This window comes from Shewanella sp. SR43-4 (assembly GCF_014163845.1).
GTDB classification, from domain to species: Bacteria; Pseudomonadota; Gammaproteobacteria; order Enterobacterales; family Shewanellaceae; genus Shewanella; species Shewanella vesiculosa.
In genome coordinates this window covers 1-57671 of sequence record NZ_JACJEB010000012.1, presented here as the reverse complement: position 1 = coordinate 57671, position 57671 = coordinate 1, and the positions used below count along the sequence as shown (strand labels likewise).

42 protein-coding genes and 1 riboswitch (1 of these 43 running past the window's edge) are annotated in these 57671 nt (G+C 41.4%); of the genes, 18 read left to right on the top strand and 24 right to left on the bottom strand.

From position 1 onward, the window contains the following. The 3 genes from H5123_RS14405 to H5123_RS14395 form a co-directional block, all read right to left on the bottom strand. Positions 1 to 240 carry the 5' portion of an N-acetylmannosamine-6-phosphate 2-epimerase gene (locus H5123_RS14405; protein WP_182698406.1) on the bottom strand. It extends 480 nt beyond the left edge of the window, so 240 of the gene's 720 nt are visible here — the first part of the coding sequence; it begins with the start codon at positions 238 to 240; its stop codon lies beyond the left edge, outside the window. Between the two features lie 31 nt (positions 241 to 271). After that, positions 272 to 2962 (bottom strand): sodium:solute symporter, encoded by a 2691-nt coding sequence (locus H5123_RS14400; protein ID WP_182698405.1) that lies wholly within the window; start codon positions 2960 to 2962, stop codon positions 272 to 274. Between the two features lie 194 nt (positions 2963 to 3156). After that, positions 3157 to 3864 (bottom strand): transcriptional regulator NanR, encoded by a 708-nt coding sequence (locus tag H5123_RS14395; protein ID WP_182698404.1) that lies wholly within the window; start codon positions 3862 to 3864, stop codon positions 3157 to 3159. Positions 3865 to 4065: 201 nt separating this feature from the next. Between H5123_RS14395 and H5123_RS14390 the strand changes: the two genes are divergently transcribed. Then, on the top strand, positions 4066 to 4875 hold the full coding sequence (locus H5123_RS14390; RefSeq protein ID WP_182698403.1) for an alpha/beta hydrolase: 810 nt from the start codon (positions 4066 to 4068) through the stop codon (positions 4873 to 4875). 394 nt (positions 4876 to 5269) lie between these two features. On the opposite strand, the gene H5123_RS14385 is transcribed toward H5123_RS14390, so the two are convergent. Together H5123_RS14385 and H5123_RS14380 are read right to left on the bottom strand one after the other, a co-directional pair. Further along, entirely contained in the window at positions 5270 to 6463 is a 1194-nt protein-coding gene (locus H5123_RS14385; RefSeq protein ID WP_182698402.1) for a cyclically-permuted mutarotase family protein, read from the bottom strand. Between the two features lie 114 nt (positions 6464 to 6577). Next, the gene (locus tag H5123_RS14380) at positions 6578 to 9484 is read right to left on the bottom strand and encodes a TonB-dependent receptor domain-containing protein (RefSeq protein WP_182698401.1); all 2907 of its coding nucleotides are present in this window, start codon (positions 9482 to 9484) and stop codon (positions 6578 to 6580) included. A gap of 1128 nt (positions 9485 to 10612) precedes the next feature. On the opposite strand from H5123_RS14380, the gene H5123_RS14375 reads away from it, so the two are divergent. Further along, the gene (locus tag H5123_RS14375) at positions 10613 to 11311 is read left to right on the top strand and encodes a hypothetical protein (protein WP_182698400.1); all 699 of its coding nucleotides are present in this window, start codon (positions 10613 to 10615) and stop codon (positions 11309 to 11311) included. A gap of 288 nt (positions 11312 to 11599) precedes the next feature. Here the strand turns inward: H5123_RS14375 and H5123_RS14370 are convergent, their stop codons facing one another. The 5 genes from H5123_RS14370 to H5123_RS14350 form a co-directional block, all read right to left on the bottom strand. Next, the gene (locus H5123_RS14370) at positions 11600 to 15463 is read right to left on the bottom strand and encodes a S8 family serine peptidase (protein WP_182698399.1); all 3864 of its coding nucleotides are present in this window, start codon (positions 15461 to 15463) and stop codon (positions 11600 to 11602) included. 295 nt (positions 15464 to 15758) lie between these two features. After that, on the bottom strand, positions 15759 to 16220 hold the full coding sequence (gene asnC / locus H5123_RS14365) for a transcriptional regulator AsnC (protein WP_124017288.1): 462 nt from the start codon (positions 16218 to 16220) through the stop codon (positions 15759 to 15761). 98 nt (positions 16221 to 16318) lie between these two features. Further along, entirely contained in the window at positions 16319 to 16996 is a 678-nt protein-coding gene (rluA, locus tag H5123_RS14360) for a bifunctional tRNA pseudouridine(32) synthase/23S rRNA pseudouridine(746) synthase RluA (protein ID WP_182698398.1), read from the bottom strand. 84 nt (positions 16997 to 17080) lie between these two features. Beyond that, positions 17081 to 17371 (bottom strand): hypothetical protein, encoded by a 291-nt coding sequence (locus tag H5123_RS14355; protein WP_124017290.1) that lies wholly within the window; start codon positions 17369 to 17371, stop codon positions 17081 to 17083. A 32-nt stretch (positions 17372 to 17403) separates the two neighbouring features. Further along, a complete protein-coding gene (locus H5123_RS14350) occupies positions 17404 to 17823 on the bottom strand; it encodes a hypothetical protein (RefSeq protein ID WP_124017291.1) in 420 nt (139 codons plus the stop codon). A gap of 404 nt (positions 17824 to 18227) precedes the next feature. Here H5123_RS14350 and H5123_RS14345 point away from each other — a divergent pair, with 404 nt between their 5' ends. Beyond that, the gene (locus tag H5123_RS14345) at positions 18228 to 19217 is read left to right on the top strand and encodes a 2-hydroxyacid dehydrogenase (protein WP_124017292.1); all 990 of its coding nucleotides are present in this window, start codon (positions 18228 to 18230) and stop codon (positions 19215 to 19217) included. Between the two features lie 145 nt (positions 19218 to 19362). After that, positions 19363 to 20100, top strand: a complete 738-nt coding sequence (locus H5123_RS14340) for a dienelactone hydrolase family protein (protein WP_182698397.1) — start codon at positions 19363 to 19365, stop codon at positions 20098 to 20100. Between the two features lie 230 nt (positions 20101 to 20330). Here the strand turns inward: H5123_RS14340 and H5123_RS14335 are convergent, their stop codons facing one another. Further along, positions 20331 to 20894, bottom strand: a complete 564-nt coding sequence (locus H5123_RS14335; RefSeq protein WP_124017294.1) for a mechanosensitive ion channel family protein — start codon at positions 20892 to 20894, stop codon at positions 20331 to 20333. Positions 20895 to 21045: 151 nt separating this feature from the next. Here H5123_RS14335 and H5123_RS14330 point away from each other — a divergent pair, with 151 nt between their 5' ends. The 9 genes from H5123_RS14330 to H5123_RS14290 all read left to right on the top strand — a co-directional run bounded on the left by H5123_RS14330 (position 21046) and on the right by H5123_RS14290 (position 34968). Next, on the top strand, positions 21046 to 21789 hold the full coding sequence (locus H5123_RS14330) for a spermidine synthase (protein ID WP_124017295.1): 744 nt from the start codon (positions 21046 to 21048) through the stop codon (positions 21787 to 21789). Between the two features lie 254 nt (positions 21790 to 22043). Beyond that, entirely contained in the window at positions 22044 to 22613 is a 570-nt protein-coding gene (gene ahpC / locus H5123_RS14325; RefSeq protein WP_124017296.1) for an alkyl hydroperoxide reductase subunit C, read from the top strand. Between the two features lie 112 nt (positions 22614 to 22725). Then, positions 22726 to 24291 carry an alkyl hydroperoxide reductase subunit F gene (gene ahpF, locus H5123_RS14320; RefSeq protein WP_182698396.1) on the top strand — a complete coding sequence of 522 codons (1566 nt, stop codon included), beginning with the start codon at positions 22726 to 22728 and terminating at the stop codon, positions 24289 to 24291. Between the two features lie 471 nt (positions 24292 to 24762). After that, positions 24763 to 26382 (top strand): methyl-accepting chemotaxis protein, encoded by a 1620-nt coding sequence (locus H5123_RS14315; RefSeq protein WP_124017298.1) that lies wholly within the window; start codon positions 24763 to 24765, stop codon positions 26380 to 26382. 343 nt (positions 26383 to 26725) lie between these two features. Continuing rightward, the gene (locus tag H5123_RS14310) at positions 26726 to 30439 is read left to right on the top strand and encodes an ATP-binding protein (RefSeq protein WP_182698395.1); all 3714 of its coding nucleotides are present in this window, start codon (positions 26726 to 26728) and stop codon (positions 30437 to 30439) included. Then, complete coding sequence (locus H5123_RS14305) at positions 30439 to 31092, top strand: hypothetical protein (protein WP_124017300.1); 654 nt, start codon at positions 30439 to 30441, stop codon at positions 31090 to 31092. Before H5123_RS14310 ends, H5123_RS14305 begins: the two co-directional genes overlap by 1 nt. After that, complete coding sequence (locus H5123_RS14300) at positions 31089 to 32309, top strand: phosphoenolpyruvate carboxylase (RefSeq protein ID WP_124017301.1); 1221 nt, start codon at positions 31089 to 31091, stop codon at positions 32307 to 32309. The genes H5123_RS14305 and H5123_RS14300 overlap by 4 nt, the downstream gene beginning before the upstream one ends. A gap of 97 nt (positions 32310 to 32406) precedes the next feature. Next, the gene (locus tag H5123_RS14295) at positions 32407 to 33402 is read left to right on the top strand and encodes a hypothetical protein (RefSeq protein ID WP_182698394.1); all 996 of its coding nucleotides are present in this window, start codon (positions 32407 to 32409) and stop codon (positions 33400 to 33402) included. A 309-nt stretch (positions 33403 to 33711) separates the two neighbouring features. Then, the gene (locus H5123_RS14290) at positions 33712 to 34968 is read left to right on the top strand and encodes a dicarboxylate/amino acid:cation symporter (protein WP_124017303.1); all 1257 of its coding nucleotides are present in this window, start codon (positions 33712 to 33714) and stop codon (positions 34966 to 34968) included. A 167-nt stretch (positions 34969 to 35135) separates the two neighbouring features. On the opposite strand, the gene H5123_RS14285 is transcribed toward H5123_RS14290, so the two are convergent. Further along, entirely contained in the window at positions 35136 to 36311 is a 1176-nt protein-coding gene (locus H5123_RS14285; protein ID WP_182698393.1) for a lipopolysaccharide assembly protein LapB, read from the bottom strand. A gap of 220 nt (positions 36312 to 36531) precedes the next feature. After that, positions 36532 to 37524 (bottom strand): class 1 fructose-bisphosphatase, encoded by a 993-nt coding sequence (locus H5123_RS14280; protein WP_124017305.1) that lies wholly within the window; start codon positions 37522 to 37524, stop codon positions 36532 to 36534. Between the two features lie 174 nt (positions 37525 to 37698). Between H5123_RS14280 and H5123_RS14275 the strand changes: the two genes are divergently transcribed. Beyond that, positions 37699 to 40002, top strand: a complete 2304-nt coding sequence (locus H5123_RS14275) for a S9 family peptidase (protein WP_182698392.1) — start codon at positions 37699 to 37701, stop codon at positions 40000 to 40002. A 92-nt stretch (positions 40003 to 40094) separates the two neighbouring features. On the opposite strand, the gene arcA is transcribed toward H5123_RS14275, so the two are convergent. Beyond that, complete coding sequence (gene arcA / locus H5123_RS14270; RefSeq protein ID WP_124017307.1) at positions 40095 to 40811, bottom strand: two-component system response regulator ArcA; 717 nt, start codon at positions 40809 to 40811, stop codon at positions 40095 to 40097. Positions 40812 to 41488: 677 nt separating this feature from the next. On the opposite strand from arcA, the gene H5123_RS14265 reads away from it, so the two are divergent. The 3 genes from H5123_RS14265 to H5123_RS14255 all read left to right on the top strand — a co-directional run bounded on the left by H5123_RS14265 (position 41489) and on the right by H5123_RS14255 (position 45026). Beyond that, positions 41489 to 41935: a DUF3293 domain-containing protein gene (locus H5123_RS14265; RefSeq protein ID WP_124017308.1), complete on the top strand. Its 447-nt coding sequence runs from the start codon at positions 41489 to 41491 to the stop codon at positions 41933 to 41935. Positions 41936 to 42202: 267 nt separating this feature from the next. Continuing rightward, positions 42203 to 42377, top strand: a riboswitch (Lysine riboswitch). A gap of 134 nt (positions 42378 to 42511) precedes the next feature. Further along, positions 42512 to 43906: a lysine-sensitive aspartokinase 3 gene (gene lysC, locus H5123_RS14260; protein WP_182698391.1), complete on the top strand. Its 1395-nt coding sequence runs from the start codon at positions 42512 to 42514 to the stop codon at positions 43904 to 43906. A 1-nt stretch (position 43907) separates the two neighbouring features. Continuing rightward, positions 43908 to 45026, top strand: a complete 1119-nt coding sequence (locus tag H5123_RS14255; RefSeq protein WP_182698390.1) for a succinylglutamate desuccinylase/aspartoacylase family protein — start codon at positions 43908 to 43910, stop codon at positions 45024 to 45026. A 96-nt stretch (positions 45027 to 45122) separates the two neighbouring features. Here the strand turns inward: H5123_RS14255 and H5123_RS14250 are convergent, their stop codons facing one another. The 10 genes from H5123_RS14250 to H5123_RS14205 form a co-directional block, all read right to left on the bottom strand. Then, positions 45123 to 46250 (bottom strand): site-2 protease family protein, encoded by a 1128-nt coding sequence (locus tag H5123_RS14250; protein WP_182698389.1) that lies wholly within the window; start codon positions 46248 to 46250, stop codon positions 45123 to 45125. A 199-nt stretch (positions 46251 to 46449) separates the two neighbouring features. Next, positions 46450 to 46824, bottom strand: a complete 375-nt coding sequence (locus H5123_RS14245) for a DUF4144 domain-containing protein (RefSeq protein ID WP_182698388.1) — start codon at positions 46822 to 46824, stop codon at positions 46450 to 46452. 38 nt (positions 46825 to 46862) lie between these two features. After that, a complete protein-coding gene (locus tag H5123_RS14240; protein WP_182698387.1) occupies positions 46863 to 48530 on the bottom strand; it encodes a DUF342 domain-containing protein in 1668 nt (555 codons plus the stop codon). 194 nt (positions 48531 to 48724) lie between these two features. Next, positions 48725 to 49762: a class I SAM-dependent methyltransferase gene (locus H5123_RS14235; protein ID WP_124017314.1), complete on the bottom strand. Its 1038-nt coding sequence runs from the start codon at positions 49760 to 49762 to the stop codon at positions 48725 to 48727. A gap of 118 nt (positions 49763 to 49880) precedes the next feature. Beyond that, a complete protein-coding gene (locus H5123_RS14230; RefSeq protein WP_404948318.1) occupies positions 49881 to 51158 on the bottom strand; it encodes an alkaline phosphatase in 1278 nt (425 codons plus the stop codon). Positions 51159 to 51241: 83 nt separating this feature from the next. Beyond that, the gene (gene gshB / locus H5123_RS14225; protein ID WP_124017316.1) at positions 51242 to 52195 is read right to left on the bottom strand and encodes a glutathione synthase; all 954 of its coding nucleotides are present in this window, start codon (positions 52193 to 52195) and stop codon (positions 51242 to 51244) included. Between the two features lie 39 nt (positions 52196 to 52234). Beyond that, positions 52235 to 52975 carry a 16S rRNA (uracil(1498)-N(3))-methyltransferase gene (gene rsmE, locus H5123_RS14220; RefSeq protein ID WP_182698385.1) on the bottom strand — a complete coding sequence of 247 codons (741 nt, stop codon included), beginning with the start codon at positions 52973 to 52975 and terminating at the stop codon, positions 52235 to 52237. 49 nt (positions 52976 to 53024) lie between these two features. Continuing rightward, positions 53025 to 53789, bottom strand: coding sequence for an endonuclease (locus tag H5123_RS14215; protein WP_182698454.1), 765 nt, complete (start codon positions 53787 to 53789; stop codon positions 53025 to 53027). Between the two features lie 74 nt (positions 53790 to 53863). After that, positions 53864 to 54472 carry a SprT family zinc-dependent metalloprotease gene (locus H5123_RS14210; RefSeq protein WP_182698384.1) on the bottom strand — a complete coding sequence of 203 codons (609 nt, stop codon included), beginning with the start codon at positions 54470 to 54472 and terminating at the stop codon, positions 53864 to 53866. A gap of 81 nt (positions 54473 to 54553) precedes the next feature. Then, positions 54554 to 55738 carry a hypothetical protein gene (locus H5123_RS14205; RefSeq protein ID WP_182698383.1) on the bottom strand — a complete coding sequence of 395 codons (1185 nt, stop codon included), beginning with the start codon at positions 55736 to 55738 and terminating at the stop codon, positions 54554 to 54556. Positions 55739 to 56328: 590 nt separating this feature from the next. Here H5123_RS14205 and H5123_RS14200 point away from each other — a divergent pair. After that, complete coding sequence (locus tag H5123_RS14200; RefSeq protein WP_182698382.1) at positions 56329 to 57645, top strand: sigma-54 dependent transcriptional regulator; 1317 nt, start codon at positions 56329 to 56331, stop codon at positions 57643 to 57645. Positions 57646 to 57671: the final 26 nt, after the last annotated feature.

Here is a 57671-nt window from a genome sequence, read left to right as displayed (position 1 = left end):
TAAATCTCTTTTAATAATGCCAACGATCGGTGTGCTGGTTGCCTTGGCTACTGCTTTAACATTTTCGACGCCTTCGATTCTTAACCCTTTTGCGCCGCCATCTACGGCGGCCAACGCCATAGCAACAACATGCTCAACCTTATCCATAGGGCCGTGATCAACCGGTTGGCAAGAGACAATTAACGACTGTTTTAATAAAGTTAATAGTTGCTTTTCTAAAATTTTATTTACTATTGTCATACTTATTTCCTAAAGGCTATTTGAATATTAATTACGATTTAATAGGGGTTGGATGCATGGTATATAAGGTTAGCCCAGTTAAGTCTTTGTTCGTTGTCTTGGACGTTTGTGTTAATAAACTGGCAATATAGCCAACGACTAAACATGACATTATACCTATGGTTGCATATAGGTAACCGTCGGCCCAGCCAAACTGCCATGCAGATATCATGGTGGATACACCGGCTAAAATACCTGTTATCGCGCCAAACGAGTTGGCTTTTTTGGTTAAGGCGCCTAATACAAATAGACCACCCAATGCGCCCATAAACATGCCGATCACTTTAAAATAAGCTTCCATAAGTGAGCGGATTTCTGGATCGATAAAGATCAGTCCAGCAAGTGTGCCGAGTATGCCCATGATAAAAGTTAGCCAGCGCGCAGCACTCATATAACCTTTTTCAGTTTTCACTAAATTAAAAGGCCTTATGAAGTCAGTTACTAACGTCGTCGCGATAGAGTTCATACTGGTCGATACTGTTGATTGGGCGGCCGCAAAAATTCCCGCAACAATCAGACCCGCAACACCAATTGGCAGTTCAGTCGCAATAAAGGTGGGAAATATTTGATCAATCTGGATGGTAGGGTCTAATTTTTCTGGATGTGTTTGATAAAAGGCGTATAGCGCGGTACCAATACAGAAGAATAATAATGCTCCTGGGGCTGCAATTATTGCATTTGCCCAAATTGATTTTCTGGCATCACTCGGATTTTTTGTCACCATATAGCGTTGTACTACGGCTTGATCGGCAGTGTAGCTCGATAAATTTTGGCCAATACCACCAATAACAATCACCCATATAGACAGTGTTGTTATGCTATCTAAACTGAAATCAGCATTGACCATAGTAAATTTATCATCACGTAAGCCAATGTTTATAAAGTCAGTTAAGCCGCCATCTAAACCTGTAACTATGATGATAAAGCAGGCTATCGCACCAAGAATTAACACAACGGTTTGTAAGGTGTCAGTCCAAATGACAGCTTCAATGCCACCCATGGTGCAATAAATCAAACATAAGACGCCCATAATCAACACACTGTCACTAGCTGATAGTGGCGTTACTGCCGAGAGGGATAATGCTGTTAATGCCATAACTATACCCATTCGACCCACATGAAATAGGGTAAATAAGCCACTAGCAAATAGCCTTACACTCATATTGAAACGTTTTGATAGATATTCGTAAGCGCTAGTGGCGTCAATTTGGCGAAAAAAGGGCATAGCAACATAAATGGCCAGAGGCGCAACAGCAACAATCATCCATATGCCAATAAGTAATACCCAGTTACTTTGGTAAACGACAGCAGGCAGTGCGACGTAAGTTAATGAGCTTAACATAGTGGCATATATTGAGCAGGCTGCTGCCCACCAAGGGATAGATTGACCCCCACGGAAATAATCATCGGTATTTCTGTTTTTGAAGACAAAAAACAGTCCGAGCAATACCACACAAATTAAATACACCACTAAAACGGTCATATTAACTAAACCAAAATTCTTTTCCGGCTGTTTGAGTGATGCTTGCCATAGTCGTAATGCGCTAGGATTATTATTGCTGAGATTTAATGAGTAGATGACCCCGTCAGATGTTGTGACATTTTCACTAATATATTCAGTCGTTTTAGCGCCATTGATAACCTGGGTTTTATCGATATTGTTGGTTAAGTAATGTGTCCAACTATTAGTAATGGCATTAAATGATAAGGTATTGCCTTGATCGGTAAACGCTAAGATATGTGATTGACCAATAGAACTTAGGCTATTAATTCGTTGATTAAGTTTTTGCTTGGCAACAGAGATATCACCAAGATTTTGCCACTGATTTTCAGCGTTTTTAGTATTGGGATCAAATTTCCAATGTCTAGTTAAAGCGAAAACCTTTTCTTGTGAGTTGAGATATTCAGCTGGATTGAGCTTGTCATGTGCAAGTTGATAACCACCTATGGCAAATATTTTGGCTCCAGTACCATCATTTTGAACTGCCAATTTAATCCCATTTTGGTAAGGCATATTTTGATTGGCTAAAGGCAATGAAGGTAAGCGCTGCCATGAGTTACTATCGATAAAATGGTCAAGAGCACGTTTACTATAAGATAATTTCCCTTCTGCGTTTATCAGCCCATTGAGATCCAAAGCAAAGAATTGGTTGTTCGCATCTGAACCGGTTAACACATAGAGGATATTGTTAATGACGACTGCTGATGGGGATTTTGCTGTGCTAGGTAATACTGGCAGTGGATAGCTATAAAGTGTTTTCGATTCAGGGCGCCATATAATGAGATTGACTAAATTTGTCGTTTTTTGTTTGGCTATACCCCCGGTTACAAGGGTGGCACCAAGGAAACTGGTTGCCGCGGCAAAAGATCTATTACCTTGTTCTGCCGACAAGTTCGTCACAATAACATTACTACCATCAACGAGATATATTGCTTCTGATTCAACGCTGCTGTCTGTTACCTGCTCTGCGATAAAGAGATATGGTTTAGCAGTTAAATCTACTATACCTGATGATATCACTAGACCAGTACCTTGATGGTCGATAAACGCACCGTGATTAATGTTAACTTTGTCTATTGAAGTCGTGTTTAATTCCTGCCACTGGATTGATGTTTGAGCATGGGTTAGCAACGGCATCATCAACATCAAAGTAAACGCTGACTTTAATATCTTGTTAATCATATGTACTCAAATAGTGTTGTTTTACTGTATACCTGTTATACCACCTGTTTTAGGCTAATGCTATGAAAATATACCATTCGATTTGAGAATTTTTAGCGAACCGCTATTGAAGTGATGTTATTGCGCTGCAGTTAGCAAAAAAGCTATCTATCGATAGCTTTTCTCAGTTGTGCTGTTTTAGTTATGACGCTCTATTACTCAGCGTAATATTTGTCGAATACATATTGTATATGTTGTGTCAGCTTTTTATCCGCACCTTCCACATCACGATTTTTAATGCAGGCTAAAATTTCAACGTGATCTTGGTGGCTTCTAGCGTTGAGTTCTTGCACATTAGTTTTTGCAGGACGTGCATCTATTACCCAATCGACAAGGGCTTGATGTATAGCTAAAAAAATCGGGTTACCGGGAATTGACGCGATGACTCGGTGAAAGTAAATATCGGTCTTTTTAAATTGGTTTTCATTATTTATCGCTTTGCCGTTTAGCTCAACCGCCTTTTCTAACTCCTGAATTTGCTCACTTGTTGCAAATTCAGCAGCATGACGTACTAAGCTTGATTCAAAAAAACTTCTTAATTGATCAAAGTACTGTAAACCGTTTGGCTGTGATAAAAAGTCTTTCGACATGCCTGACAATTCAGAAATAATGGCATCTGGAGAAGGTCTAGTGACGCGGGTTCTTTCACCGCTACTAATTTTAACCAAGCCTTTGCGGGCTAGTGCAGATAGCGCATCACGAATAGAAGGCCTACCAACACCAAACGCAGCCATGAGCTCTCTCTCAGAGGGAAGCGCATCTCCTTCGGCTATTTCACCTTGACGTATCATCATTTCCAATTCTTCTTCAACTGTTTCTGATAGCTTTTTTCGTTCAACAGGACGTTTAATCGTAATTGGCATTGGGAATTCCTTTAGTACGCGAGCGATTATGTATCACCTATCTGGCTATTGTACCAATGTGTTAAGGAATGTATATGAAATTATCTTTATGATTAATTTTTAATCATAAAGATGCAGTTTAGTTTGATATCTAAAAGCGTTGAGCTTGTGGTGTACCTATTGTACCATAGCGATAGTTAGTATCTTTTAGAGTACCTGCCTATGAACACTCATCAGAAAAAGACGGTCAGTTATGGGAGTGAAGGTCAGCAGTTTGCACATCTTTATACGCCGACCCACGCAAACAATACGCCAGTGGTCATTGTGGTTCATGGTGGCTATTGGAAAGATAATCACAGCCTTGAGACTTATGCCACTCGCGCCATCGTTGATTACTTGCAAACCTTTGAGGTTGCGATATGGAATGTAGAATACCGGCGCATGAATACCGAAGGTGAAAATATCAATGCGCCTTGGCCTACAACCTTTAAGGACGTTGCTGATGCCATTGATTATCTGCGTCATATCCAGCATAGCGAAAGCTTAGATTTAAGACGAGTTTTGATCATTGGCCACTCTGCTGGTGGGCACTTGGCGACTTGGGCAGCATCAAGAGAAGGTATAGCCGCTGACAGTGAGCTTTATTATAACGATCCTTTGAAAATACAAAGAGTGGTGACTATTGCGGGTATTTTAGACTTAGTGTCAGTGAACGATATAGACCAACCAGAGCAAATATATCGACTGATGGGCGGGACGCCAGACTGCCACCCTGATCGATACCTTGCCTGTAATCCGAGTCGTTTATGCCACCCGCAAATGGTGTTAACTGTGGTACATGGTGGGCGAGATACTTGCGTAAACGTTTCACAAGTAGCGCAATTTTGTGAACAAACTCGAGCTAGAGTGAGGCAAATTATGTTACCCACCGCCGATCATTTTTCGATGCTACCTCATAATGGTCATTGGGTTGAGACGCAGTGGCAGCAAATACAGCAATTAATTGCAGAGGAAATTGTGGCTTTAGGCTAGTTCGTCATCCCAGCGCGGCTAATGGGTAAAAGACTTATCGGTTGTTTTATTGCTAACCATTCTTTATTTGTGGAATTAAACACCTTGTTATAGCGGCTAAATGTTAGCTAGCTCGACATTTCAATAAAGTACTGCTAGTTGCTTCATAGATAATTCCGATTGAATCATTGTGTAGTTACACGATATCTGTGTAGTCGTTCACGCCATAAACGCGCTAATAGGGCACTCCAAATATCTGTCCTTGATCAGTAATGCTAGTGTTCGACATTTGATCAGTGCTTGGGGGCTAACAGTAATGACAACCTGATTTTAGGCTGAGTAAAGTATAGATAGTCGGAGCAGAATACATTCAGAGTTTCACCCTATACATTTAGCTTATCGCCATGTTATTGGGTTATAAGACTGTACCTTGATAGATGTTGGGGCTTCGTACTACGGGTTTAATCTCACCTGAAATCCAATAGATTTTATTTCCTTGCTGAGTGATAGTGAGTGGTCCAGCTCCGCCAGTAAATGGCACGTTATTAGTCAGTGCAGACCAATCATCTTTGTCGATATTATAAATAATCTGGCGACGACTAAAATTGATCTCTTGTTCACTCAAGCTGAAGTAATATTGTTTAAAAGCCGTCAAACCTTCATTTTTTTGTGTGGTCAATTGATAGATAGCATCATTAAAAATAGCGCGATTTACACCACCCAGTAATACTAATTGATCATCATTAATGGTAGCCACACCACCACCGGTTACCGAAAAAGGCTGTTTGTCCAAAGTGATAGGCGCTAATGTTGTCCAATGCGACTTTTTAAAATCAAAAGCATAGGCATCAGTTAGCACAGCGTTATCAGTCAAAAAACTCAAACCGCCGAAAATGTAAAACTGACCTTTATGATTGATCGCTGGAAAATCTGAACGATCAGCACCAGGAACAGCAGGAATATTCTCACTATTAATGCATGACTTACTGACGAGAGAGTACTGACAGACACGATTGTTTACTTTGCCATTTTGCTCTCCAGCAAAGATATACAAGTCGCCATCTTGCCAAGCAGCGCCACCTGAATGCCATGTGAAAGGTAAATGATCGATCAATTCAGTGGTCAGTTTATAATCTGAATCTAAAGTTAATTTTATAATGGAATCGAAGGCTTGTTGATTATTTTTACCTCCAACAAGATAAAGGCTGTTATCGACGACTAAGGTTGCTCCATGCCCTGCTTTGATAGGTAAGTGGCCATGTGCAACCAAGTTAGCGAATTTATTTGTAGTATCGAAGACAAAAATATCCGAATAGAATTCTTTTTCCCCCTGTTCAAAAAATGGGTGGCCATTAGGGAAATTGGCGCCGCCTGCGACAATGAGGTAATTACCTAAAAAACCGCTATAGGCTCCAGAAATACCAATCGATTCAGAAAAGCCATCGGGTACGGGTAGCTGACCAGCCTTTATCCATGAAATCTGTGGCGTGTTGTCGAATGATGAATCATTTTGTTGGGGATAATGGGTCATTTTATCTGCAGCATTAGCATCAACTGTTAACAATAATGATGCTATTAACAAATTTAGTAAGTTAATAAGCTTCAACATCCCCTCCTTAGTGGTTATTAAAAATAAAACCTAATCAGCACTGATTAGGTTTTAAGGCTCTCAAATTGCGTGTAAGGCATGCTTTATAAAATATGCTGCATGCCGTTTTAGTTATTAGAATGTCAACTTAACACCGGCGAAGAGTTGGCGACCAATAACATCATAAGCTTGAGGTGTTGTATTGGTACCAACTGCTGAACTTGTTGCTTGGATATCTGGTTGTTGATCGAGTAAGTTATTCGAACCAATATACACATTTACCGCATCATTAATTTGGTAGCTTGCTCGAACATCTACATAGTAAACAGCATCCATAGTGTTAAGATCATCCGATAAGGTCGTTTCTCCTAGAACACCTTTAGTTTCAGCACGATATGTCATCTGGGCAAACAGGTTAAAATCATCTGTGATGTTATATGAGGCATTCATAGTGTAGCGATATTCAGGGAATAATGTCGTTCCTAAATTGTCAATTTTACCTGTAAGAGTATCTATTTCATATTCGGCTAGGTAGTTAGCAATAAAGTTTACTGTCAGGTTATCCAGTGAATATGCTACTTCCAAATCAACGCCACTGGTTGAAATAGTATTAGCATTTATTGATGTCGAATAAATATTTAGAATCGGACCATCTTGCACATCTCTCACGATTCGGCCATCACAGGTCTTATCAAATTGTGATGGATCGACATCATAACAACGTTTAACCATAGTATCGGGAGTGATGGTCGTAATACCATCTTCAATTTCGATACCGTAGTAATCCACCGAAATCGAGAGGTTGTCTAGCGGAGTCATTACAAAACCTAATGTTAATGAGTCTGCCGTTTCTGCTTTTAAGTTAGGTGAACCACTTTGAGACACTAAGGTATTATTTGTCTCTGAACCCACTAATATATATTGGCCGTCTGGATCTGTATCCATTCGATTTGAAATTGCCGAGATAGAAGTGCAATTCACGTCGATATTAGATGTGCCTGTCTTGGAGGCACCATTACAGACATCTATCGTTGGGTTTGCAACACTGGTTGTTCCCGTAGAGAATATGTCATTGATATTCGGTGCTCTAACTGAGCTCGACTGGCTCGCGCGAATTCGGAACATCTCATGGATAGGTGCATCGATACCTAAACGGTAAGTTGAAGTAGTACCTATTGTTGAATAATCACCGAATCGAGCGGCAAGACTTAGGTTAAGCCAATCTGTAACAGGGACGTAAAGCTCACCAAAAACTTCCGCAACGTCAAAGCTGCCGTCGATTGGTTGAACAGGGCCTTCACGGGTGATGCCTAGTTGACGGAAACTATCAGGGTTTTCAACGGCGGATTCTTTTCGGTATTCAACACCAGCAGCAAAGCCTATGTTGTCATCTCCGATAGCAAAATCTAATTCACCAGACATAACACTGTTCACCACAAACTGTTCAACTTTACCTGTTTGCCCTGTGTTAACTGCAAGATACTTCATTGCTTCATCGGAAAAACCAGTGATACCAGCTTGACCAGCCAAACTATCAGTCGTTCCAAATGGATTCACTGGTACACAGCCATAAGTCCTGGCGATAACATCAGCACATTGGTATCCACCATTGCCGTCTTCTTCGATAGTGAGTGCTTGTTGCAAATTAGGTATGCTGAAGTCACCACTGTTCTGTTGTGTTTGTGAAGTTATGCCGTACGTTGCGCCTGTTTGCCAATCCATACCATTGTCTAAGTAGTAGGTATAGTTACCTGCCACGCGGAAAGTATCGCGTTGGTTTTCTGTGAGACGATTGCCAAATTCAAAAGTACGCCTATTGGTGGTTACACCATCAAGAGAGGTGTTATCTCCCATCACAGCTAAAAGTTGCTGTCCTGCGCTACTACCGACAAAGTATGGGCTCGTGGCGACGTCGATACCGGTTGTGCCGCCATTGCCTTTTCTGAAGACATTATTGACAACATCGATTGGTGCTTCTTCTAAATCAACCCGAGCCTGTGTTTGTGCATAGTTTAATTCAACCTCTAATGTTGATTTCTCAGAAATGTCGAAAGTGACTCCAGAAGCAATATTAAAGCGTTGATATGGCAAGACTAATGTACGATTAGAATGTTGATTGTCCCAGTCTGAGTCACTAGTTGGCTGATAATTACTGTCCAGTAAGGGTTGGTTTGCATTAAATTGATCGCCATTACCAAAGATTTTTAAATCGCCATAACCCAATAAAGCGCCATCCACATGACCAGGTCCATCTCGCCTTGCAATCGTATCTCTAATGCCATCGCCGTTGGTATCAACAAATCTCATTTCATATCGAGAAAAGTCTCTTTCAGAAGAATTCAATACCTCTTGATTAGCATAACCGGCGGAAATCCAAGCATTACCAGAGTCAAAGTTTTTGCCATAGGTAAAATCAAAATTTTGTCTTTCTGCGCCACCTTCGCTGGATTCTGCTGCAAAAGCGTTTATTTCTGCGCCATCAAAATTCTTTTTTGTGATGATGTTAATCACACCAGCAATCGCATCGGAACCGTAAATTGCGGATTGACCGCCCGTTAATACATCAACGCGTTCTATAATTGCGGTTGGAATTGAATTTAAATCAACACCATATCCCGTGTTTGCAGAAACACCAGATACATAACGACGACCGTTAACTAAGACTAAAGTTCGTGCAGAACCCAAATTACGAAGTGATGTTGTTGACACGCCGACATTACTGCCTGCACCACCAAGAGAAACGTTATCACTTGACCCATTTATCGCGGAAGTTACCGAAGGTATATTGTTGAGCACATCCCCAATAGAAATTGCTGCTATACCTTCAATCATCTCTTTACCCACTTCGGTAATAGGGGCGGATGATGAAGTGTTAGCGCTACCTTTAAAAATGTTTGAACCAGTAACAGCAATACGTTCAACATTTTTTGGGGTTTGTTCAACTTCCTTAACGCCTTCTACTGCCAAAACTGCTGGACTAAGTAAAGCAGCAATACATACCGACAACGCAGTGCGACTAAATGTTCTGTGGATGGTGTTCATACTTCCCTCTCTGAGTTTTATAGTTTTAATTTCATGTTCAACTGTTTCTGATGTCGTTAACGTTTTTAATTATTGAACAGATAACGCTCGCTTCTGTGTCATGCAGTTAACCTATCATACCATTACACAGTCGGCAACATAAATTACTCTAAATGTAAACTTGCGGTTTACACTTTGGTAACTTAGGCTCTGATTATTCCCGTAACTGCATTTTTGTTATATAAATATCGTTAATTCAATTTGTTATGTTTTTATGCAGGCTTTATACATTAGGCATTGGCATGGCTTTTTTGATTATGGATGTATGTTTAAATAAACAGAGTTCTATGCCATGTATTTAAAAAGCTACTTAGACTGGTGATTCGGGTGGTTATCTGTTGACTCATGTCATCAAAAGGTAGGGCTATCTCAAGGTGAATTTGTATTGTGTGTTGAGATTGAATGTAACTATATCGGTTGTTTTGAAAGACTAAAGCTGAGTGTCACGCTCGATATGTTATATAAGATTAGGAGGTGCTCGACTTTGAGTCACATGAGTTGCTGCCGAGTAGAATATCTGTTGAAGGTAAGACGTTGTCTGAAGCCTAAATACGCTCCTGATGCTTATTGCTGGCTTATGAGATCATTGTAAAGCCTGAGTATTATTGCTTTATAGCGACTAAGATTTACATTTGCCTATTCAGAGTTCAGATAATTATGATGGCGACTTCAAATTGAGCTGAGCATAACGACGCTAACTGTTGGGATGATCCATTAAAGGCAAGCGTAGCAGTGATAAATCTGGTTCGGGTAGGTCAGCTGTTCATTGATAATGTTCATTTTTCATCTAATTGTCATCGCTAACAATGACGTACTTTCTGGCTGTTTCATATTTAATCCAAAGAAATAACTCACAATATGATGTTTAATTGTTAACTAAATTAATACCATATAAACAAATTTTAATATAACGCTTAATGTGTTATTTATATAAAACAAAGCATTTACTATCAGTATCTTAGGTTTTTATCGGTAAATTATTATCTCACATTTTTTGTTTTTAAATTGATCTAGTGTTGCGCTCTTACATGCAGGGCTTTAGTTTGGCTAATGTGCGTCAATTTTTGATGCTCACCTGAAGGAGTTTCCATGACAGCACAATTTAATGTTCAAATTGGTTCTTTTCGTAAAATCAACAAGATCCCTAACGCCTGGTCAAATAAAGATTACCTTCAATTGATGGCTATTATGGGCTTAAATGATGGCTTAGATGATATGGAGGAGTCTGAACTTAGAGAAATGTGCATGATGTCTTTAAATGATTTAGAGGCCACCGAAGCCGCTAAAATTGTCTTAACTCATTTATTCACTGAATTAGCAGAAGGTAAAATTGACCAGTTAAGTAATGACATGATTGGTGACAGGATGTGGGAAGAATATTCTGATTGCTTGCTTCATGAAGGCTTTTTTAGTGCTTATGCATTATTGAGAGAAGCTTTTAATGGTGTCTTTGCTGAGCCTACCGGCGTTGAGTTTACGGTTAATGTGACAGCAACAGATGCAGACGATTTAAGCATATTTGATCAGTCGCTACATGCATCTATGGTACGTCTTTTAGCATCAGGGTTATCTCCCGATGTGTTATTACATCGATTATTTGAAGATCAAATTAACGGCACACAATTTCCAGAAGCAACTGGCATATTATGGCAGTTCGAATCTGTTACAAGTGAAGGCTTATCACGTCAGTTTAAGATGGTCAGTTCAGATTTCTGGTTTGGACAATTAGCCAATATTGAGATGTTTGAGGCTTCAGCTCATGCTGATGAATCAGATGAAGAGGAATAGTCGATCGGGGTTAGGGATAGTGAGCGTTTATTTAATAACTTTTAGCCTTGCTCGCTATCATTGACTTGCATCGGTTGGTCATCGATGGATTATGACACCTTGTAAGTAAAAATCATCGGTTGATATGCTATAAGGTAAATGTTGTTATCTCACTTGTCGCTTATGTTAGCCAAGCTAAGGTGAAGAATATTATCTGATTAATTTCTTTAACTAATAAAAAACCAGCTGAATAATACAGCTGGTTTTTTTATATCATTTTGGCAATGCCAAATTAATGATGACTAATAATTAGTGCTTACGACGACGTAATGCAGCTAATGGTAGTAATAGTGCGGTTAACCAACCCATAGAACCACCAGAAGATTTCTCTTCTTCCTTGGTGACATTAATGGTTGCAGTACCAGGTGCACTTGTCAGTTCGCCGTCAGATGCGGTTACAGTGAAAGTGAAGGTGTCATTACCTATAGGAGCCGTAAAGTTAATTGTTGGACCACCGTTAGTAAAGTTAACACTCTTACCACCAGTTTGGACCCAATTATATGTTAAAGCATCACCATCGATATCTTTACCATTAGCCTTGGCTGTTACAACGAAACCACCGGCACTATTCATTCCTGAAGGTGCAACAGTAGGAGCGTCATTTACGTTCGTCACAGTAATAACAACTTGTGCAGGAGTGCTCAGATTCCCTTCTTCATCAGTAGATGTATAAGTGAATGTGTCTGTACCTGTGAAGTCTGCTTTTGGTGTATAAGTAAATGAACCGTCAGCGGCCAAAGTAAGCTCACCATTAGTCACGTTATCAACAAGAGCAACAGTACTTAGTTTTCCTGCTGGAGATACGTCAATCAAGCGTTGAGCTTTAGCTGTCATGCCATCACCCGTTACTTGAGTACGAGCTACTTTTTGGTCTGGTTTAGTATCATTATCTAATACATTACCTTCCATAGAAGTGTCTTCATCAAGTGACGGCGCATCAGCTTGGCCGAAGCTAAACTCAGTGACCATAGCTTTATAGCCGATTTCAACACTACCAGAGTTTGATGCTCTAACTTCAACATAATCATCGTTAGTAACAGCTGAACCTACACCGTTGTAGTAATAAGTCGTTCCGATAGTACCACTGATGTTTTCTGCACCTATGGTTACGTTAGCTGGCATACCAGGAATGTCGAAGTAGTTAAACGTCACTTCTTCAGTATCGCCAGTTTTTAACCAAACGCTGAAGCTGTACTTGTCACCTGATGAATCACCATAAAGCTGTGCATCATTCCACTCAACAACTAAGAATGAAGCGCTTCCAGTGCTCACTACACCAATAGAGATAGCTCCACCACCAGTGTCGCCAACCGTACCATCACTTAAATCAAAATCTGACCAGAATGGTGCAAGGATATTATTTGGATTTGAGCTGTCAGGTAGTTCTTTATTAGCATAAGTACCAGCAGTTGAACTATTGCCAGGGATAACTATACCGTTATCAGAAATTGTGATTTGAGTATAAGTTTGGCCATTGTATTTGTAGGCTGGTACGTTAAATACAAATGTCGTTTCATCACAACCATCTAGGCAAGCTGGTGTTTGGCTTAAACCAAGGTCTGTAATATTTGGGTATGAACCAGAGCCACTTGAAGTAACCATTTCAGGCAAGTCCATTGAACCAACCCAAGTGATAACGCCAGTATTCTCATCAACAGATAGACCATTTTGCGAAGCGCCATTCAGGACAACAGATACATCATCTTTCGATGTAAGCTTAGTGCCCTTAGGAGCAGAAGCTGTCACAGTAACAGTATTTTCGAACATGGTATTATTAACAACAGATTTTACAGTGAAAGGATCTGCAACAGTAATATCAGTATCAGTTGTATAAGTAGAGATTAATGATGAATCACTAGACTCTTTAGCTAATACAGCTAATGGAAGATGAGCATTTTGCTTACCTTCAGTGCTGGTGATCATTACGTTACCAAAGATCCAATCGCCATATTCACTGAATGTTGAATCAACAGTAACGGTAAACGTTGCAGATGCACCCGCTTCAAGTTCAAGTGTTGATGGAGAAATCATTAGGCCAGCAGTATCAGAATTTGCTGAAAGTGCCCAAGATGATTTTTCATCACCTTTGTTGTAAACAGTACGAGTAAATGTACAGATACCGACACAAGAGTCTGCTGCAATTGAAGGCTTATCAAATGTTAATACTGCTTTTGCTGCAGCATCAAGATCCATACGACCAGCACCCATATCAAAAGGAGTTGCAGGTGTTGACGCGTCATCATCTAAAATACCATCCATTTTAGATGTTGATGTTAATGCTGTTTTAATATCAATTGATGACCAATCTGGATGTAACTGGCTTAATAAAGCAGCAGCACCCGCCACGTGTGGGCTGGCCATACTGGTACCAGTAATCATGTTAAAGTTTTCTCCACCATCGTCTGGTGAGAAAGCAGATAAAATATCTGTTCCTGGAGCAGCTAGATCAGGCTTGAGAATGTTTTCATTACCATTTGGACCACGAGAGCTAGACTGATTAATCGTATCAGCAAGGTTGCTTGCGATAATACGTTTAATTTCAGAACCTATAGTACCTTGAATCGTAGTGTCACCCATTGAATCAACAATTGCCATGCCATCATCTTGTGAGATCATAGCTGAAGGGAATGTAATACCTGGAACTGACATGGTGATTGGAGCACCAGCACGGTTATTGTATACCACAACCGCTTTAGCACCTGCGTTTTGAGCATTAGTTACTTTATCACTAAAGTTACAAGTACCACGTGAAATCAACGCAATGCCATCTTTAAACGAATCAGCGGCAAATGCATCACAGCCTTCAGTGTTTTCAGCATCGATGTTTAGAGCTAAAATAACTGGAGCAGTAATATCCATCTCAATGATGGTATCAGATCCTGGAACCGCTAATAAATCATCACCACCAACATTGAAGCTGTTAGCAAAATAACGGCCAGTAGTACTGTTAGCTACAGTGATACCAGATTCAATACAACCAGGACAACCAACTGATTTAGCTGCGTTACCATCGTTACCAGCAGCACTTACAACAACAACACCAGCAGCTTCAGCAGCTTCAAACATTGTTTTATATGGGCTGCTTGCTGGATCGGCACCGGCTCCACCACCCCATGAGTTATTGATTACGTCTGCACCATCATTAACAGCATGTTCTAATGCTTCCATCAGCATAATGTTAGAACCGCTGCCACCAGAACAATCTTCTTTAGAATACAGTGCTTTATAAGCCATTAAATATGCGGCTGGAGCAACACCTGATAAAGTAACGTCAACACCTTGGAAAGTGGTATCTACTTTGTTACCTACAGCGGTACCAGCAACGTGAGTACCATGACCACCGTAGCCTAATGGGCTCATGTATTCATCTGGACATACCGCAAACGTTGGTTGTGACCAACGTGCAACAATCAGTTTATCGTTACAGAATGAGCTATCAACCGTTGAACAATAGTCATCGGTTGGCATCATAGAAGTTGGAGCGGTAAAACCTTCTCCTGAGAACATTGGGTTTTCAGGACGAATACCACCATCAATAATTGCAACACGGATACCTTTACCGGCATTTTCCATACCATCAACAGCATTCCACATCGCTTGACTATTAATAATGCCAAGTGAAGCATCCATGTTTGTTTCGTACATTGCTTCAGGGTATACAGAGATAACCCCTGGAATAGCCATGATCTGTTCAACAGTTAACCCTTGGCTAACAATGGTTACACCGTTAAATAATGTCTTAAACTGACGTTCAACTTTAGCATTTGAAGCCACTTTTGAAAGTGCTTTTGTAAATGCTGCTTGCTCTGCTTGCAAATGAGATGCATAACTTTTAACTGGAGCTGATTGAATGTCTAGCTTGCTATTTTTATCTTTAATAGCTGTAGAGGCTAAAGTAGAAATGCCACCTTGGTACTTTGCAATTGCAGGCGACTCTAATTCAACAATATAACGTTGAGGAGCTACTACGTTGTTTTGTCTTACTGTTGGTTTGTTGTTATTTTTAACGGACAGCAGTTCAATGCCTGTTTGGTCAGAGCTATATTGTGTATTTGCATAAGTCGCACTTGATATCAGTGCAGCCGAAATGGCTAGAGCTAATTTTGTCTTCACAACTTCTTCCTTGTTTTATACATCACTCAATGTGGGGGGGAGGATATCGTTTTAAGACGATGTATATTAAGTGATGGTGTTTATATTAATTTCTGCTTATGTGTTGCACTCTGTGGTGCATCAACAGCATTTGTAGCACAAAGAATTAACAAAAGTAACACTCCGATTTAAAAAAAAGGCAATTAATTGTTAATAAGTATGTGTAGGTTTGTGATTTAGGTTATGAAATGCACTTGTAGAGTTTGACAATTCTGAAGGTAATACAGACGGGGAAAGAGATTAAGCCCTCAATGATTTAGGGCTTTACCGATCGGACAATAGGGTTTTGAAGGCTAATAAGTGTTTCAGTAGACTGGATTTCATCAATTGATTGGATACGGTTAATCAGCACATGCTGTAATCCATCGATAGATTGGCACATTACCTTTACAAATACCGAGTAATTACCAGTGGTATAATATGCTTCTACCACTTCTTCTAATTCATTTAGCTTGGCAATCGCTGCTGGATAATCGCCAGCACTCTTTAAATTGATGCCAATAAAGCAGCAAACATCATAACCCAGTGCTTTGGGGTTAACGGTAATTTGTGCGCCGGTGATAATGCCAGCTTGTTTCATTTTTTCAACGCGAACATGAATTGTCCCTGCACTGACATTGAAACGTTTCGCCAGTTCCGCAAAAGGTGTTCTGGCATCTTGCATCAGTGCGGTAAGAATATGATTGTCTAATTCATCACGATGAAATGAGCTATCCACGATATTAAGCCTAACAAACCATTAATTGGCCATAAATCTACGACTTTCATTGCGTAATAGCTACTACAATCCACATATTTATTAATAATGTTTAATTTTTACTGTTCATCGGTTGGCGTCATGAACGTGACGGCTGCTTCAAAATGCATTGCTTGTCGTGAGTACGGATGAGTTATCGATAATGCTGCCGCATGCAGCAGTAACCTAGGTGATAAGCTTTTTGCTAAAGGATCTGCATAGAATCCATCGCCAAGGATCGGGTGCCCTAACGCCATCATATGAACTCTCAGTTGATGAGAACGTCCCGTAATTGGGGTGAGTTTTACTAACGTTGATTTAGCACCGTAACTGACAACTTCGACAAGTGTTACCGAAGGTTTGCCAATGGCGTGGTCGACTTTTTGCTTGGGTCTATTAGGCCAATCGCAAATGAGTGGTAAATCAACCTGAGTGATACTAGGCTTCATGTGGCCGGCAACTCGAGCATAATAAGTTTTGGCCGTGTCTCTATCACGAAATTGACGTTTTAATTCACGCTCTGCACTGCGTCTAAGTGCGACGACAATCACCCCAGAGGTTGCCATATCTAGGCGATGTACAATTTGGGCATTAGGGTGTTCAGCTAAAACCCGCGCATAAATACTGTCATGATAAATGGCTTCTCTTCCCGGTACCGATAACAGTCCAGAGGGTTTGTTTGCGACCAGAATATCTTTATCTTGATACAAAATATCCAGCCAAGGGCTGGTAGGTGGGTTGTATATGAAATCAGCCATAGTTGCTCTCGTGAGTCAATTCGCGGCAAAGATACCTTTAGGGCTTATGATGTGCAAGTATAGAATGGTACTGAGAGTGGCGACTTAAGAGAATGCATTGCCGTTAACGTGCATTATGGTAAACGTCCACACGACAAATGCGAGCGGGATATGCACTAATGCATAAAAACATTGATCAAGTCGACTCATGCCTTTTGCTAACCAAATTAAATACAGGTGTGTGGCGATCACTGCGGGAAATAGCACCAGCAGAGGATAAAGCGAAAATGGACTAGCATCAGCAAAAATGGCATGAGTCACTATTGCCCAAGCCACCATAAAAGCGGTCGTCATTGGCGGCATTGCTATGCGATATTGATCTGGGTAAGGGAACATCCCATGTCCTTAAAGTCATTTATAGTTGGGTATTAGCCTTTTATTTCTTTTTTACTCTGAATCACCTTCCGGTGCACTATCGAATAATGCCGCAATCCGGCGGGTCCATGAGATACAATAACAGATAATAAAATAATAAAGATGATTAATTCAGAATGGCATTGGCTTATTTGAATAAAAAATCCTAACAATATGATTTTAAATAAGGTTAATACTCCTTTGAGTTGGATTAACCAGCGCCAATCTCTAATGATTTCCCAACTCATTAGCAGTACGCCAGATGTAATCGCTATAATCCAATAATTAAGCCATAGAGATAATTCAAGATTAAAGATAATACCGCCGCCACTGCCCACTATACCGATAATATGCAGTGCTCTTAATGACGTTTTACTGATCCGTTCGATCCAAAAACGACGGTTTGAGACTGGTAGTTTTTTTTTATGATTCATAGTGTCGTGGGCTTAATAACATTGCGCTAATATTAGCAATTTCAATATGTAAAAACAGTGATATACGCAGCAGTTCTTTTTATTATCAATGTGATTATATTGCTGGTGGATCAAATTTTATTTCCTTCAATATGGTTAGTATTTGACTCTAATATTGATTATGGTCATGGAATATTAGTGTGGCGAACGGGACAGATTTATTATCGGTATGACCAAATCCACTGAATTGCCAGTCACTATCCTTAAAGGCTCTTCACCAGAGAGAATCTAGATCACAACTTCATCGTTATTCAGTGTGATATTGACGACAATAACCGTTAATTCACATACAATTAATTCATATCTAGGGGCTGATCATATTGATGATTTGCTCATCAATTCGCTATTAGTAAATTTGGATACCTATGAAAATTGGATTTTTTAGCGCCAAGCCTTACGACATTCGCCATTTCACCAGTATTAACCAAACTTTTAAGGTTGATATTGAATTTTTTGATTACCGACTTTGCATGCAAAACGTCAAACTAGCGGAAGGCTATGAGGTTGTTTGTGCTTTCGTCAATGACTCCTTATGTGAAGAAGTATTAGTTGAGTTGGCCAAAGGTGGTACAAAAATTATTGCTATGCGTTGTGCTGGCTTTAATAACGTTGACTTAGTGGCTGCTGAGCGTTTAGGCATGAAAGTGGTCAATGTGCCCGCGTATTCACCAGAATCTGTTGCTGAGCATTCAGTGGCACTCATGTTGACGTTAAATCGTAAAATCCACAAAGCTTATCAGCGCACTCGCGACGCTAACTTTGCTTTATCGGGGCTTGTCGGTTTTAATATGTTTGGCAAAACCGTTGGCGTGATAGGTACGGGTAAAATTGGCCTAGCCACCATTAAAATCTTATTAGGTTTTGGCTGTAAAGTATTGGCATTTGACCCTTATCCAAACCAAGCTGTTATTGATCTTGGTGTCGAATATGTTTCATTAGAAACCCTCTATCCTCAATGCGATATCATCAGTTTGCATTGTCCATTGACCAAAGATAATCATCATTTACTCAACAATGTTAGCTTTAATCAAATGAAGCAAGGCGTGATGGTGATTAATACCAGCCGCGGTGGATTATTAGATGCATTGGATGCCATGGAAGCGTTAAAAGATGGCAAAATTGGTTCATTAGGACTTGATGTATACGAAAATGAAAAAGGGCTGTTTTTTGAAGATAAATCAAATGAAATTATTCAAGATGATATCTTCCGCCGCTTATCGGCTTGCCACAATGTTATTTTTACCGGTCACCAAGCTTTCTTAACTGAAGAAGCGCTGAACTCGATCGCCTCAACAACATTAACCAATGTGACTCAGTTGATCACAGGGCAAGTTTGTAATAATGAGCTGTTTTAATTTGCTATAGTGCGCAGGAATTGCAGCTCACTAATATCAACTCACGACAAACATCAGCTTACTAATGCATAGGACATACGCTGGCAATTGCCATTATGTTGGGTAAAACCTTGTGTTGGGTATAATGTGAAATAAATGGAATATTATGATTACAACAACTGAAACTTACGATATTAAAACGGCCACGGGCTTAATGCGTACCACGCTTTATCGTCCGGATACTAAAGGCCAATTTGCGACTATCATTTTCTACTCAGAAATATTCCAGCAAACTGCTCCGATAGCTCGATCTGCTGCGATCTTGGCTGGGCATGGGTTTGTGGTGTTAGTACCCGAAGTGTTTCATGAGCTCAACCCTATCGGAACTGTGTTGGCGTATGACGACGTAGGTAAAGATAAAGGTAATGCAGACAAGTGGGCTAAGCCGTTAGAGCAACATGACAGTGACACTCAAGCGCTTGTCGATTTTGCGCGTGCACAGTCATTTTGCAGTGATAAAGTTGGCGCTATGGGAGTATGTATTGGTGGTCATTTAGCCTATCGAGCAGCGCTTAATCCTGATATTAGCGGGGCTTTTTGTTTGTATCCTACAGATATTCATTCCAATACATTACCTTGTAAAGAGGGCAATGATTCATTGGCTCGTACTGGCAGCATAAAAGGCGAGTTAGTGATGGTCTTTGGTAAACAAGATCCACATGTGACTAAAGAAGGTCGTAAGCTTATTTATCAAAAGCTTGAACAAGTGAATGCAAACTTTACTTGGCTTGAAGTCAATGCTCAACACGCTTTTATGCGCGATGAAGGTGAGCGTTTTGATGCCGCTTTAGCGCTGCAGATGTACTTGCAAGCCGTAGCGTTTTTCCATCGAGTATTAAACTAGCACCGCAATATGTCTGCGCAGAGCTTAAGTCTGAGTATAAATATGGGCTTAAATAAAGCAGGCATTACTCTATTCGATACATAAGCCCAGTTAATGTTAATAAGATTATGTATCGATTCTCTACTTATTACGGCATTATTAAGCCGAAATTGTTGTTAGCATGGCTAAGCCAGCAGAGCATTGGTGACTATCAGTCAGATATGAATCACACCACTGGGTATACCTAAAGATTACTTAAGCCATTTTGCTCTACTTGCATTAATCTTTGCCTTGGTTTTGTTGCTTGTTGCAAGTGAACTAGGGTGGCGTGGTTCGGGTAACTTAATCACCGCTTTTTGGAGCATCAAGCTGTTAGGGTAAGTCATCACATCGCCGATATCCCGTTTGATCAATACGTGAAACAAACTGATTTCGACAATAATGCCACTCATATCCTCTTCTTTATCGACAATTTTTATGCGATCGCCAATACGATAAGGAAATGCAAAAAAGATCAACACACCAGCAGTGATGTTGCTCAATATCGACCATTGAGCAAATAGGGCCACGCCTAATACCGCAAAGGCTGAAGACACAAATAGCGACACCTCTTGATAGCCTAAACCTAATGACACCGCCATGACGGATATCGTCACAAAAAACAACAAATAAGAAATTAAACGAGTAATCAAACGGCTACGAACCTCGCTGACTTGTTTCTTTTGTGCTTGCTGACGGATCCATTTTTTGACCTGTCGCTGGGCTAGAAAGAACACCGCCAAATACAAAATTATCATCAATAAATGGTTAAACATGTCGATTTCCTATCTGGTCGTATTAATTTAATTCTGCGAGTTATCTGTATCACTTGTCGCCAACTTTATACTGTATTCTGGGGTATAATAAGGTTTTAAAGTAGAAAAATCTTGCTGTCACGTATTGGCGAGACTCCTCACAGAGTGAAGTATGTCTGATTATAAAGTATTGCACGTCGACGGTGATCGGTTTGGTGATTTTTGTGTGCTCGACGATGGCGACTATCGGGTCTTATCATTTGGTGATAATGATGAGCAAAGTAAGATGGATAAGAGTCAACCTCATGTACCGCAACATACTTATGTTCAGGCCATGTTAGCAGTGCTGTTATTCAGCCAACCCAAAAGTGTGATTATTTTAGGCTTAGGTGGTGGTGCACTCGTGCATTCCCTTAGGCATTTTGATGCAGCGATTAAAATTACTGCAGTTGAATTGCGCCAGCAAGTTATTGAAGTGGCTAAACGCTTTTTTCAATTACCTTTAGGTAAAAAACTGACCATAGTGCACCAAGATGCCTATGTCTTTTTAGCCCAAGCAGAGCATAAAAAAGTCGATGTTATTTTTGCTGATATCTACAGCGACAAAGGCGTAGATAAACAACAGTTGTCTAACCAATTTATTCAGCAAACAAAACAGCTGCTTAAAACGGATGGCTTTTTAGTATTAAATTGTTGGAAAGAACACAGTCGAGACTTACAGTTACGTGACACGCTTCATGAGCATTTTAATCAAGTCTTTGCTTGTTTAACCGGTGGTGGGAATTGGGTGGTATTTGCCACCAATAAAGCCAATTGTTTTTCTGCCGCAAATAATAAGCAAGATTTACAAGCCCTTTCACAAAAGCTCGATATTAATGTTAGCCGCGTGCTGACACGATTTGGTCCTTGGGAATAACATCCACCAATAAACATCATTAATCGAGTACCAGCTTTAAAGCGTACTCGGTGTTGATGATTTATACCCTTCATACAAATAGTCTCTCAAAGATAGTTCAATATGAAAAACCGATTAGGGTGATAGTTTTTATCCGTTATACTTAGTTAGCCTCCATCGCTATTATAGCTACATCAGATGACGAGCACAGTTTGTTTATCATCACCGAAACCATATTGGTATCGGGTTTAATGTAAATCTAAATGGAGCATGACATGACACAATCTATCATCAATAGCACTATCAAACCGTTCAAAGCAACTGCATTCCATAATGGTGCTTTCGTTGACGTTACTGAACAAGATTTATTAGGTAAATGGGCAGTAGTGTTTTTCTACCCAGCTGACTTCACTTTCGTATGTCCAACTGAATTAGGCGACATGGCTGATCATTATGAGAAGCTACAGGCAATGGGCGTTGAAGTTTACTCAGTATCAACTGACACTCACTTCACTCACAAAGCTTGGCATTCAAGTTCAGACACTATAGGTAAAATTACTTACCCAATGATAGGTGATCCAACTGGCGCAATCACTCGCAACTTTGGTGTGATGATTGAAGAAGACGGTTTAGCACTACGTGGTACTTTTGTGATTAACCCAGAAGGTCAAGTTAAAGTAGCTGAAATTCATGACCTAGGTATTGGCCGTAGCGCTTCTGAACTAGTTCGTAAAATTCAAGCTGCACAATATGTTGCAACTCACGATGGCGAAGTATGTCCTGCAAAATGGCAGCCAGGTGAAGAAACATTAGCTCCTTCAATTGACCTAGTCGGTAAAATCTAACCACTAAGATAACCCTTAGGTTAGGAATATCATCTCCAGCTAGTCGGTGTTCCCCCGGCACTGACTAGCATCTTGTAAATTCATCGATTATTTCCCATTTTTAGGAGTTGTTATGTTAGATGCGAATGTAAAAAATCAACTGAAAACCTATCTGCAAAACCTCAAGCGCCCAGTTGAACTTGTCGTATCTGCAGATGACTCAAACAAAGGCAAAGAACTCACCAGCCTAGCCCAGGACATTGTTGACTCATCAGATCTAGTCTCAGTGACTTATCAGCAAGGTCAACGTACACCAAGTATGAGTGTGATTAACCCGCAAGCTGCAACTAATATCACCTTTGCAGGTTTGCCAATGGGCCATGAATTTACCTCACTGGTGCTAGCACTATTACACAGCGGCGGCCATCCGATTAAGTTGGATGCGGATATCATTGAGCAAATCCGTCAGCTACCAGGTGAATTCCATTTTGAAACCTATATTTCGTTAAGTTGCCAAACTTGTCCTGAAGTGATCCAAGCACTTAATATGATGGCAGCAATTAACCCAAACATTACTAACGTGATGATTGACGGTGCGTTATTCCAACAGGAAGTGGGCGATCGCAATATCATGTCAGTGCCATCAGTATTTTTGAACGGCGAAGCCTTCTCTGTGGGCGCCATTAGCGTTGTTGAAGTACTGAATAAGTTAGATAAAAATGCCGCTAGCAGACAAGCCGAGCAGCTCAATAAAAAGTCGGTTTTTGATATGTTAGTCGTGGGCGGTGGTCCAGCAGGCGCCGCAGCGGCCATTTATTCAGCTCGTAAAGGGTTAAATACCGGCATAGTTGCTGAAAAGTTTGGTGGCCAAGTGGCCGAGACGGTCGGAATTGAAAACTTTATTTCAGTGTCTAAAACCGAAGGTCCAAAACTGGTGGCGAACCTTGAGGCTCACGTTAAAGATTATGACGTCGATATTATGCAAAACCAACGTGCGTTGAGTTTAGCTAAAAACGGTCTGCTTGATGTGACGCTTGAAAGTGGCGCCACCTTAAGCAGTAAAACGATTATCTTAGCAACCGGTGCACGTTGGAGAGAAATGAATGTCCCTGGTGAACAAGAGTATCGTAACAAAGGCGTAGCGTATTGCCCACACTGTGACGGTCCGTTATTTAAAGGTAAGCGAGTTGCGGTTATTGGCGGCGGTAACTCAGGTATTGAAGCGGCTATTGATCTAGCAAACATCGTCGAACACGTCACTGTACTTGAGTTTGACAGTAAATTACGTGCCGATGAAGTGCTACAGCGTAAAGCTAAATCAATGGGGAATATTACGATAATTACCCAAGCCATGACCACGGAAGTTAAAGGTGATGGTACTCGTGTAACCAGTTTGGTTTACACCGATCGCGCCAGTGGTGAAAGTCATACCGTAACCTTAGCCGGTATCTTTGTACAAATTGGTTTAGTGCCTAATACCGAGTGGTTAAAAGGTGTGGTTGATATGACTCCTCGCGGTGAAATTATTGTCGATGAGCGTGGTCAAACATCAATTCCTGGTGTCTTTGCTGCGGGTGATGTCACTAATATCCCCTTTAAGCAAATCATTATTGCCATGGGTAGCGGCGCCACAGCATCATTGGGAGCATTTGATTATTTAATAAGACATTCAGAAGAAGCAGATGTTCAAGCCGCATAAAATGTTGCAATAGCCATTTAATGAGGTGCTGTAATCGCCTCAATGAACCAAAAACAGCCCGCTTTTGCGGGTTTTTTGTTGTTATATTGATTTATAGTCTTTAAGTGAGTGGATTAACCGTCTATAAATAAGCACAAACAAATTGATATATTAGAAAAATTTCAAGTATATTGATGTTAGGCCGATATTGATTTACACCGATATACATTGAAAACTTCGTGATTTACAGCAACAAAAATTTATACTTGGTTAAGATTAAATAAAATTATGCTCTTATTATCAAAGATGCTTATAACAATAAAACATATAGTTAATTGACTAAAGAATAGCGTTAAGCGGTATTTTTACAGCACATACAAACTCAAGGAGCGAGCACAGGCATCAATAGCCTTAATAACAATATTTTGGTCGCTGCATTAAGAAGTTTTACGTTTGCTTTATCTTCATTTGATTATCGCTTAGGGGCGAAATATGAATTGGTTTAGTAACATGTCGATCTTTAAAAAGGTAGGACTGATTTTTGTCTTATCAGTGATTATTTTTGCCGTTAACCTTGGCATCAGCACCGTTGCGATTAATAAAAACCGTGACACATTATCTTTCATGGAGACCAAAGTTGCACAGCGTGTTGAGCTTGCAAATCAAAATGTCATATTTGTCCAACGATTAGATGAGTTGTATACCCAATCAGTATCCTTTGCCGATGAAGATTTGCTCGGGAACGCCATGAAAACCTTTTCTTCACTCAAAGATAACTTAACCAATCTATCAACTATTGATCAGCCCGAAAGTGCATTGTTATCGCAATTATCTAACAGCCTAGACGAATACAATACCATGACACTGTCACTGGCTAGAGGAATGCTAGACGGTACTATTGATATGGCTGATGTGGGGCAAATTAGTCAGAAAAAAGCCAAAATATTCGAAAGCTTAACGAATGGGATCACGGCTTATAAGGCCGATAAAGTGGCAGAGTTTAGCTCTACTATTAAAGAAGCGGGTGACCGCTCTGAACAGAGTTTATACCTGTCATTGGGCATAGGGGTCGCATTATTGGTCTTTATGGCTCTTTCAACTATTTCAATTGCGCGTGCCATTAGCGGCGCTGCGGGTGATGTGGCCAACTCATTAGGTGAATTAGCTGACGGTAAAGGCAATTTACGTCACCAACTGACGGTTGTCGGGACTGATGAATTAGGGCAGGTATCAAGCAACTTTAATCGATTTTTACGCTTACTTGCTGAGTCAATTCAAAGCGTTGTGAGTGTGACTAAACCATTGCTAGACAGTGCATCATCGCTAAAAGAGCGCATGGCGGTTGCAACTAAAGCGACTAAGCAACAAAGTCACGATGCTAAAACTGTGCATATGTCGATGGAAGAAATGCGTCATTCGGTCAATGATATTTCACACAGTGCCCAACAAGCGGCTGAAGCTGCACAAGTTGCTGAACGTGAGGCAACGGAAGGTTTAGCGGTAGTGCAGCGCACGGTGAGAATTTCACAAGAACTTAATTCAGGTATTGAACTCGCATCAAATTCTATCAATGAGTTAGCCAAAGATACCGAAAGTGTTGGCTCTATTTTGAACGTGATTACCTCTATTGCAGAACAGACCAACTTGCTCGCGTTAAACGCTGCCATTGAAGCCGCCAGAGCGGGAGAACATGGACGAGGCTTTGCCGTGGTTGCTGATGAAGTTCGTGCACTGGCGTCTAAAACTGCCGACGCGACTAAAGAGATCCGTGGCGTATTAGAAAAGCTTAAAGTAGCGGCTGAATCATCGGTTAGCACCATGGATGTGGCCATTGCTAAGTCATCAGAAAACGAGCGTTATGCCAAAGATACCGGTGCAGCATTAAGTTCAATTCAATCTAAAATTGTCAGTATTAACAGTATGAATACCCATATAGCAGCAGCTACAGAACAGCAGTCTTTAGTTGCTGCACATGTTGCCAATAACGTAGTTGAAATGAATGCTTCATTTGATCAAACACTGGGTATTCTTGCACAAGTGCAGGGGATTTCAGAAGGATTAGATGGGTTTGCTAATGAGCTTAGCCATGCGACCTCACAATTTAAATTGTAACGTTAATCTTAATATAAAATGCTCAGATAAATTTTAGTACCGCATAACAAAAAACGCAGAGAGAAATCGCTGCGTTTTTTGCTTTACTGCAGCGAAAAAAGATCTTATTTACCCCCAAACTTGAGCACATTTATGCGACATAAACCGTTTCTGCTTGTTTGCTGCATTGTTAGCCGCCATTTTTGAATTATTTAGCGTATTATAAAGCCAATTTTTGTGGGTGAAAATTGCCTCTAGGCCGCGTTTGTTTTACTTTATTGACATTGAAAAAACAGACGTTATTTTTTCATCCGTATTTTGCTTTTTAGTCACTGTAATGTGAGCTGTTTGGAAAAGGATTATCATGCCAAGCTTGATTAGAATCGTGTTAATTAATACCCACCTACCGGGTGTGGTCGAACTGTTATTAAGTGGTCACACTAATATTTGCGGTACCAATGCCTCGGGTAAAACAACCTTACAACGTCTGGTGCCGGTATTTTATGGCGAATATCCAAGCCGAGTGGTGCCTTCAACACGTGACAGTTTTGAACGTTGGTATTTACCCCATGATTCAAGCTACATTATCTATGAATATCAAAAAGATGATGGCTTACTTTATCAAGCTGTTTTAGCCTCAGCAGGTGACGGTAAAGGGGTTAACTACCGCTTTATAGCCCGCGGTTTTGAGTTAGAGCATTACATTAAGTCACGTAATGGCGACACCATTATTTGTCATTCAATGGCAGAGCTTGGCCGTGAAGTAAAACGTGACGGAGTTGCTCATACTAACTTGTTAAATACCCGCGAGTTTCGCGCGATCATTCAAAACGATCGCAGCTTGCTGAACACCGGCAGTAACCGCAATGAGTTGCGCACTTATGCGCGTCAGTTCTCCTTGTGTGACGGCGACCATAGCTTGCGTCATATCGAAAAACTCGCCAAAGCAGTGCACTCGAAAGAGGGCAAAATGGAAACGGTTAAATCAATGATCGCAGCCATTTTAGAGGAAGATGGTGTTAACCCGCCGACTTCTAGACTCAATCCGCAGCGAGTAGAAACCTGGATCCGTGAAAGCCAGCTGGTGCAAGGTTTTGAGCAAATCCGCCCAGAATATGACAAGCTCGAACAAGAATTTAATCAGTTATTAAGTGCCGAGTTACGCTTAGCCAGTTTATCGCGCGGTTATCGCGCCGATGAAACCTTAGAGTCTGAGCGCCAAGACCGTAATCAAACTCATGGCAAAGAGTTAAACCTCAAGTTACGCTTGTTAGATGAAGAGTGGAAAGATGTTCGTGATGAGCTAAACCAAGAATTATCAGCAGCAAAAGGCGATTCTGGTAAGTTTGAAGATGAACTCAATGCCATTGAAGATCAGCACGCCGCTTTTTTAGATGCCGATATTGAACAAGCCAAAGCAGACCTTGATAATTTGCCGAATTGGCGCAGTGATGTTGAAAATCTTAACGAACGTCATAAATTACAAACCGAAAAACACCAAGACATCGAAGCGGCTTTTAATGCACGTCGCAGTAAAATTGCTGAGCAATTACATCGTGAACTTGAAGTCTTACATCTTGAACAAGACGCTCAACGTGAAGCCCGCGATAAGCAGCGCGAACTCGCCAATGACGACCTTGCTAAGTTAGAACTGCAATGGCGTGAACAAACCGATGTGGGTAAAGCAACATTCAGCGAACAAGAATATCAACTCAAATTAACTGCTGCCGAGCTCAAACATCAAGTGGATGGTGTGACTTATACCGAAGATGAAAAAATGCGCCTAGCCATTTTTGATGAGCGTATTAGTTTGGCCGACGAAGAGCAAGAAACCTGCAATCAAAAGGTCGATCGCTTAACCACTGAAGAACGTAAACAACGGGCCAAACGCGATCAAGCGAATGAAGCGCTGCGCATTGCCACTATTCGTGTCAGCGACAGAGAAAATGCCAAAGAAGAACTGCACCATATGCTGTTCCCGCAGTCGCATACACTATTGGAATTTTTGCGAAAAGAAGCCCACGGTTGGGAGCACACCTTTGGTAAGGTTATCGCTCCAGAGTTGTTGCATCGCAGTGACTTACACCCAAGCCTAACCCAAGACAGCAGTGAAGCTCTCTTCGGGGTGAATCTCGACCTCAAAGCGATTGATGTTCCCGAGTATGCCGCAACAGAGCAAGATTTGCGTATTCGCTTAGCCAAAGCAGAAGACGCATTGCAAAGCGCTCAAGAAATGCATGCAGAAGCGGAAGATCAGCTGGTTGCCATGAATGCAGCGCTCGATAGTATTACCCGTGAGCTGACCTTTGCTCGCACAGCCTATAAAAATAGTCGTGAAGACTTGCGCCGTTTATTTGATGAAAAACGTAACGAACAACAAAAAATTAATCAAGCCGTAACCGATCGCAAAGCAGATTCGAGCAAAAGATTAGTGCAGCTTGAGCATGAGCTTAAGCAACTTCATAATCAGCATCTTGGTTGGTTAACAGAGCAAAAAGAGCAGGCGCTGGAAGCGCGTATGGAAAAAAATGCTTATTGGCAAGAAGTGGTCGGCGCCATTGATAATCAATTGGGGCAAATTAAAGCCAATATTGAACAACGCCGCGCTAATGCTAAAACCGAACAAAAGGCCGGTGAAACCTGGTACAAAAACGAGCTTAAGTCACGTGGAGTTGATGAAGGCACGATTTTGGCGCTTAAAAAGCAAATACGCGATCTTGAAGCCAAAATTAGTCATGCTGAACAACGTCGCAGTGATGTGCTGCGTTTTGATGATTGGTATCAGCACACTTGGTTGGTGCGTAAGCCAAAATTGCAAACTCAATTAGCTGATGTTAAGCGTGCTACGCTGGAATTAGAGCAACAATTAAAAGCGAAAACCACAGAAATTAAGCAACGTCGTGACAGCCTAGAAACCGACCGTAAAGCTTGTGATGCTGCCCAAGTTGAGGCCTCTGAAAACCTCACTAAGCTGCGTGCAGTGATGCGCAAGCTCGCAGAGCTTAAACTGCCCGGCAACAATGATGAAGCGACCGGCGGTATTGGTGAACGTTTGCGTCAAGGCGAAGATTTATTGCTAAAACGCGACTATTTAATGGGTTCAGTGAAGCAATATGTTGAGCACTTTGATTCGGTTATTGCCAGTAAATCAGGTTCAAGTTTAGCCGAGTTTTGGGAACGAGCCCGCGATGAGTCGAGCTTTGTCAACGATAAAGGCATTCGTTTACTTGACTACCGTAAGTTGGTGCCACAGCTTGAACAGCTACTGAATGTGATGGTGCCGCAATCGTTAATGGCGATTCGTGAGCAAGGACGAATTTTTGGTATCGATTTAACCGCGTTTTATGATGTGTTAACTGATATCGATCGCCGTATTTCCAGCCAAAGCGCGCGCATTACCCGTGAAGTGGGCGAGGAGTTATTTCTTGATGGCGTATCAGAATCTGCGGTCCGTATTCGCTCGCGCATTAGTGAACTTGAATTTTGGCCCGAACTTGAAGTGTTTGTTAAAGCCTTTAAAGCGTGGAAGGCAGACGGTTTTAGTCAGCTACCAGACGAGCACTACACTAACTCAATGCGCCGCGCTTTAGACATTATTGGTCGCGCAGCATTAACTGGCGGCATAGCCAAACTGCTCGAAATTGAGCTGCGACTAAAAGAAGGTAACAGCGACTTAATTATTCGTACCGATCGCCAATTAAACGAATCGTCTAGTCATGGTATGGCCTACCTAATTTTATGTAAATTCTTATTAGCATTTACTCGTTTATTACGTGGCAAAGCCAATGTGACCATTCATTGGCCCATCGATGAGTTAGGCACTTTGCATCACACCAACGTGAAGAAAATTTTCGATGCCTGTGAAAACAATAATATTAGTGTATTAGGCGCATTTCCGAACCCAGAATCTGAAGTGTTAAATCTATTTGCTAACCGTTATATCATTAATAAACAAACTAAAAAATTGCAAGTGGTGAAGCCAAAAGCCAACCCATTAGCGGCACGTTTATCACAACGTAATGCTGAAATGACCCATACCGACACCAGCATGACTGAAACTGCTAAGGAGCACATCTAATGTCAGATTCGACTGAAACAACCTTAGTAGGTACTGGTGCGTTAATTGAGCAACTGCTGCGCGGTGAATTTGTTTGCCGTGTGACTAACGAAGACGGCTGGCGCGCCCTAAAGAATAATAGTACTCGTGACCGAGTTGAAACCTATCTGAATCAAATTAATCGTACCGTTGCCAGCGCTGGTGAAGGCGAAGTGTTTTTTTGCGGCTATTTGCAGCTGGGCGAAGTGGAACGTAAAGTGATTTCGTCGCAGTTTAAAGATATTTGCGCCGCGCTTATCCCACTGGTGGAATGGTTAGTTCTGGTGCAAGAAGCCAGTGGTCAAGATGCGCCTTTAAGCGAAGGTGCCCCTATTCGCTTAACCGACTTACAAGCACGGATTGAAGACACGCCAGCCTTCAGAGAACAGCTGACTAAGTTGAGCCATTATCGATTATTTGGTTCAAGCAGTACTAACGTTGATGGCCAAATTAAGTTGGTGTTTAAGCGGTTAGTGGAGCTGGGTTATTTAACCAAACCCAATAGTGAAAAACAGATTTATATCGCCACGGGTAAACTCGATTATTTGTACGAAGTGATCCGTTTTATTGATGAAACCGAAGGGCTAAGTCTTGAGGCTCAAGCCGAAACCGCGACCCAAAGGGATCTTATATGAGCAGCAACTTACACCAAGCCGGGGTAAAGCTGCTCAAACAACTTGGGCGGCATGCCGACGTCATTATGGATGCCTATTTAGCGGGGTCGATTAGCGATACTGCCCATGATAGTGGCGTTATTGAAAAATTAAGAAAAAGTGGCATTTTATGGCGCCCTGAGCCCGATCAAGAACTGCGCTTAAAGCGTTCAGTGCGGGCATTATTGGAAGAAGCTTTAAGCGATGAGCGCAACAGACAAATTGATGCTAACGTCGGTTCGGCGCTCGCAACGATAAAAACCTTAGCCGATCACTATAAAGAAGCGCGCCGCGATGTTGATTTTAGCGCAGCGGAAGCCTATTTAGCTGATTTAAATGAGCATGTGTACAGTTTTACCGACAGTTTACGTTATTCAATCCGGGTGTTGTGGAGCCGCATTAATAATGAATTTGGCTATGTAGGCACCATAAGCGCGAAAATTCGCGAAAACGAATTAGCTCAAAGCCAAGTATCAGAACTGCTCAATGGTTTAGACATGTTCCAATTTAGCGAGCTAGGTGAAATTGCTGGTGATATCCGCGAACTGCGCCGCTTACTAATGACGAGCTTGCAAGAAACCTTAAGTCAATGCACCCAGGAATTAAGCATTGTGCAAGCGCGATTGTACGAGCTATTGGGCCGGTTTAGACAAATACAAGGACGCACCAGATTACTAAAAGGCTGGTTATTACACACCAGCATGCATCCAGATTATCAACCTGAAAACCATGTGGTGCATAAAACAGTACCTGTATTGTTCAACTGCGCTGAAGCCTTGATAGCCCCCGCGAGTGTTGATGTTGCTAATCCGCATCATGAACTTGAGCTAATGAGTTTGGTCGCGCAAGTGAAAGCCATCAGCCGTGATTCATTACCGGCCATGCTGCGTGAACACAACGTGACCTTTGAAATGGGTGACAGTGAAGATTTTGATATCCCTGAAAACCCACTGAAAATTGCTGTTGATGAGTATTTCTGTGAAGTGATTGATTCAGGTCTGCGTCAATCGGCGCTCAGTTACCTTACAGAGAAACAATTGCAGTGGGATGCAGAAAGTTGGCTATATCAGGTGATTGGTGGCTATGAAGGCTTAGCTGATGAGCATAAGAATTACTTTGAGCTTGAACCTATAGGAAAGCCTGACCCGGTATATAGTGGCAACTTTGTCATTCACGATGTTGAACTTTGGTTAGCGTAACCTTGGCGTCATTTCGTTGGCCATTAAGCTTGTCGGCGATCAATATTGTTAACGTGTAATAAACTGAAACGATCAATATAAAAGATGAAGAGTCTAGATGGCGAGTATCAGTAAACATCACTTGCAAATGTTGGCTCGCGCAGCAAAACAACGATTGCCGCGAGTGCCATTTAATGCCGGTTGGCAACATGTTTATCGTCTATGGCAAATAGGTGAAACCGACGGCGCCCAAAAGCAATTGTACTTAAGCGTTAACGATCATCTGTTACTGCGACAAATGGCACAAATCGATACCGGCCTAGATATTCTAGCGCTAGACTTTGATGTGACACGCCAACAAATGTCGCAGCAAAGCGCGAATGAGAAATACGCCAATATTGCGCCAGAAGCCGACTATCTGCTGCTAAAGTTAGCCCCACCGTTATGCCAAGGCCTATTGGCCGAGCATGATTGCGCACTAAGACTTAAGGTTGATCGTGCCGTTAACCTTTGCGAACAGCTCGCCATTAACTGCATTATGGTGGTGGAAAACTTAGACAGTTTTGATAACGTTTTCCAGTATCAGTTTGATCAATCTATGACTAAGCTTATGGAACGGTGCATGGTGGTGTATCGCGGCAGTCATCATTATTCCCCCGCTGGACGCAAACATTTCTTAGGTTTGATTGATCCTGCCAAGGTGCAAGTGATTGCGTTTACCGATTTAGATCCCGCCGGGTTAATGATTGCCCATAGCCTAGATCATTGCCAACACCTCGTCGTTCCTCAATTAGCCCTCAGTGCACCCGCAACATTACTGGCATTGCCGCAAATCAATTCAGCGACAGATTTTTATAAGCAGCAGCGTCAGTTAGCTTATATCAATGAAACTATCGCGGCTAAAAATAACCCCGGTGAATACCTTGGGTTACAGCCATCGCCTTTAGTCAATCGACTTATGCCGAGTTCATCGACCTCTGATGTCATTGATGGCAGCAAAGGCTTAGCAGTAGATTGGGATCAATTAGTGGCTTGGGTGGCACGCTATCATGTCAGTATTAAGCAACAACATATGCTGGCAAAAAAGCTCATCTTGTCGTTATTGCGCTTTTAGAGGTTATAAGCACTGTCCATTTATGGCATTTGAGCCAGCATAAATCAGTGTTGAAGTTATGATAAATGGTTTTCTGCGATAAATATGTCCTTACTTACTAATGTTTTTATTGGCTAATCGTATGTTTATTATGGCATTTATAATTATTTCGATATGAAGTCTGTAAAAAGTGGTCAGCTTTGTTCAGATGATGATTGAATTATCTTTGTCTATGTCTCAGTATCACTGCGCTCGAATAAAAAAAATGCCTAGGATTGGGTATATTAATAATAATTAGCAACTAATGTTGCATTTCGAATGGGAAAAAATATGACAAAATCACTTTCTGCACGGATCTTTATTGGTCTATTTCTCGGGGTTGTGCTGGGCAGTATTGTGCAGTTTTTATTAGCCGATAATGCTTTTTTTGGTGGCACATTAGTGACTCTGGCAAGTGGTGTTGGCACCATGTTTGTTAATATGATCATGATGCTAGTCGTGCCACTGGTGTTTGTGAGTATTGTTTGTGGTGTGTGTGAATTACAAGATTTAAAAAGTTTTGGTCGTTTAGGCGGTAAAACCTTTGGTTTTTATATTATTAATACCGTGATTGCTATTTTAGCTGCCTTTACCGTTGCTATGATATTTGAACCTGGTAAAGGCGTGGATATGTCGAGCAATGGCTCGCTGGATATTACTGCGACTGAACTGCCAGATTTAATGTCGTTAATTGTGAGTATTGTGCCAAATAATCCTTTTTCAGCTTTTACCTCTGGCAATATGCTGCAAGTGATATTTATGGCGCTATTAATGGGCGGCGTGATCAAGTCAATGGGCGCATCTGTTGAAGGTGCGGTGAAAGGATTTCAAACTGCCAATAAAATCATGATGCGTTTAATTTCAGTGGTTATGAGTTTAGCGCCGTACGGTGTGTTTGCCCTGATGTTTAAATTAGGTGCAACCTTAGAGCCTGAAATTTTTGTCAGTGTTGTCGAGTATTTAGTGCTTATTTTGGCATTGTTGTTGATATGGATTTTTATCGTATATCCATATTCTGTCAGTTTATTTACCCCAATTTCAGCGAAAACCTTTCGCGAGAAAACCCAAGAGCAAATTTTATTTTCGCTATCAACAGCCAGTTCAAATGCGACAATTCCAGTCACTATGCGCACACTGACAGACAAGTTAGGGGTGAGTAAAGCAGTTGCTGGTTTTGGTGTACCGCTTGGTGCAACTATGAATATGGGTGGGGTATCGATTTATATCACTATTGCGATTTTCTTCGTTGCTAATGCCTTTGGGATGCCTATCAGCAATGAGCAAATCCCGTCGTTACTGTTTAGCGTGTTTTTATTGTCAGTAGGTGCGGGTGGCGTTCCTGGCGGCGGCATGGTGATGATTGGGGTGTTGATTTATCAATTAGGTTTACCGACAGAGGCATTTGTTATTGTGGCTGCATTGGATCGTATTATTGATATGGTGCTGACATCATGCAACGTGGTGGGCGATACTGCGGTATTAACTATTGTCGATCAAACGGAGCAAGTACATCAGCTTGAGGCGGCAAAAGCTGCTGAAGAAGCATAGCCAAAATCGAGTGATCATCATGGTGATTTAGTTGTTGATAAACATGGCCTGCATAAGCAGGCCATTTTTATGTTTATTGTTTTTACGCAAACGATGCGCTGAGGATTGTATCGTTGGGATTTTCTATTCAAACCTATGGCTAGAATGGTTAGCGATACTATAAGACCTTATCTATGCTGCATTTTATTTTCAATTTTAGACATAATCTTTAATGTAGATGTTTCTAAATCATCTAAACGGCGATGCGCAACCAGCTCATAAGAGCGATTAATATATCGATAAGCTTGCGGGTAGTTATGTTCAACCATTTCTAATTCCGCTAAATCGTTGAGCGCTTGTGTTTGCCCTACGGGGTAGCCCATCATTTTATGATATTCAATGGCTTTTTTAAATTGCTCTCTGGCATCTGCATTACGGCCGATGCGCTGATTTATCACACCAGCAAGCTGTGATATATAACCCAGCGTTAGCCAGTCTTGCACTTTTGCAGCATTAGTTTTGGCGATACTAAGCACGCTTAATGCGTGTTCTATCTTATTGGTTTCAGTGTAACTTTGGGCTAAGAGTAATCTGAATCTGGCCAGCTCTCGTTCATCTTTTTGGCGAGAAGCTTCAATGATTGCGGCAGTCAATGTGCTATTCAGTCGTTGATATTGATGTCGCTGTAATTGAATCATGGCAAGTAGGCGCTGAGCGACTAAGTTATCGGGCGCAGTAACTATAAGCGCAGATAATTGCTCCTCTGCTGCGACGCTATCACCACCTTGCATCAAAGCTATTGCGTGGATTAGTTGTGGCGGGCTAAAACGTGAATCGAATTGCTCTGTGATTTTACTGTGCTGTGGATGGACCTGTTGATTAATCAACTCGGCTGCAGTGAGCAATGCTTGCTCTATGCTCGCGACATTAACGACATCACTTTCACTACTGTGTTGTTGGTGTAATGTAAAGGCTAATTGGTATTGATTATTAGTGCCTTTAATACTTGATTCAATCACCAAGACTGCGCCAGAAATCGCCATAATTTGCTGAATATCGGCCGCTTTATCTGAGTGCTTTCTAGAGATAAGTGAGATGATATTGATAATATCCTCAGTTTGCAGCAAGGGGTAATTAACCCCTAGATTGAGTTGATGGATAAGCATATCCATCGCAGCATAGCGATTCCATTGTGGTTCAATCTTGTCTGATGTGAGGTTTACCGGGAGCACTAAAACCGTACCATTTTGTAAATATGCTGGTTTAGTTAACGTGAGATAGACATAACATCCTAGGCTGATAAGCAGTAATACTACAATAGCTGCAATATATGTCTTTTTATTCGATGAGCTGACTTGCTGCATCGCTATAGTCCATTATCAATATTGAATAAATTAACTTAGAGGTTATTTAAGTTATTGTAAAGAAATGCTTCTTTCTCTCCGTACTTAGTGGTTGAACTTAAGGTTTTATCGATGGTAAGTATCTAATACTCAGACTCAGAAGATTGATGCTGATGGACTTTGTTTACTTAGCGCCCCAGACTAAAAAACCGCCCAAAGGCGGTTTTTTTAATGGCTCAATTTAGTCGATTGATGGCTCTTCACTGTAATCAATACCGTGGTAGCTCAAGCAAGTATCGACTTCGTTGGCGCTACCTAAAATCACCGCTACACGCTGATGAATGGCTGTTGGCTCAATATCCAATATGGTTTCGTAGCCGGTTGAAGCCTTGCCGCCCGCTTGCTCAACGAGCAATGCCATTGGGTTCGCCTCGTACATTAAGCGTAACTTAAAAGGTTTTTCAGGGTTTTTATTGTCTGTTGGGTAAGTAAAAATACCACCACGGCATAATACGCGATGCACATCACCTACCATGGCGGCAATCCAACGCATGTTAAATGATTGCTCGCGTGGACCAATTGAACCGAGTAATAAGTCGGCTATATAGGTTTGCATTGGGGCTTCCCAAAAACGTTGGTTTGACATATTAATGGCAAACTCCGCAGTGTCTGGGGTGATTTGTACGTTATCGTCGGTCAGTAAAAACTCTTGGCTGTCGGGAGCTAAAGTATAAAATTGCGTACCATTACCCGTCGTTAGTGCCATCATGGTTGATGGTCCATATAATACATAACCGGCTGCCACTTGCTTGCGACCAGCCTGTAAAAAACTTTGCTCGTTTAAGGCTCCGTCTGGTGCGGGTAATACAGAGAAAATGGTCCCGACCAATGAGTTTATATCAATATTTGATGAGCCATCGAGTGGATCAAAACACACCAAATATTCTCCATTAGCACTCACTTCAACCACATAATCTTCTTCTTCAGAGGCTAAACCACGAACGTGACCGTCGGTTTTTAGCGCATCTTTAAGCATGTCATTAGTGATGACATCGAGTTTTTTCTGAGTTTCGCCTTGAATATTTTCTTGTTCTGTCGCGCCTAAAACACCGGCTAATGCACCGTGACGAACAGCAACACTAATGGCTTTTGAAGTGTCAGCTAAGGTTAACAGTAATTGTGCTAAAGACGTATTTACGGCTTGTGCGCTAAGGGTTTGTGCCAAAGTCTGCATGATTTTTCCTATGAGATTTTGCGAAGTTAAGGTCAAGGTAATTCATTCTTATCAGTTATATGCAAATCATACCCCACAATGACGCTAATTTCAGCGATTGTTATCTGGGGTTTTGGTTTTGCTGTAAATTAAGGCAGAATGTGGGCGGATTGAATTGCCCAAGGATTAATAATAATGACAATAACATGGAAGCATCATGCTTTAGCGGCAGTGTCTGCCGTACCATTCCTTTTTACCAGCGCGGTTTTTTCCGCAACAGCAACCGCTAAAGGCAGCATCATGAACTCATCGACCACCGCAACATTGACGGCGATACAAGGTAACACTACGCCACTCACTATTGAGCGTATTCATGCCTCTCCCGCATTGGCGGGTTCAAGCCCTCGTGGATTAGCACTATCCCCAGACGGCAAGCGAGTTACCTATTTATCGAGCCGAGCAGATAATCAGCATTTTTATGATTTGTGGCAAATGGATATTGCTAGCGGCAAACGCAGCATCTTGATTAATGCAGATCAATTAGAAGGGGGAGAACTGTCTGATGAGGAAAAAGCCCGCCGTGAGCGCCAACGTATTTATGGTCAAGGGATCATGGAGTATTTTTGGTCGCAAGACAGTGCAAGTATTTTAATTCCTGCCGCAGGTAAGTTGTATTTATATCATGTTGCCAATAATAAAGTCGCTGAATTAGCTACCGGAGAAGGCTTTGTTACCGATGCTCGTTTATCTCCAAAAGGTCACTTTGTGTCGTTTGTGCGCGATCAAAATTTATATGTGTTGTCGTTGCAGACGCAAAAAGTGATCGCTTTAACCACCGACGGCAAAGGGCCGATAAAAAATGCCATGGCAGAGTTTGTCGCCCAAGAAGAAATGGATCGCATGACTGGTTATTGGTGGGCGCCAGACGAGTCGGCGATTGCTTTTACTCGCATTGATGAATCAGGTGTCGAGTTAGTCACTCGCAATGAAATATATGCCGAAGGGATTAAATTAACTGAACAGCGTTACCCTTATGCAGGTAAAGCCAATGTTGAGATAGCACTTGGCGTTGTGACCTTAAAAGATCGTAGTATTAACTGGATCGATTTAGGCAAACAAAAAGACATGTACTTACCTCGTGTCGATTGGTTGCCAGATAGCCAACATGTGTCATTTCAATGGCAAAGTCGCGATCAACAAACGCTCGATCTTCGCATTGCTTCGATAAGTACACCGAAACAAGCTGAAACCGTGATTGAAGAGCGCAGTAAAGCGTGGATTAACTTAAACAATGATCTGCACTTTCTAAAGCAACAAGCTGCCTTTATTTGGGGATCTGAACGTGATGGTTTTAATCATCTGTACTTATTTGACTTGCACGGTAAGCAGCTTAAACAATTAACCCAAGGTTATTGGGCTGTAGATGCACTTGAATTTGTTGATGAAGCTACTGGATGGGTGTATTTTTCTGGTCGTAAAGACAGTGTGGTTGAGCGTCACTTATACCGCGTTAATCTTAATAAAGGCATGGATTCAATTGAGCGAATTAGCCAAGCATCGGGTATGCATGAGGCGGTTTTTGCGGATAAAAAACCCGTTTATTTAGATTACTTTAGTAGCTTGCAGCAACCACCACAAATTAGTTTACACAACGATAGTGGCAAACAACTCGCTTGGGTTGAGCAAAATGAGATTGATAAAAATCATCCGCTTTATGATTATGCCGGATTATGGCAAATGCCTGAGTTTGGCCAACTAAGAGCTGAAGATGGTCAAGCACTCGAGTACCGATTGTTTAAACCAGTGCCTTTTGATGCCGCTAAACAGTATCCGGTTGTGGTGCGCGTATATGGTGGACCGCATGCTCAGTTAGTGGTCAACAGTTGGAGCGAAGCCGATTATTTTACTCAATATTTACTGCAGCAAGGTTATGCAGTATTTCAATTAGATAACCGTGGTTCAGCGCACCGAGGTACTCAATTTGAACATGTGATTTATCAAAACATGGGTGATGCCGAAGTGAACGATCAAAAGGTAGGTGTTGATTATCTGCGTAGCTTACCCTTTATTGATGGGGACAATGTGGCTATTTATGGTCACAGCTACGGTGGTTACATGGCGTTAATGAGTCAGTTTAAGGCACCAGGTTATTTTAAAGCGGCGATATCGGGTGCGCCAGTAACTGATTGGCGTTTGTATGACACTCATTATACCGAGCGTTATATGGGCAACCCTGAAACTAACCAACACGGTTACGATGCCAGTAGTATTCTACCTTATGTGAAAAACTATCAGTCGGGTTTATTGATGTATCACGGCATGGCAGATGACAACGTCTTGTTTGAAAATAGTACCCGAGTCTATAAAGCATTACAGGATGAAGGTAAATTGTTCCAAATGATGGATTATCCTGGGTCTAAGCACTCTATGCGCGGCGAGAAAGTCCGAAATCATTTATATAAAACATTAGCAGCGTTTTTAGATCAACAGTTGAAATAATCGTTTCGCTGACTATTATTTCATTTACTAAAAAATAAACATAAAAAAACCAGGTGATTAACCTGGTTTTTTATTGTGTAAACTTAACAATATTACGCTTCTAAGTCACCACAAAAACGATAGCCTTCACCGTGGATTGTTGCGATGATTTCTGGCGTATCAGGTAAGCTTTCAAAATGCTTACGGATACGACGGATTGTCACGTCAACAGTGCGGTCATGTGGCTTTAATTCACGGCCAGTCATTTTTAACAATAAGTCAGCACGGGTTAAAATCTTACCTGGGTTTTCAACAAAGTGAAGCATTGCACGGAATTCACTGCGTGGTAACTTGTAAGCTTCACCTTGTGGGTTAACCAAAGAACGGCTGTTGATTTCTAAGCTCCAGCCATTAAAGCGATAAAACTCAACAGAACCTTTTTCTTCGGTTTCTGCTGCAGCATTATTTACGCGGGTTAACAAGTTGCGAGCACGGATGGTTAATTCACGAGGATTGAATGGTTTAGTGATGTAGTCATCAGCACCAATTTCAAGCCCAAGAATTTTATCAACTTCGTTGTCACGACCCGTTAAGAAAATAAGGCCGATGTTATTAATTTCACGTAATTCACGTGCTAATAACAAGCCATTTTTACCGGGTAAGTTAATATCCATAACAACAAGATTTATCTTATTGTCTTGCATCGCTTTATGCATTTCTGCACCGTCATTGGCTTCGGTAACAACGTAACCTTCAGCTTCAAAAATACTGCGCAATGTATTACGAGTTACAGCTTCATCTTCAACAATTAAAATGTGCGGATTTTGCATGATATTTACCTGATTTTATAAAATTCGATTCTAGCCACTTTGTGCTAATAGGTTGCAAAAGCGCTTGGGCTAATGCACTAATATTCCGATATTTCTTTGGTGTTTATCTATGTCTACCCTGAATTAAACACTCTCTATAAACTCTATTTCGTAACGGTTAATGCTGGTTACTGAGTCTGCTTGCGTCTATTTATTATCATGACACTATGATGTGCGTTTGCACTTAAAGCATGATGATGTAAAAAGTGGTGTAAATTTGTTGTAACTAAGCTTACTTACTATGAATGCCATTTAGAAAGATAGTTCCTTCTATCGCAAACTTATTTAATCGTATGAATGTTTTATCAAATGTAGAACAAATTTAGTACGACTGTAAACTTTACATCAATAAATCATCACACTCTCAACAATATTTGCTGAGCTTTTGAGGTGTATGTAGCCAACTTCGCTAAAGTGATTTATTAATGAGTAGAGGGTATTGTACTCGTTTTAGGTATTTGTTAACAAATTAAATGTTAAAAAATTAATATACCAATGAAGTACATAAAAGATTAATGTTGATAACATTATAATAGTTAATGATTTTTAAATATTATTCTTGTGATCTAGATCTCAAACCTTTTAGATATTTAAGCTATCTGATAGACTATTTTTGGCTTAATTGACGAAAATTTACTATGAAAAATGTTATAGATTCATTGTGGGATGACTATCAAACAACTCATTTTTTGTTCACTCAGCGTCTTTCTGATGATTTCCCATTTGCAATTGTTACTGCTCATAACCCCCTCGGCACTAGGCTCTCTCCTAGTCAAAATCGCTTACTTGATCGCCAGCTTCAATCTAAAATCCAACAATATAATCGTCCCTATCGCGCACTAGTCGGTGCGGCACCTGATTTGTCGCATATGGAAAAGAGCTGGGCTATTTTTATTGATAAAGAACAGGCTGTTGAGCTTGGTCGCGAGTTTAATCAATATGCCATTTATTACGTTAATAGAGGTTTAATATCCTTGATTGCATGTCTTGATACCATTAAACCGGAAGTGGCTATGGGGGCGTTCAATCACCGACTGCGTTTGGTGTATGAACTGCCAGAGTGCGGTCATATCCGTGATGAGTGATAAGTTATTCAAGCAATTAAACGGTTAAACAACACATTGCACTATAAAAAGATACAATACAGTGGTAATTGTCTCGACATTTTGCGTTAATGATGTTTTTTAGCTTGATATTGGCTTTTATTTCGTAATTTAGAACAATTATATAACCGCTATTGCTGTGCCTGAATTATCAAATATTCACGATTTTTAGCAGAACTGTGTTTTTTACTGTTTTTGCTGATTGACTTGATAGGGTATTTGTTGCTATTTTCAACTCCCTCCTTAGGGAGGAACAGAAGAGGAGCGTTAACTAGGTAGTAAGTGAGAGGATGCCAGTCCAATGACCACTTATGATGGAGATTAGCGCCGAGGTATCAGTTTGTTTGGCAAACATTGATATCGGTCGTTTAGGCTGAATCCTAACGATTGTCACCTATTTTTTTGGTGGAGAGCTTCTGGTGATGATTGCTGTTTCCCTTCTATAAGGGTGCGTTATCTTAGCACCAGGCTCTTCGAACGTAGTGTGTTCGGAGCGTATATCATGTTAGTAAATCACATCTTATTTTGTTGTCTTTCGCAAACTGCGGAGGCGTCTGTATGAACCTTGCCCCAGATAATGTTGCGCCTGAGAGTCATCGCTCAGAATTAGTGGTTGCCAAATTTGGTGGCACGTCAGTGGCTGACTATGCCTCTATGAGTCGTTGTGCCGATATCGTTTTGGCGAATCCTGCTACTCGTCTGGTGGTGGTGAGCGCCTCCAGCGGTGTGACTAACTTATTAGTAGAGCTAACCCAAGCGAATGTTAATGATGAACGTCGTTTAATATTGCTTAAGCAAATCGCCAAAATTCAATATGCGATCCTAGACGAATTAGGACGTCCTCAAGACGTGGCTGCCAGCATTGATAAAATTCTCAGCCGGATGTCGGTATTAAGTGAATCGCTAGAGCTGGATCGTAGCAAAGCGGTGATGGACGAATTACTGTCGACGGGCGAGCAATGTTCTTCGATTTTATTTTCAGCCGTTATCCGTGAAAAAGGCACCGCATCCGATCATTTTGATGTACGTCAAGTGTTACGTACCGACAGTCATTTTGGCCGTGCAGAACCACAAATTGAAGCTATAGCAAAATTGTCAGGTGATTTTTTACAGCCGTTACTTGCCCGTTATGTCATTGTCACTCAAGGTTTCATTGGCGCAGATGACAGTGGTAAAACCACGACATTAGGCCGTGGAGGCAGTGATTATTCAGCAGCTCTACTTGCTGAAGCTCTCTGTGCTACAGCGGTTGAAATTTGGACTGATGTTGCCGGAATTTATACCACTGACCCTCGACTTGCGCCTAATGCTCGCCCTATTGCAGAAATTAGTTTTAATGAAGCGGCTGAGATGGCCACCTTCGGCGCTAAAGTATTGCATCCTGCGACCATTTTACCGGCCGTTAGACAAAAAATTCAGGTGTTTGTAGGATCCAGTAAAGCACCTGAAATGGGGGGGACTTGGATCCGTCATCAAGTGGAAGATACCCCTGTTTTTAGAGCCGTTGCATTGCGCCGCGATCAAACTTTATTGAATCTTCATAGTTTACAAATGTTGCATGCTCAAGGCTTTTTAGCAGAAACGTTTGCAACCTTAGCAAGGCATAAAATATCGGTTGATTTAATCACCACTTCTGAAGTAAACGTATCGCTAACGCTGGATAAAACGGGTTCTGATTCAAGCGGGCAAGGATTATTAAGCGAATCGTTATTACAAGAGCTATCGCAGCATTGTCGTGTCAGAGTTGAAGAAAATTTAGCCTTAATCGCCATTATTGGTAATCGTATCGCCTCGACGGCGGGTATTTGTAGCCGGGTGTTTAAAGTGCTTGAAAACCATAATGTACGGATGATTTGTCAAGGTGCTAGCCCACATAATTTATGTGTGTTGGTGGCTGAATCTGAGGCGGCGCAAGTGGTTAATGCCTTACATCAAAATCTGTTTGAGTGTTGAGATGACTAAAGCAATCCAATCGTCTGTTCAGGTCGGGGAGTTGGCGACAGGGCAAGCATTGACAGTGCCGCTATATTCATTCATTGGTAGTGATAGTTCTGCGCCTAGTGCCTATATTCAGGCCAATGTTCATGGCGCAGAAGTGCAGGGCAATGCAGTAATTTATCAACTGATGACCTTGTTGGAAGGTTATCAGGTGTTAGGTAATATTACCTTTGCGCCATTAGCTAATCCGCTAGGAATTAATCAGAAGAGTGGCGAGTTTACCTTAGGACGATTTGACCCTATTACAGGTGTTAATTGGAATCGAGAGTATTTTGATCACCAAGTGGATGTTCAAGCTTGGTATCGCGAACACCAACATTTAACCGATAACGCTTTGTTTCAGGCTTATCGCTCGATGTTAGTGGAAGCATGCCAAAAGCGCTTAGCGCAACCTTTTGGGATCTCAACAGGTCATCGTCTGGCGGTAAATTTACAGACCATGGCTCACCAAGCCGACATAGTGCTTGATTTACATACTGGCCCTAAGTCGTGTAAACATCTTTATTGTCCTGAGTATGATATCGATGCCGCGAGATATTTTTCAATACCCTATACCCTCGTTATCCCCAATAGTTTTGGTGGCGCGATGGATGAAGCAACATTTTGTCCATGGTGGCAATTAACTCAATATGCAGTGAGCCAGGGCCGAGATTTTTCGGTACCCGTGTCGGCATTTACCTTAGAGCTTGCCAGCCAAGAACGCATTGATCTTGATGACGCACTCGTGGATGCTAAAGGTATATTGGCTTATTTAAGCTATCGCGGGGTGATAGCTGAGAACGTTAGCCCAGCAAAAATGGCGCGATTTGCTTGTTATTTACGAGATTATAAAAAGTTTCATGCACCTAAAGCGGGCTTGATTGAATATTGTGCTGTAGTCGGTGAGCCATTAGCTGCAGGGCAGCCATTGGTCAACATTTTACGTATTGACCTTTATGGCACTGATCAGGCTTTTCAAGCGATTAGTTTGCCCATGGATTGCGTGCCGATTTTACATTTTGCCTCCGCCTCAGTTCATCAAGGTACTGAGTTGTATAAAGTCATGACCAAGGTATTTGCTTTACCCTCAGTATAATAAACAGAGAGATTCAAATAAAAACGCCTGCAATATGCAGGCGTTTTTATGTGGTCAGTCATCAGACTAGGTTTTATTGGCATTCAGGCAATAGGACTAACTACCCAGAATTTGCAATGGAATAGCTAACATTTCATCGCCAGAGCCTGCAAAGTACCAAATAATGCCGACTAAACCTGCCACTGTGAGCAAATACCATACAGTAGAGAAAATCTGTCCATAGCGATCTAAAGGTAATAAGTGGCTCTGATGTCGTCCGCGCCACTCAAAGATAATCTCGACACTGCCAATCAGCAATAAAAAACCGAGTAAAGCCAAGCCTAAGCTGTAGCTAATGAAGACGCCTATGGCTGCACCTAAAATGCAGGCGATGAGGCCAATCAAGCTGTTCATCGAAAAGCTAATGCTTTTTAATATATGTCCGCCATCGAGAGGTAAAATAGGCAATAAATTAAACAGGTTCAGCAGAGCATTAAATGCCGCTAATCCGGCAAAGAATACGTTACCTGTTATCCAATAAAGTCCGACACAGATAATCGATAAAATCAGCCCAAAAGTGGGGCCCATTATTGAAATATACACGTCTTGCCAACGGGTGTTGATCCGCTCATCGCTCAAGGCTAAACCGCCAACAAAAGGGATTAAATAGATCCCTTTGGTTTTCATGCCGAAATGTTTCATCGCTCGAATATGACCATATTCATGAAACACTAAGCAACCGATAAGGGCTAAGGCAAATTGAAATGAAAATAGCCAAGAATAGGCGGCAACACTTGCTCCGGCAAAAAGAACCTTAACTACCTTAGCGCTTTTTAGCAGTTTAAAACCTAGTGAGGCAAGGCCTACAACACTGATTTTTTGGTTTTTTACCACGGCAACTTCAGGTGTTTGACGCTCAATATCTTTAACTGTACGTTGTCCTTGAGTAATGGACTCATCATCAATTAACAAACAATAATCAAGTTGAAATGGTTGCCAGTTAACATCGATTTCTAATCGTACTGGGAGTGGCGTGACACTTAGATTCGCGCTTGTATTTTCGGTTTCAGTCGCGATAGATGTTTGCCTGGTCAGTTCAAATGAATGGATGTGAAAGGCTTGGTCGGTGGCACTGGCAGACTTTTGTGATACTAGCTGATTGTCCCAATAAAGTTGCTGCCAACCCGCAATCGAGCCTTCTAGTCGCAAACGTTTACCTAGACATTCAATATTTAGTAATTCCATTAAGGATTCTCAGGGTTTAAGAGCTGTGAGCATAGAGGGCATTTTGCCAGAGCGATGGGTGTTGCTCAATGGGGGAGGCCATTATATTGGTTAATTTTAGTTTTGACTTATTTAACAAAGGCCATCAAGGATAAGTGTTTAACTTAACCATGATGGCGTCAATGAGTAGGCGGTAAAGGTCTTATTTAGGAGAGCGGGTTTAATAGAGCTGCTCTAACTCAGCTACAGTCGCGATACCTTGTTCAATGGTGGTAAAGATAATTTTTGAGCTGCAGCAATGGCCTTGAAATTGGCCATACTGACGAACAAGAGGCAATAGTTGTAATACACTCATATCATCACTGTGCTTGAGCAACGAAGGCAGCTCTGCCACGCTGCTATTCACTGATGCGAGCTGTTGCGATTGTGTTTGAATACCATAGACATGACCTACACTATCGATAAGTTTATCGTTAGCATCAAGAGTAAATTGATTTGCACAAATAAAGCTTAACCAATCTTGATGATTAACTAGGTACATTAACTCATCATCTTGATCAAACTTGAGTATTGCAGGCCAATGTACTTGTTGCATAGTGTATATTTCTACCTATATTTGCTGTGTTGAATTCGCTAGCGATTGCTGTAATCGAATGATATTTCTTGATTGACGTTTTTGGCAATGCACGGACCATGTTCACGTTGGGTGCGATTAAATGCATTGCCAATGTGGATTTCAACGTTGATGAATATGTGTTTTTCAGCTTGAATAACATAATTATTGTAATAGTTTTCAACTTCATTAAGGTGTTGTGTGTATTCAACTTCTTCTTTAATACGTTCAGTATCTATCTGGTTTTTTTGCTCGAGCATCATTTTAACTTGTTCAATCATGCCAGCATCACTTTGCCATTCCGCTTTAGGCGGTAGTTTACGCAATCTCGCCTCTAATTCTAAGCTCGCGACAACCATGCCTTTGATACTGTCATCTAATTCTTTAAGCTCTTGCTTTAACTCACCTTGATGCATAGCACAAAACAGTTCGGTTTTAGTACTGGCCGTAGCGCCAAATGCAATAGCCCTAATCCCTTTAGCTGCAGTGGCAATGCCGCCGACCAAGTCACCTCGTTTTCCTTGGGCATCGCTGACCGTTATAGTGTCACCAGATGTCGAATGACTGTGAAGCAACTGCTTAGTGACTAAAATATTACCCAGCGCTTCTAGTTGTGAATATTGTACAAATTGGGCACAAATTTGTCCGGTAGCTTTAATTTTAGTACTCAGTTCATGCTCTTTAATCAAGCGACCAATGACACCTTTACTGACAATCACATCGCCTTGAGCTTCAATAGTGGCAGACTCAACAAAGCCCATCACGGTGACATCACCACTGGCTTTAACTTCCATACCTTCGTGCACATCACCAGTAATTAATATACTGCCTTTAAAATTAACGTGGCCACAGCGAACATCAACATCTTTAATTTGCAGAATGTCGTCAACTTGCATGCCAGTACGGTTTTCCACTGGCTGACCAGGAACGGTGGCGATGAGTTGGTTGGGATCTTGAGGATGAAAGCTCGCGCCAGTGCCGGGCTCCATGGATTTATCTTTACCTGGAATTTGTTGCAGTACATCACCGTGGATATTAAACCCCGGAGTCCCTTTCGTTAATGGCGTTTTAATCATTAATACATCGTTGGGTTTGACGGTAATGAGTGAGCCTAAATCACGCATATCAACAGAGCCGTCTTCGCGTTCTTGTGGTTGCAATAGACGCTCGCGAGCTAAGGCAACTTTACGGGTTAATATTGCATCTTCGCCATTAACGGCTAACTTACCTGAGGCTATGATCCCCTCACAGGTTTCACCTGGGGGCAATATCGATAAACGCTGTATCAATGCCATAATCTTAGGTTTGCTGAGTCCCATTTTGATTTTTTGAGTTTTCAGGGTATTGAGTATGTCTGGTAGGGTGATATCTTTGCCGCCCCAAGCTGAAGTGATTTTCATGCTTGCTTGCATTTTATCGTCACTGACACTGATGCTCACAGAGCCATCTTTGCGCTCGGCAATCGTAAAAAAGAGTTCGTGTCCGCCAGGCGTTTGGCCACAAAGTGCATTGACTTCAGATACGGCTTTATTAATCGCGGGGATAATCGGAAATAACATCGTAAAATCAGCCTGTGTCAGCAAGGCATTAATATCATCCTCCGACACGGGGCCATGGGTATTGGGAATTATACGTAATTCCGCTTTGCTTTTATCTGCACTTAATGTGACGAGTGATGGCGTTAACATAACATCCTTTATTTTTATTTTTATATTCGGTCATTAGACGCCAGTACCATACCAACGAAACAAAGCCGAAAATGTGCGTTATTTTGCCTTTTCGTTAATTTAGCTGATATTTAGCTGTAATTCCAGCCGTAATGAGCTTTGCTGCCCATGAACTAAGCCAGTTGAGGTGAGATTTGGCGGGCTTTTAGGAGGGATTAACCTTGATGGGAATATAGCTTATATTTATTGTTTTCAGCTAACACTTCTACTTTGCCAAAATGAGTCGCAATAGTCTCTGAATAAGGTAAGTGGCGATTAGCGACAATTTGCCATATGCCTTTGCTGGTTAGTCGAGTTGCGCTTTGTTGGACAAATTGTGTGGCGATATCTGTAGTGTTGGTTAACCCATCATGAAACGGTGGGTTGGAGATAATACCGTCAAATTTACCGACAATTTGATTGAATCCGTCTGAAGGGTAAATTTTTGCGCGCATATTATTGGCTGCAAGGGTTAATTCGCATGAGAGTAGTGCCATCGCATTGATATCAATACATTCAATAGTTAGCGTCGGGTTAGCTTTGAGTAACGCCGCTGTAATGACCCCTGCACCACAACCAAAGTCGAGAACTCTGCCGTGTAAATTTTCTGGTAAATGCGACAGTAATAATTCAGTGCCCTGATCGAGACGTTTTTCGCTAAATACACCAACAAGATTACAAATTTGTAATTGCCCTTGCGGAGTCTCGAGTGAGTACTGGCTTACCCAATCACTAAGGGTTAATGCTGGCGCTGCTTGGGTTAAATAACTGACATACACCAGGCAATGGCGGGCATTATCTTGTTTGATTGGTGGTGAGTAATAATCAGGTGTGAGCTTAGCAATCGACTTTATTCCCCCTTTATTTTCACCGACAATGATCAGCTGGCCATCAATAGATAAATGCTGCGCAGCTAGTTGCAGTAAATAGCCCATTAACGGTTTAGCTTTGGGAAAATAAATAATCACACTATCAAATTTTGAACTTGCGAGTGAATCAGGTAATTGGTGACCAAAATAGCACTGTAATTTGTCATTGGTACAAGAGGACAATATCAGGTGATGATTAAAATCCAACGCTAGGGCGGTAACATGATGAGCAAACTCAAGACATTGATGTGCAAAAGTATCAGCTTCATAATTAAGCACTAACACATTTTGCTTTTCAAAATAGTGGCTGTTTCTGATTAAGGCTTGAGAAGGATTTGTTAACACGTCAGTTGCTCATAATGCTAGTGATAAGGTAAACACGCTGATACTAACACAATCCCCGCTGATAAGGGCGGGGATTGTGTGGGTCATCGTCGTTCGGCATTGATTAAGGTATTTATCTCTATTGTGGTAATAGGCTAAACATTTTAGTCGCGATATCAATGTTGTCTTGATGGCCGCTAAACAACCTTGCGCCAGGGCCTGCAGCGAATACTTGAACATCCATCGCGGTATGTCCGCCAGTTGTCCAACCGGTATTAGACTGAATATCAATTAATTTACGCAGTGCGACAGACAGTGGTTCGTTACCTTGCATACGAGCTGCTTGTAATTGGCTGTATTGTGCGTCGCTTGGAGTAAAACCCAAAAGTGTTGCGGTTAAAGGCTGCCAATTATCTTCAGCAATCGCGCGCGTAGCAATTGCATCTGGGCTGGCTTTAACCTTATGTAGCACCTGTGGATTCCACTCATATTTGTCATTTGCGCCAATAGATAACCCACCGGTATTATGATCGGCTGTTACCACCATAAGCGTGTCTTTACTTTGACGAACAAATTGTTCAACCACTTCAATTGCTGAAGCAAATTCATCCATTTCACCCATGGCCGTAGCAATATCGTTACTGTGGCCAGCCCAATCAATTAAGCTACCCTCTACTAATAACACAAACCCTTGGTTATTTTGTGACAGTAAATCTAGGGCTTTCTGGGTCATATGACTCAGGTTATGCGCTTGGTTATCGTTAATTACCCAAGGTAACTGGACATCAGCAAATAGCCCTAATACTTTTGGTTTAGTAACCGATTCAAGCTGGGCGAATTCAGTAATGTGTTGATAACCTTTAGCGCTAAACTGCTCAAGTAGTGTTGGGGTGAAATATTGCTGGCCCCCACCAAGAATCACATCTGCATCTGAGCTTAAATAAGCCTCTGCAATATCAATATAATTTCGACGGCTTTCATTATGAGCCAGAAATGCCGCTGGTGTTGCATGGTTGACTTGCGAGGTGACAGCTACGCCAGTTGATAAACCTAATGTTTTGGCTTTTTCCATTAAGGTGGTCAGCGGACGTTTTTCGATATCAACGGCAATGGCTCCATTATAACTTTTAACCCCAGTTGATAACGCAGTTGCTGATGCTGCTGAATCGGTAACATAACCGCTTACAGAGGCTGGGTAGGTGCTTGCCATCCCCACAAGTAAACGATCAAAAACCGTTTGTTCAATCTCTTCGGTCTCAGGATTATCTTTGTAATAACGGTAGGCTGTGGTGTACGCCGGTCCCATACCATCGCCAATCATAATGATAATATTTTTCGGTCTTGATGGACCGACCGTTGGCACATTATTGCTTACGGCGCTGTCTACAGTAGGCGACACTATGACTTCATCAGCCATAGCTCCAGTTATAATCAAACTAGATGCCAATATTAATCTACTGACTATTTTTGTGTAGATAGATAAATAATGCATGAATAATCCTATTTTTGCTGGCTTATACGGGCTTCGATGGCATCCATGAGCATACCAGTAATGCTAACGTCAAATGCTGCTTCGATTTCTTTAATGCAGGTTGGGCTGGTCACATTGATTTCAGTTAATTTATCGCCGATGACGTCTAAGCCGACAAAAATAAGGCCACGTTTTTTCAATTCTGGACCGATTGCCCGAGCAATTTTCCAATCACTTTCAGATAATGGTTGAGCCACGCCACTGCCGCCAGCTGCTAGGTTGCCACGAGTTTCACCTTTCATCGGAATACGCGCTAGTGCATAAGGTACTGGTTCACCGTCAACCACTAAAATACGCTTATCGCCTTGAGTGATTTCTGGGATAAATGCCTGAGCCATTGCGTATTGTTGACCATAACTGGTTAAGGTTTCGATAATCACTCCCACGTTAGGATCATCTTTTTTCACACGGAAAATCGAGGTGCCACCCATGCCATCTAATGGTTTTAAAATGATGTCTTGTTTTAGCTGGTGGAAGGCTCGGATACGTTTAGCATCACGAGTCACAATAGTGTCTGGGGTAAACTCAGAAAACCATGCGGTAAACAATTTTTCATTGGCATCGCGTAAGCTTTGTGGTTTGTTAACGATTAATACGCCTTCTTCTTCTGCACGTTCAAGCATATAAGTGGCATAGATAAATTCAGTATCGAACGGTGGATCTTTACGCATTAAAATAACATCAAGTTCTGCTAGCGGAGTATCGACGGACTCGCCTAAGGTAAACCATTGACTAGCATCTTGCTTAACTGATAATTCACGCATGTTGGCCATGGCTTTGCCGTTGACCATAGCAAGATCATGCATTTCCATGTAGAACAATTGGTAGCCTCTTGCTTGCGCTTCTAATAACATCGCGAAGCTCGAGTCTTTTTTGATATTAATGTCGCTAATAGGGTCCATAACAATGCCGAGCTTAATCATGTGTGTATCCTTAATAATATGCAGAGAGGTATCGGTATGTTAACCAATATCGCCAAATTTAACTTGTAATGCCGTAATGGCAGTCAATGATGCAGTTTCTGTACGCAGCACCCTAGGGCCTAATAAAATATCGGTAAAATGCTGGGTTTCTGTCATGGCAATTTCTTCGTCAGATAAACCGCCTTCTGGGCCAATGAGTAATCTTACTCTTTGATGTTGGCCGTTTAACTGTAAGCCATTAATGCCATGTGAAGCCCTTGGATGCAAATTCAGTTTTAATGCTTCAGTGGGTTCTGCACACCACTGTGCCAATGTCATTGCCGGGCGAACAATAGGTACGATACTGCGGCCAGATTGTTCACAAGCACTGACCACAATTTTTTGCCATTGCTGCAGTTTTTTCTCTAAACGCTCACCACTCAGTTTGACACCACAACGATCGGAAAATAACGGCGTAATAGTGGTTACGCCAAGCTCAACCGATTTTTGAACGGTAAATTCCATGCGGTCACCACGTGAAATCACCTGGCCTAAGTGTAAGTTTAATGGCGATTCACTGTGGTTTTTTTCACAACTCAATAGTGTGACAGTGATAGATTTCTTGCTGGTTTCAATAATCTCGGCTAAGTAATCATTACCGTCACCATTAAACAAACTGATGTGATCGCCCATTCCCATTCGCAATACTCGGCCGATATGAGCAACACCATCTTCATCTAATTGAAGCGTTTGCCCTTGCTGTAAATTGTCTTGGGGCTGAAAAATGCGTGGGACTCTCATCAGTGTTGACCTTATTTAATCAATTGTTCAAGGGTAGCTTGATCGCCAATTATCGAACTAAGCCGTTATTTTGGCATTGTTTGAATACAAAATCATTATGATTACCTTGGTTAGCTGCGATTAAGCTGTCGCGTTGACATTCTGTGGTACTAACCGGTTGCATTTTGTTCCATGCATTAAACAATTTTTGTTGGCTACTGCTGATTTGTAGACCATAGGTTTGTTGCATATAAAGGTAAGTTCGAGCGATCGGCCCTCTTGCACCTTTTGGTGGCTGCACTTTACGGCCTTTAAAGTCGACAATCATCTCGCATTGTCCGTACTGATCTGCTTTGCCGCCCCAATCACTAAACCTAAAGTTACTGCGGTCGCCATTGACCTCACCGACAGCAGGTACAAGGTTATGTAAATCGGCTTCCATTTTTTTAAATTGCGGGTTGTTTTTACCACAATTTTTACGTCCGCCATCTTGCCAACATTGCAGTTGATGACCAAATTCCCAGGCGGGGACGACGTGTTCCCATTCGATACGGTTGGCTCTAATAATTTGTTTTCTAACCAGATAGCCACAGCTAGCATGATCCGCTTGCCATAATTTACCTGCTATGGCGATATCACAGCCGCAATAGAAGGTGTTGAGTGGCAAGTGTTGCTGATAGATCTTTTTGGCAATGGCTTTGGCTTTACCGAAACTACTGGGGTGTTCTGCCGCAATAAGTGTTGATGAAAAAATGCCGCACAGTAGCGACACCCCAAATAACCAAGAATGAGTGGATGATAAGCGCAAAATAAACCCTAAAATTAACAAAAACATCATTACAGCGCAGGCTTAGCCTGTCATTTGGGCAGATGTTAAGCCATCGAATGCGATGACGCAATTGATAATATTTAAGGAGAAAAAGGGCTTAATGTTTGTTGGCAACGGCGACAGCGATATTGAGTTTGGCCGCGGACAATTCTGTTATGACGTCTTATGGTTAAGTGGATGCTGCCACAGGCGCAAAAATATTCGAACTGTTGGCCACTGACAGACTGAGTATTGAGTTGGTGAGTGGTCTTGGGGGCAATATTAAATGTTGTCAGCATAACGCTTTGCCATTCTTTACCATGAGGTTTTACTTTACCAAACAGATGAAAACACACTAAATGGCTAATTTCATGTGGCACAACTTCGTTAATAAAAATATCGGGGTTTTCAGCCAGTAACACCGGGTTAAAGCGTAATTTATTCGCTTGTAAATGCGCTGTGCCGGCGCTTTTTCCACGTAAGCTGAAATGCACACAAGGACGGGGGAATTGGCGTTTGAAATGCAGCTCGGCTAACTGGTAATCGGCTTCGACTTTGGCCAAGATCTGCAGTTGTAAGGGGTTACTAACGTTCGTGTTTAGTGGTTGCTTGGTGCGAGGGCGCGCTGATAATGAAGATTCCTTGGTATGGATATCTTGCGTTAACGCTTGGTGCGCGCGTTGGCTGAAATTAAAAATACTTTTAAACATTTTGGGTTGCTTCACTTGCTTGAATGATTAACGAAAGATTCAGGCAAGTAAAGTATTGACCTGTTAATTTAGTGTATCGATTTATAGTGTGCTCGCTGCCGCAGCTATCATGGCACGTATTTGTTCAACAATGTCTGATTCTACTTGCGAGTCGTAACCTTTAATGCGTGGAGTATGAATGTGTCCTACCGGTAAATTCAAGTTAAATTGATCTCGAAGTAAAATACTGCGATAGGATATTTCGTTAGATAAATAGCCGCCACCAGAGCCTTCTACAGAAATTTCATTTTGTAATTCAGCCAGTGATGATGCTTTAAATTGGCCCCGAGATAAGCTGCTAACTTGATTGTTATCATTAACACTCCAGTGACCTTTTACCGCTGCCATCGCCTCTACAGGTAATGAGAATTGCACAAACTCAGGACCATTTAATATCCCATCGTTTGAAGTGCCTCCGTTAAATAGCGGCGCTTTTGGATTGGTGCGACTTGCTCCAGTTAATACATTTAAATTATCTGGTGCCTCTGCACTGCGGTTACGTCCAGGAAAGCGTTCAATATCAAAATTATCACGACCCATGCTAATGGTAAATACCATGTCAACACTGTTCTCTCGATAAAACGGTGTCAGTAACGATTCGATAATACCATTATCAAAATCACTAAATCTCACTGGGATCATCACAGTTTCAATCTGTACTTTTTTTCCATTAACTTCAAAATGATAACCGTCGAGAGCTAAAGCAGCTAAACCTGACGGATTACTTTGGCCGATATCCTTATCAAGGAAAAAAGGATCAAAACCAGTGACCAAGATATTAATTTGGCTGTCGGAATAAAATTCAATATCACTAAAGCCACGGGAGGATTTCTCCACCGCTTTGACCAAAATCTCGCGTTGCCAGTCGGCAAGATTAAATCCTGCTTTGTCTTGTTTTAAGACCTTACGCATGCTTAATCGACTCCAGTACAAGGAGCGATCATCACTGTGTCCAGACTGAACATCCCTCACAGCTTGTTGCCATAATCTATGTCCTTGATGGGCTGCCATTTCTGTCACCGCTAATTCATCGGTGGATTGAGCTAACTTGACCTCCAAGGTATCACTAATGGCTTGATAACGATTAACCACCTGAGGTAGGGTTTGTTCCGCCTTTAATACGCGAATTTCTTCAACATTTTTGGGGAGTTGTCCTGCGTTAACTGCAGCAGATAAGGTGACTAGTGCCAATGAACTTAACATTATACAAGCATTGTATTTAATCATGACGGTTCCTTTAGGACTCCTAGATATCTATCTTTAGGTTGCGTTTAACGACTTTACTGCCCGTGAGACGGACTAACGATTAGTCTAGGTTATATTTATAACACAGTTGTTTAGGTGGTTTAAGAGCACGGTTAACTCTTGTGCACGAGCAAGCTGTTTTTGAGCGCCGATTTATGTGGATATTTGGGGTAATAGTTAAATGTTGCATATATGTCAATTTAATTACTGCTTTTTGTATACTATTAACACTTCTGTACCATACTATGGTCATAAGAAAGATGTAGCTGAGATAACAGATACATTAAAGTTAGTCATCATTACGATCAATCTGGGGTGATTAGTCGATAAAAAGATGATTAAAACGTACAAAGTGTGGTTCTGAGTGGGTATCCATATTGAATCCAATAATGATACTGCTCATGAGTAACTACATTACTTAACTTATGTATTAAGTTACCGATGATATAAACGATTAACATGTCAGCAGGGTTTATATTCAAGTAATATTGTCCGGTTATATCTATAGATAAGATGCACGGGCTAGCCTTGTGTTAGCCCTTTTGTGATTTCTTTATCGAAAGGATATCAACATGAAAACGTTACTCATAGCAGGTTTTCAGTGTAAGGAGCTAAATGAAGTACTTTCTCGATTAGATTTTAAGCTGCATTACATTGATAAGTATGATCAAAATAATATACCTAATAATTGTGCCCTATGCTTAATCGATCTTCGAAAAGGAAATATTGAAAATGAAATCAGCCACTTAGTTAAAATTTTGGTCCCCAAGATCCATATTATTGTACTGATCAATAAATCACAACTCGAAATAAAAGATATTACTACCTTCATTGCGCAATATGCCTGGGATTTTTGCACGAGTCCAATCGATCCAGAAAGGTTAGAAAAGTGTCTAGGTCATGGCATCGGCTTGTCTAAATTAAAACAGCAGCATCATGCGCCAAAGCTTGAGCAAACTGGCAAAGAAACTGAGCCATCAGTGTACCAATCAGACGTCATGCAACAGTTATTTCGTCAAGTTGAGCGAGTTGCACCAACAGATATTCCAGTGCTTATTCGTGGTGAATCTGGCACAGGTAAAGAATTAGTCGCCACTAAGTTACATCAATTATCTTCCAGAAAAGATAGACCTCTTATTACCGTTAATTGTGGTGCTATGGCGGCAGGTTTAATTCAGTCAGACTTATTTGGTCATGAAAAAGGTGCTTTTACAGGAGCAACAAGTAACCGGAAAGGCAAAATTGCATTGGCTGATGGCGGTACATTATTATTAGATGAAATAGGTGATTTACCCGCGGAATTACAAGTCAATTTATTGCGTTTTTTACAAGAGGGTTTGTACGACTCTGTGGGTGGCGGTAAATCTCAATCGGCTGACGTGCGTATTTTAGCGGCAACTCATGTTGATTTAGAAAGTGCTATCGATAAAGGTCGTTTTAGGTTAGATCTCTATTATCGCTTGAATGGCATAACCATTAACACCCCAAGATTAGAAGAAAGGCGTGATGATATCATCGGTCTAGCCAATCGATTCATTCGAATGTATTCGAATGAATATGGACTGGTGGCTAAGCCATTATCGCAATCTGCATGCCATGCATTATTAAACTATTCATGGCCAGGCAATGTCCGAGAGTTAATTAATCGTGTTCGTCGTGCTGTGGTACTGTGCGACATGCCGCAGATCAGTGCACAAAACCTAGAGTTAGCTAATATTGACAAAAAGCGTCACATCGCGCTCTCGCTTAAAACCTTAAAAGACAATGCCGAAAAACAAGCCTTACAACAGGCCATTCTAATTGCTGATGGCCAAGTTGAGCTTGCAGCAAGTTATTTAGATATTTCAAGGGCAACCTTTTATAGACTCATGGACAAACATGATTTATAGCTGATTTAATTTGGTTTAATTTGGTT

Bases quoted from the DNA above. Each gene is read 5' to 3' on its own strand.
- lysC (WP_182698391.1), top strand. From the start codon at position 42,512: ATGAACCTTGCCCCAGATAATGTTGCGCCTGAGAGTCATCGCTCAGAA.
- H5123_RS14210 (WP_182698384.1), bottom strand. From the start codon at position 54,472: ATGTTTAAAAGTATTTTTAATTTCAGCCAACGCGCGCACCAAGCGTTA.
- H5123_RS14300 (WP_124017301.1), top strand. From the start codon at position 31,089: ATGAGCAGCAACTTACACCAAGCCGGGGTAAAGCTGCTCAAACAACTT.
- H5123_RS14305 (WP_124017300.1), top strand. From the start codon at position 30,439: ATGTCAGATTCGACTGAAACAACCTTAGTAGGTACTGGTGCGTTAATT.
- H5123_RS14245 (WP_182698388.1), bottom strand. From the start codon at position 46,824: ATGCAACAAGTACATTGGCCTGCAATACTCAAGTTTGATCAAGATGAT.
- arcA (WP_124017307.1), bottom strand. From the start codon at position 40,811: ATGCAAAATCCGCACATTTTAATTGTTGAAGATGAAGCTGTAACTCGT.
- H5123_RS14385 (WP_182698402.1), bottom strand. From the start codon at position 6,463: ATGTTGAAGCTTATTAACTTACTAAATTTGTTAATAGCATCATTATTG.
- H5123_RS14280 (WP_124017305.1), bottom strand. From the start codon at position 37,524: ATGCAGACTTTGGCACAAACCCTTAGCGCACAAGCCGTAAATACGTCT.
- H5123_RS14250 (WP_182698389.1), bottom strand. From the start codon at position 46,250: ATGGAATTACTAAATATTGAATGTCTAGGTAAACGTTTGCGACTAGAA.
- H5123_RS14335 (WP_124017294.1), bottom strand. From the start codon at position 20,894: ATGTTTAACCATTTATTGATGATAATTTTGTATTTGGCGGTGTTCTTT.
- ahpC (WP_124017296.1), top strand. From the start codon at position 22,044: ATGACACAATCTATCATCAATAGCACTATCAAACCGTTCAAAGCAACT.
- H5123_RS14330 (WP_124017295.1), top strand. From the start codon at position 21,046: ATGTCTGATTATAAAGTATTGCACGTCGACGGTGATCGGTTTGGTGAT.
- H5123_RS14390 (WP_182698403.1), top strand. From the start codon at position 4,066: ATGAACACTCATCAGAAAAAGACGGTCAGTTATGGGAGTGAAGGTCAG.
- H5123_RS14315 (WP_124017298.1), top strand. From the start codon at position 24,763: ATGAATTGGTTTAGTAACATGTCGATCTTTAAAAAGGTAGGACTGATT.
- H5123_RS14345 (WP_124017292.1), top strand. From the start codon at position 18,228: ATGAAAATTGGATTTTTTAGCGCCAAGCCTTACGACATTCGCCATTTC.
- H5123_RS14295 (WP_182698394.1), top strand. From the start codon at position 32,407: ATGGCGAGTATCAGTAAACATCACTTGCAAATGTTGGCTCGCGCAGCA.
- H5123_RS14215 (WP_182698454.1), bottom strand. From the start codon at position 53,789: ATGTTTTTGTTAATTTTAGGGTTTATTTTGCGCTTATCATCCACTCAT.
- rluA (WP_182698398.1), bottom strand. From the start codon at position 16,996: ATGGCTGATTTCATATACAACCCACCTACCAGCCCTTGGCTGGATATT.
- H5123_RS14290 (WP_124017303.1), top strand. From the start codon at position 33,712: ATGACAAAATCACTTTCTGCACGGATCTTTATTGGTCTATTTCTCGGG.
- H5123_RS14205 (WP_182698383.1), bottom strand. From the start codon at position 55,738: ATGATTAAATACAATGCTTGTATAATGTTAAGTTCATTGGCACTAGTC.
- H5123_RS14355 (WP_124017290.1), bottom strand. From the start codon at position 17,371: ATGTTCCCTTACCCAGATCAATATCGCATAGCAATGCCGCCAATGACG.
- H5123_RS14400 (WP_182698405.1), bottom strand. From the start codon at position 2,962: ATGATTAACAAGATATTAAAGTCAGCGTTTACTTTGATGTTGATGATG.
- gshB (WP_124017316.1), bottom strand. From the start codon at position 52,195: ATGATTAAGCTCGGCATTGTTATGGACCCTATTAGCGACATTAATATC.
- H5123_RS14255 (WP_182698390.1), top strand. From the start codon at position 43,908: ATGACTAAAGCAATCCAATCGTCTGTTCAGGTCGGGGAGTTGGCGACA.
- H5123_RS14275 (WP_182698392.1), top strand. From the start codon at position 37,699: ATGACAATAACATGGAAGCATCATGCTTTAGCGGCAGTGTCTGCCGTA.
- ahpF (WP_182698396.1), top strand. From the start codon at position 22,726: ATGTTAGATGCGAATGTAAAAAATCAACTGAAAACCTATCTGCAAAAC.
- H5123_RS14200 (WP_182698382.1), top strand. From the start codon at position 56,329: ATGAAAACGTTACTCATAGCAGGTTTTCAGTGTAAGGAGCTAAATGAA.
- H5123_RS14230 (WP_404948318.1), bottom strand. From the start codon at position 51,158: ATGGCTGATGAAGTCATAGTGTCGCCTACTGTAGACAGCGCCGTAAGC.
- H5123_RS14380 (WP_182698401.1), bottom strand. From the start codon at position 9,484: ATGAACACCATCCACAGAACATTTAGTCGCACTGCGTTGTCGGTATGT.
- H5123_RS14350 (WP_124017291.1), bottom strand. From the start codon at position 17,823: ATGAATCATAAAAAAAAACTACCAGTCTCAAACCGTCGTTTTTGGATC.
- H5123_RS14375 (WP_182698400.1), top strand. From the start codon at position 10,613: ATGACAGCACAATTTAATGTTCAAATTGGTTCTTTTCGTAAAATCAAC.
- H5123_RS14340 (WP_182698397.1), top strand. From the start codon at position 19,363: ATGATTACAACAACTGAAACTTACGATATTAAAACGGCCACGGGCTTA.
- H5123_RS14310 (WP_182698395.1), top strand. From the start codon at position 26,726: ATGCCAAGCTTGATTAGAATCGTGTTAATTAATACCCACCTACCGGGT.
- rsmE (WP_182698385.1), bottom strand. From the start codon at position 52,975: ATGAGAGTCCCACGCATTTTTCAGCCCCAAGACAATTTACAGCAAGGG.
- H5123_RS14265 (WP_124017308.1), top strand. From the start codon at position 41,489: ATGAAAAATGTTATAGATTCATTGTGGGATGACTATCAAACAACTCAT.
- H5123_RS14240 (WP_182698387.1), bottom strand. From the start codon at position 48,530: ATGTTAACGCCATCACTCGTCACATTAAGTGCAGATAAAAGCAAAGCG.
- H5123_RS14285 (WP_182698393.1), bottom strand. From the start codon at position 36,311: ATGCAGCAAGTCAGCTCATCGAATAAAAAGACATATATTGCAGCTATT.
- H5123_RS14395 (WP_182698404.1), bottom strand. From the start codon at position 3,864: ATGCCAATTACGATTAAACGTCCTGTTGAACGAAAAAAGCTATCAGAA.